Source organism: Nocardioides sp. (assembly GCF_035576065.1).
Lineage (GTDB): Bacteria > Actinomycetota > Actinomycetes > Propionibacteriales > Nocardioidaceae > Nocardioides.
On record NZ_DATLWX010000006.1, the window covers coordinates 57,175 to 110,955 of the forward strand.

Sequence of the window (53,781 nt, forward strand, 5' to 3'; positions counted from 1 at the left end):
CCATCCCGCCCTCGTGGCCGGTCGCCGGCGAGGAGACGCTGAACGCCTGGCGCAGCCTGCGCGGGCGCAACATGGCCGGTCTCTTCGTGGTCGACGTCATCGCGCTGGCACGCCTGGCCGAGCTCACCGGACCGATGGAGGTCCCCGGCTACGGCCGCGTCGACGCGGACAACATGGTCGAGACCCTGGTCGGCAGCTACGACCGGTTCACCGAGGTCTCCGAGCGCAAGGCCGCCAACCGCGCCCTGGTCCCGCTCTTCATGGAGCGGTTGCTGCAGACCGGCGGCCTGCCCGACAAGGTGAAGATCCTCACCGAGGCGGCCCGAGGTCGTCACTTCGCCGCCTACTTCCGTGAGGACGGGTTCCAGGAGACTCTCGGCGAGATGGCGGTCACCGGAGACCTGTCGGAGACCGAGAACGACTACCTCGGTGTCTTCACCCAGAACGTCGGGTCCAGCAAGACCGACTACTGGCAGTCGCGGCAGGTGCGCTCCGACGTACGCCTGCGGCCCGACGGCAGCGCCCGGGTCGCGCTCGAGGTCGAGATCCACAACGACACCCCGCCCTACGCCGGAGCCGGACCGCACTACCGCCAGGGATACAGCACCCGCTACGCCACGCTCTCCGTCGGGAACTTCCTGCCCCGAGGCTCCGATGTCGACGCGGTGAGCGTCGACGGAGCGCCGATCGACTTCGTCGTGGGCAACTACTTCGGCCGTCCCTTCGTGCGTCACACGATCGCGTTCGACCCCCAGCAGCGCCACACCATGCGCCTGGAGTACGACGTCCCTGCCGCCGCCGTTCGCGACGGCAAGGAGCTGACCTACTCCCTCGATCTTGATCCCCAGGGCATGGTCCGGGCGCAGTCGGTGAGCGCCACCGTCCACTTCCCCGCCGGCTTCGAGATCGACTCCTTGCCGGAGGGATGGAGTGCGTCCGGGCCAGGCTCCGCGACCTGGTCCGTCGACGCCCTCGACGAATCCCCCCGACTGGCACTCACTGCCCGCTGAACCCGAGCCGCCCTCTAGGATCGCGGCCATGCAGCGACTTCTCGTGACCGGCGGCGCCGGCTTCATCGGCTCCAACTTCGTCCACCACCTGGTGCGGGAGACCGACGCCCGGGTGACGGTGCTCGACAAGATGACCTACGCGGCCAGCAAGGAAGCCCTTGCCGGGCTGCCCGAGGACCGCGTCTCGCTGGTCGTCGGCGACATCGCTGAGCCGGACGTCGTGGACCCGCTCGTCGCGCAGCACGACGCGGTCGTCCACTTCGCCGCCGAGTCGCACAACGACAACTCGCTCAACGACCCATCGCCCTTCATCCGCACCAACATCCTGGGCACGTTCACGATCCTCGAAGCGGTCCGCAAGCACGACAGGCGCCTCCACCACGTCTCCACCGATGAGGTGTACGGCGACCTCGAGCTCGACGACCCGAAGCGGTTCACCGAGGACACGCCCTACAACCCGTCGTCGCCCTACTCCGCGTCCAAGGCCGGGTCCGACCACCTCGTCCGCGCGTGGGTGCGCTCCTTCGGCGTACGCGCGACGGTCTCCAACTGCTCCAACAACTACGGGCCCTGGCAGCACATCGAGAAGTTCATCCCGCGCCAGATCACCAACGTCATCGACGGGATCCGGCCGAAGCTCTACGGCTCGGGCGAGAACGTGCGCGACTGGATCCACGCCGAGGACCACTCGTCCGCGGTGCGGACCATCCTCGAGAAGGGCCGGATCGGGGAGACCTACCTCATCGGTGCCGATGGCGAGAAGAACAACCTCGAGGTCGTGCAGCTCATCCTCAAGCTGATGGGTCAGCCGGAGGACGCCTTCGACCAGGTCAACGACCGTGCCGGTCACGACATGCGCTACGCCATCGAGTCCGGCAAGCTCCGCCAGGAGCTCGGGTGGTCGCCACAGTTCCAGGACTTCGAGTCCGGCTTGGCCAACACCATCGAGTGGTACGAGACGCACAGCGACTGGTGGCGTCCGGCGAAGGAATCGGTCGAGGCGACCTACGCCCAGAAGGGCCAGTAGTGAGCACCCTGCCCTCCCTCGAGACCACCCTGATCCCCGGCCTGGTCGTCGTCCGGCTCGATCGTCGCGACGACTCGCGCGGGTTCTTCAAGGAGAACTGGCAGCGCCAGAAGATGGTCGACATCGGCCTGCCCGACTTCGGCCCGGTGCAGAACAACGTCTCCTTCAATTCCGACCGCGGCGTGACCCGCGGGATCCACACCGAGCCGTGGGACAAGTTCGTCTCGCTGGCGACGGGGCGGATCTTCGGCGCGTGGGTCGACATGCGGCAGGGCGAGACCTTCGGCGCGACCTTCACCCTGGAGATGGACACCTCGGTGGCCGTCTTCGTCCCGCGCGGTGTCGGCAACAGCTATCAGGTGCTCGAGGACGCGACGGCATACACCTATCTCGTCAACCAGCACTGGCGTCCAGGCATCGTCTACCCGGCGCTGTCCCTCGACGACCCGACTGTCGCGATCGACTGGCCGATCCCGCTGTCCGAGGCGATCATCAGCGACAAGGACCAGCACAACCCGACCCTCGACCCGACGACGGCGATCGCGCCGAAGAAGGCGCTCATCGTCGGTGCGCTGGGTCAGGTCGGGCGGGCGCTGCAGGCAGACTTCCCCGGCTCCGACCTCGTGGACATCGTCGAGGGCGAGGGCGTCACCGCGCTCGACCTCACCGACGAGGCGGCCGTGGCCGCCCTGCCCTGGCACGACTACGCCGTGGTGCTCAACGCCGCCGCCTACACGGCCGTCGACGTGGCGGAGACCGCTGACGGCCGACGCACGTCCTGGGCGGCCAACGCGACCGCTCCCGCCACCCTCGCCCGTATGGCTCGCGAGCACGGCGCCACGCTGGTGCACTACTCGTCCGAATACGTCTTCGACGGCACCGCCGAGGAGCACACCGAGGACGAGCCCCTCTCCCCGCTGGGCGTCTACGCCCAGTCGAAGGCCGCCGGCGACATTGCCGCGGGCACGGCGCCCCGGCACTACGTCGTCCGCACCTCGTGGGTGATCGGGGAGGGCAAGAACTTCGTCCGCACGATGGCTTCCCTGGCAGCCAACGGCGTCTCGCCGAGCGTCGTCTCCGACCAGGTCGGCCGACTGACCTTCGCCTCCGAGCTCTCCCGCGCCACCAAGCACCTCATCGACACCGGCGCCCCCTTCGGCGTCTACAACGTGTCCAACGCCGGACCGGTGATGTCCTGGGCCGAGATCGCGCGCGAGGTCTTCACCCGCTCCGGGCGGTCGGCCGCCGACGTCTCGGAGACGACGACTGCGGAGTACGCCGCAGGCGTGCTCGACAAGGGCAGCCCCTTCGCCCCCCGGCCGCTGAAGTCGGGCATGTCGATGACGAAGATCCGCGCCACCGGGTTCGAGCCGGAGGACGCCCTCAGCGCCCTCGACCGCTACCTCGCAGCTGACTGACTGACGGCCCGGACCCCCGGCGCAGGCACCGCGGTCGTCGGAGACGACGTCCGACACCGTGGCGCCCCGGCAGCCGCATCGTCGGACACCCGCCACAACGTCCGACACAGTGGCTCCCCCAGCAGCCGCATCGTCGGACGTCCGCCACCGCTGCCCACCGCTGCCCCACCGCTGCCCTGCCGCGGCCCCGCGCGGTCAATCCTGGAGCACGCGACGCGTCAGCCGCTACGGCCGTAGTCGTCCTCGAGTCGGCAGATGTCGTCCTCGCCGGTGTAGGAGCCGCGCTGGACCTCAATGATGACGAGCTCGTCGTCGTGCATGTTCGTGATGCGATGGGCAGCGCCCTGGGCGATGTCGACCGAGTAGCCCGACTCGGCGACGGTGGTCTCGCCGTCGATCACGCAGGTCGCCGTACCAGCGATGACGACCCAGTGCTCGGAGCGGTGCTCGTGCGTCTGGTAGGACAACCGCTGCCCGGGATTGACGTGGATGCGCTTGACCTTGTAGCCGTCGCCCTCGTCAATGACGTGCCATGAACCCCACGGCCGGTCTTCCGACTCCGTCGACATACGTGCCCCGTCCCGTTGCTGAATGACGTCTCACCCTATGCGACCCCCTCGGACGTAGGGTGGAGTGGTGACCTTCTTCCAGCTCGAGGGCTATGCCTACCTCCTGGCGATCCTGGCGATGCTGGCGGTCAAGGGGTTCGCCTTCATCAGCGCCGTGTCCTTCCCGGCCGAGGCCTATCCAGCCGCCAGCCGTGGCAACAAGGTCGGCTGGGGGATCGGGCTGGGACTGGGCTTCGTCGCGCAGGTCATGATGATGAGAGCCGATCCCATCAACCTGATCAGCCTGGCCTTCCTCATCGCGGCCCTGGTCTACGTCGCCGACACGCGACCCGCCCTGGCCGAGGTCACCAGCCCCCGCTGACCCCGGACAGGCCGAGGCCCCCGGCAATGCCGGGGGCCTCGGTGGAGCGGTCGAACAGCGGCGCTGTCCGGGGTGCGTCAGTCGCCGATCTTCTGGGCGGCGTCGCTGACGGCCTTGACGGCGTTCTCGGCCGTGTCCTTGGCCGTCGTGACGGTCGCCTTCGCGGACGACTTGGCCGCCGCAGCCTTCTTGGTCGCCGGCTTGGTGTTGGTCTTCTTGGCGGTGTCGGCGGCCTTCTTGACAGCGGTCTTGGCCGTCTTGGTGGCGGCGGCCGACGTCTTGCGTGCCTGCGTGTTGGTGGTCTTGGCCTTCGCCACGGTCGTCTTGGCCGAGGTCACGGTGTCCTTGGTCGACTTCTGGCGGCGGATGCGCCCGACGAGGGACTCGCCGCGCTCCACGAGGTCGGTGAACGCGTCGGCGGCGTAGTTGACGTTCTCGTCGACCAGGCTCGTGACCCGGGCCGGGTAGCCCTTGGCCTCGGTCTGCAGCTCGGCGACGCGGGCCTCGATGGCCGCGCGGTAGGACTTGGCGTCCTTGGCGAGGGCGTCGACGCGGGAGCCGACGACGGTCACGGCCTGCTCGCGCAGGGCTTTGGGGTTGGTGGCCGTCTTCTGGACGCTCGTGAGGCGGGTCTGGGTCTCGGTGACGAGGTCGCGCACGATCTCCACGGCGAGGTCGGTCACGCCGACGCCGGCGTAGAGGGGCTTGCGGGCCTCGGTCCTGATGTCGAACTTGGTGCGGGTCTTGGTGGTAGCCATGTCGTTACTCCTTGTGAAGGGGTGATGGGTCATGCCCCTCGCCCGCATTGAGTGCGAGGAAGGACGAATACACGTCCAGCAGTGACTGCTTCTGACGCTCGGTGAGCCCGGTGTCGGCGAGGATCGCCAGCTCGACCGTGACGCCGTGCACCTCGGGACTGACGATCCCGGCCTGGATGTAGAGCTGCTCGGCCGAGATGCGCAGCGCCTTGGCGATCTGGTTGAGGACTTCTGCTGAAGGGCGGCGCAGACCACGTTCGATCTGGCTGAGGTAGGGATTGCTGACGCCGACCTGCTCGGCGAGCTGCCGCAGGGACAGCCGCGACGCGAGTCGCTGCTCCCTGAGGAAGTTGCCGAGCGACTCGACGACGGTCTTCCCGTCCTTGTTGCCCTTGGCCATGTCTCCATAGTGCTAACAGTTGTTAGCAAAATGCAAACTCAGTTAGCGTGATGCCGACCACACCGTCAGAAGCAGGCGCGGATCTCCCCGACCGGACGGCCACCACCGAGGAGGACGAGAGTCCCCGTGCGGCGTACGGCATCAGCGTCGACAGCCTCGTCGTCGAGGACCCCGGAGCGCTCGAGCGCCGCGGCCATCAGCACGGGCCGGACGCGCGGCGCCCCGTCGTCCGTCTTCAGCGCGAACGCCCGGCCGTCTGGCAGCGCAAGCGCGTAGCAGGACTCGGCCCCGGCCTTGCCGATGGAGCCAGGGAGGGCCGTGAGCAGGGTGAGCTCGTCGCGGGTCGTCCCGGAGACATGTGCAGGGTGGTTGCGGATCGCGTCGGCGACCAGCCGCTCCGGCCCGCTCGACGCGACCGCCAGTGCACCGAAAGCGCGCGCGAGCCCGATCAGGGAGGTGGAGAGCAGGGGCGCACCGCACCCGTCGACGGCGACGGTGTCGACCGGTTCACCGGTGAGCTCGGCGAAGGTCGTCGCGATCGCCTGCTGCAGCGGGTGGGCGGGGTCGAGGTAGTCGTCGATGGACCAGTCGTTGACCACGCAGGTCGCCAGCATCGCCGCGTGCTTGCCCGAGCAGTTCATCAGGATCGAGCTCTTGTCGCCTCCCGCACGGATCACCGCTTCGCGAGCCGCGTCGTCGAGGGGATAGTCCGGCGGCGTCTGCAGAGCCGCCTCCGTCAGCCCGGCCGACTCGAGGATGCGGCGGGCTCCGTCGACGTGGAAGGTCTCGCCGGAGTGCGACGCGCAGGCCAGCGCCAACAGCTCGGGCGGCAGCGAGAGTCCTGCCCTCACCATGGCCAGGGCCTGGATCGGCTTGTTGCACGAGCGCGGCAGCATCGGCTGGTCCACCACGCCGACCGACCAGTCGACCTCGCCGGTCGCGTCGAGCGCCACCACCGATCCGTAGTGGTGGCCCTCCACGAAGCCGGAGCGCACGATCTCTGCCACCACCACTGGACTCGACATGGCTGCAGGTTAAGGGATCTGCCCTGACAGGATGGGGGCGTGTCCCCAGCCCAACACTGTCCCAGCCCCCGCGAGCTCGACGACCTCGAGCTCTTGAGCACCGGGGCGCTGCTGCCCCTGACCGCTTTCAACGAGCCTGGCAGCGTCGTGACGATCCAGCTCCCCGACGCACTCGCGGACCTGGACGAGGTCGAGCTGGTCGACCCCGAAGGGCTGCCCCTCGCCGTGCTCGCCCCGCGCAGCGGAGCCGTCACCAGCCTGACGCACGCGCAGTTCGGGCCCTTCCGCCGCCTCCACCTCAGCCCCCAGCAGGTGCGCGAGCGCTACGCCGGCCGCACCCTGGTGCCGGTCACCGACGCGCTGACCTCCGCCGACCTGGATGAGGTACGCCGCCTGGGACCCGTCGTCCTGGTCGCGCTCGCCGGACACGGCACCCCCGTCCTGTCACCGGTCGCGCTGGTCCGGGCCACCCTGGCGGCGGCCGACCTGCTCCCTGACGCAGTGGTGGTCGCCGTACCCCTCGCCGCGCACGGAGACCCCGACGCCGATCACGCGCTGGGGCTGCAGGTGCTCGCCAACTACGCCGACGTCGACCCGGTGCACGCCCTGCCAGGAACTGCGGACACCGAGGGCACCTACCCCGACGCCGTCGCGGAGATCGTCGACCAGGACGAGCCCGCCCCCGACGAGCAGGGCCTCGTGCTGTTCTTCACCGGGCTGTCCGGCAGCGGGAAGTCCACCCTCGCCCGCGCCCTGACCGACCGCGTGCTCGAGCAGGGGGTGCGGAGCGTCACCAGCCTCGACGGAGATGTCGTACGCCGCCAGCTGTCGGCCGGACTCACCTTCTCCAAGGAGGACCGCGAGACCAACATCCGCCGCATCGGCTGGGTGGCGGCCGAGATCTCCCGCCACGGTGGCCTGGCCGTGTGCAGCCCGATCGCGCCATTTGCCGAGACGCGGGCCGACGTGCGGGCGATGGTGGAGTCGGCCGGCGGGGCCTTCTTCCTCGTGCACGTTGCCACGCCGCTCGAGGAGTGCGAGCGACGTGACCGCAAGGGCCTGTATGCCAAGGCCCGCCGTGGCGAGATCCCGGAGTTCACCGGCATCTCGTCGCCGTACGAGGAACCGAATGACGCTGACGTCCGCGTCGACACGACGGGCCGGTCCATCGAGGCTGCCCTCGGCGACGTGGTCGAGGTGTTGGCGGAGCGAGGTCATCTCGACCTGCGCGCCTCTGTCTCCTCCCCCGAGGTCGACAGTCAGCTGGAGCCGACACCCGAGCCGGCACCCGGCACCACGGACGCGCCCCTCAACGTCCTGTTCGTCTGCACCGCCAACATCTGCCGCTCCCCCTACATGGAGCAGACCGCCCGTGCGCTGGCCGGCGAGGCACGGATCACCTTCGCCAGCACCGGCACCCACGGCTTGGTCGACCAGCCGATGAACCCGGAGATGACCGTCACTCTGAAGACGAGCGACCCCGAGTTCCGCAGCCAGGCCATGAGCCGAGACCTCGTCGACTGGGCCGACCTGATCCTCACGGCGGAGAGCTCCCACCGGTCGTTCGTGATGGAGGAGCACCCGCACGCGTTGCGCAAGGTCTTCACCCTGGGCCAGTTCGCGCGGGTCGCCCAGGCTGAGCCTGCGCTGAAGGGCCGGGGGCTGATCGAGGCTGCCGGCAAGGGGCGTACCCCACCCCTGCCCGAGGACGACATCGATGACCCCTACCGGCGCGGGAATGCCGCCGCCAGGGCAGCAGCGGGCAAGATGTCGACAATGTTGAGTGTGATTGTCGCAGCGCTGGGCGAGGAGAACTGATGGCTGACCTGATCACCATGACGGCCCTGTCGATCCTGGCGGCCGGGTTCTTCGTCGGGATCGTCGTCGGACTGACCGGCATGGGCGGTGGGGCGCTGATGACGCCGGCCCTCATCTTCCTCGGCGTCGGCGAGACGGCGACGGTCGTCACGGCCGACCTGACCGCGGCCGCCGTGTACAAGACCGGCGGCGCGATCGTGCACCGTCGCGAGGGCTCCCCCAACATGCAGATGGCCAAGTGGCTGATCGTCGGCTCGGTGCCGATGGCCCTGCTCGGGCCCTACCTCGTCTCGTGGTTCACCGATCCTGAGGAGCTCGACGACACCCTCAAGCTCTGCATCGGCTTCGCCCTGCTCTTCGCGGCCGCGACCTACGCCCTGAGGCTCTACATCAACCTCAAGCGAGTGCGGGGCGGTGGGCCCGTGGCCGACGACGACCCGCCCGTCCGGCCCGTGCCGACCGTGCTGGTCGGCGCCCTGGGCGGCCTGCTGGTCGGGATCACCAGCGTCGGGTCGGGCTCGGTGATCATGATCGCCCTGTTGATGCTCTATCCCGGGCTCGTCGCCGTGAAGCTCGTCGGCACCGACCTCGTCCAGGCTGTCCCCCTCGTGCTCGCCGCAGCACTCTCCAACATCGCGCTCCACGGCCTCGACTGGGGGATCCTCATCCCACTGGTGATCGGCTCGGTCCCCGGCACCCTGATCGGCGCCAAGATCGCCCCGCGGGTCCCGCAGTCGATCATCCGCCGGGGCATCGTCGTCGTGCTCACCATGAGCGGGGTCGCACTGCTCGACAAGGCCGGCTGGGCGCCGCTCGGTGCCGGCGAGGACGAGACCTACCCGATGCTCATCGCGGGCGTGGGCGTCTTCGTGCTTGTCGTCCTGCCCATCGTGTGGGGCTTCATCCGCAAGTCGGAGGGGTTGCCGATGTTCGGCTCCCCCACCATCGCCCAGCTCGAGGACCCCGACTACAAGCCGGGCCTCGTCGGGATGAAGCGCACCGACAAGTAGCCGAGCTGCTGGCGGTCCGTGTGCCCAGACATACCACCGCCCCCGGCGAGCTGACTTTACGTCAGTTCACTTCGCTCGGGCCCTCCCTCGGCCCGGGCCGCTGAGCAGCGACGCCGGTCAGCCCAGCCCGAGCAGGGTGCGGCACTCGGCGGGCGTCATCGGCGTCCGCTGAGCGAGGCGCCCCAGCTCGACTGCCCTCGACACGAGCTGGGCGTTGGACTCCACCGGCACACCGCGGCTGATGGTCAGCACGTCCTCCATGCCGACGCGCAGGTGACCACCCATCGACAGCGACGCCATCGCCACCGACAGGGTGGACCGGCCGATCCCGGTGGCCGACCACGACGTCACGCCGGGAGGCAGGGCTGCGACGCCGGCGACCAGCGCAGGCGCCGTACCGGGCATCCCGCCGGGCACCCCCATGACGAAGTCGACGTGGACCTTGCCGCCCGCGGGGGGGCCGTACTTCGCGAGGAGCCGACCCAGCGAGTGGACGTGCCCGAGGTCGAAGAGCTCGAACTCCGGGGCGATGCCCGTTGATTGGGCGAGCTGGTAGAGCTCGGCCACGAACGGCCACGGGTTGAGGAAGACGTCGTCGCCGAAGTTGGTCGTCCCCATCGTCAGGCTGCAGGAGTCCGGCGCTGCGTCGAGCACCTTGAGGCGCTCCTCCAACGGGTCGTGCACCGACCCGCCGGTGGAGAGCTGGACCACGAGGGATGAGGACGACCGCACAGCCGCCACCCATTCGCGCAGCATGCCCTGGTCCAGGGTCGGTCGGTGCTCGGCGTCGCGCACGTGGATGTGGATCATCGCCGCGCCGGCGGCTTCGCACTCGGCGGCGGTGGCGGCCAGCTCCTCGGGCGTGGTCGGGAGCTGCGGACAGTCGGACTTGGCCGTCTCGGCGCCGGTCGGCGCGACGGTGATCAGCAGCGGGTCACCCATGGCTCAGGCACCCTGCTCCAACGCGTCGGCCAGGGCCGAGATGAGCACGTCGACGTCGTCGTCGCTCGCGACCAGCGGCGGCGCGAAGCGCACGGTGGAGCCGTGGGTGTCCTTGGCGAGCACTCCGCGCGCCATCAGGGCCTCGCTGACCTGCCGTCCGCTCATCAGCGCCGGGTCGACGTCGACCCCGGCCCACGCGCCGCGCACACGCACACCGACCAGGCCCTTGCCGATGAGGGCTCGCAGACCCACCTCCAGCCGTTCGCCGATCTCGCGGGAACGCTGCTGGAAGGTGCCCTCCTCGAGCATCGCGACGACCTCGGCCCCGATCGCGGCCGCGAGGGGGTTGCCGCCGAAGGTCGAGCCGTGGCTGCCGGGGGTGATCACGCCGAGCACGTCGCGGTTGGCGGCGATCGCCGAGACCGGGTAGAGACCGCCACCGAGTGCCTTGCCCAGGATGTAGATGTCGGGAACGACCGACTCGTGGTCGCACGCGAAGGTCTCACCGGTCCGGGCCAGGCCGGACTGGATCTCGTCGGCGATCATCAGGATCCCGCGCTCGGTGCACAGGGCGCGGAGGTCGCGCAGGAAGCCCTCGGGCGGGAGCACGACGCCGCCCTCTCCCTGCACGGGCTCGAACAGGACACCGACCACGGAGTCGTCGATCTGGGCGGCGATGGCGTCGATGTCGCCGTACGCCGCGGAGCGGAACCCGCCGGTGAATGGGGCGTAGCCGGTGGTGGCCACCGCGTCGTCGGAGAAGCTCACGATCGTGGTCGTCCGACCGTGGAAGTTGCCACGCATGGTGATGATCGTGGCCGAGTCGGCGGGCACTCCCTTGACCTCGTAGCCCCAGCGGCGGGAGACCTTGATGGCGGTCTCGACCGCCTCGGCCCCGGAGTTCATCGGCAGGATCATGTCCTTGCCCGTCAGCCGGGACAGGGCTCGGGCGAAGTCACCGAGCTGGTCGTTGTAGAAGGCGCGGCTGGTCAGCGTCAGGCGCGACAGCTGCTCGGTGGCGCGCGCCACGAGGCGGGGATTGCTGTGCCCGAAGTTGAGCGCGGAGTAGCCGGCCAGGCAGTCGAGGTAGCGCTTGCCGTCGACGTCGGTGACCCAGGCTCCCTCACCGGAGGTGAGCACCACCGGCAGCGGGTGATAGTTGTGCGCTGCGTAGGCCTCGGTCGCCTCGATGTGCCGTGCGGTGGAGCTCACCTGGTCGCTGGAAGTCGTCGTCATATGCCCATGGAAACGCCCGCGATGTGTGTTGTCCAAATCACGCCCTCGCGTGCGACCCGACCGCCGAGATCGGCGGATGCCCGGGATCGCGCCAGCCATCGCTACGATGTGGGCTGCTGTCCCCCAGAAAGGCTCCTCCTGCGCATGACCAACACCCACGTCGACTACCAGCTGAGTCAGCTCGACCAGCTCGAGGCCGAGTCGATCCACATCTTCCGTGAGGTCGCCGCCGAGTTCGAGAAGCCGGTCCTGATGTTCTCAGGCGGCAAGGACTCCATCGTCATGCTGCGGCTGGCGGAGAAGGCGTTCTACCCGGCCAAGATCCCGTTCCAGCTGCTCCAGATCGACACCGGTTTGGACTTCCCCGAGGTCCTGGAGACCCGCGACAACTGGGTCAACCGTCTCGGTGTCCGCATCGTGGTCGCCAGCATCGACGACGCCATCGCCAACGGCGTGGTCATCGATGACGGCAAGACCAGCCGCAACCGGATGCAGACCGCCACCCTGCTCGACGCCATCGAGGAGAACGGCTTCACCGCCCTCTTCGGTGGCGGGCGCCGCGACGAGGAGAAGGCCCGCGCCAAGGAGCGCGTCTACTCCCACCGAGACGAGTTCGGCCAGTGGGACCCCAAGATGCAGCGACCCGAGCTGTGGAGCCTCTACAACGGGCGCATCCACGCGGGCGAGCACATGCGGATCTTCCCGATCTCCAACTGGACCGAGCTCGACGTCTGGGACTACATCGGTCGCGAGCAGATCGAGATCCCCAACATCTACTTCTCTCACCAGCGCAGGGTCTTCGTCCGCGACGGCATGCTGATGAGCGAGACCCCGCTCAACCCCACCCGTGAGGGCGAGACCGTCGAGGAGCGCACCGTTCGGTTCCGCACCTGCGGCGACATCACCCTCACCGGGTGTGTGGAGTCCACTGCCTCAACGATCCCCGAGATCATCGACGAGGTCTCCATCGCCAAGCTCACCGAGCGCGGCGCCACCCGTGGTGACGACCGGTTCTCCGAAGCCGCCATGGAAGACCGCAAGAAGGAGGGCTACTTCTGATGAGCGACTCCACTCAGAGCGCAGAGCCTCGCGCCACCAACATGGACCTGCTCCGTTTCGCCACCGCCGGCTCCGTCGACGACGGCAAGTCGACGCTGATCGGACGCCTGCTGCTCGACTCCAAGTCGATCTTCGAGGACCAGCTCGAGGCCGTCGAGGCCTCCTCGGTGTCCAAGGGCTACGACTACACCGACCTGGCGCTCCTGACCGACGGCCTGCGCTCGGAGCGGGAGCAGGGCATCACCATCGACGTGGCCTACCGCTACTTCGCAACGCCCAACCGCAAGTTCATCATCGCCGACACCCCCGGCCACGTGCAGTACACCCGCAACATGGTGACCGGTGCCTCCACCGCCGACCTCGGCCTGGTGCTGGTCGACGCCCGTCAGGGCCTGACCGAGCAGTCCCGGCGTCACGCGGTGATCCTGTCGCTGCTGCGGGTCCCGCACCTGGTGCTCGCCGTCAACAAGATGGACCTCGTCGACTGGTCCCAGGAGGTCTACGACAAGATCCACCGGGAGTTCACGCAGTTCGCGACCAAGCTCAACATTCCCGACCTGGCTGTCATCCCGATCTCGGCCCTGGCCGGTGACAACGTCGTCAACCGCTCCGAGAACATGAGCTGGTACAGCGGTCCCACGCTGATGCACCACCTCGAGCACGTCCACGTCGCCTCGGACCGAGACCTCGTGGACGTCCGGTTCCCGGTGCAGTTCGTGGTCCGGCCCAAGTCGGACGAGCACCACGACTACCGCGGGTACGGCGGCATGGTCGCCGGCGGCGTCCTGAAGCCCGGCGACGAGGTTGTCGTGCTCCCGTCTGGCATGACGTCGAAGATTGCCGGGATCGACCTGTTCGACCAGGAGATCACCGAAGCCTTCCCGCCGATGTCGGTGACGGTGCGCCTCGAGGACGACGTCGACGTCTCGCGCGGCGACATGATCGCGCGCGTCAAGAATGCTCCCGCGCCGAGCCAGGACATCGATGCCATGGTGTGCTGGATGACCAACAGCCCGCTCAAACCTCGTCAGAAGCTGGCCATCAAGCACACCACCCGCACGGCTCGCGCTCTCGTCAAGGACATCCAGTACCGCCTCGACGTCAACAGCCTGCACCGCGACCAGGACACCAAGGAGCTCGGGCTCAACGAGATCGGCCGCGTCCAGCTGCGCACCACCGTGCCGCTGCTCTGCGACCCCTACTCGAAGAACCGCACCACGGGATCCTTCATCCTGATCGACGAGGCGACCGGGATCACCGTCGGTGCCGGGATGATCAACAGCAGCAGCTGATCACGCACTGCGAAGGGCCCGGCGGACTCCGCCGGGCCCTTCTGCGTTGCGCGCTGACCTGCCCCCGTCGTCAGGCAGCGGGCGTCGGCCAGACCTTCACCCAGTCGACGTCCATGTGCTGGGGCAGCTTGTCGTCGCCGCCGAGTTGCTGGAGCTCATAGTCCGAGCTGAGCAGGCTCAGGATCAGGAACTCAGGCACACCGGAGACGCCCTGGGTGATCTCGTTGGTGACCTGGCCGTCGATACGGAAGACGTACTTCTCCGGGGTCCACTCCACGGAGAAGACGTGGAACTTGCTGGACCAGTCGTCGCCGAACTGCTCCGGGTCGGACAGCCAACCGCCGGCCGTCTTCCCCTTCGCGGTGGGGTGCCAGTAGATGAAGCTGGTGAGGCCACCTTGGGGGTGGTCGTCGCCGAAGTATTCGATGATGTCGACCTCGGCGCCGGTGACCTTGGCGTCGCCCGTGGGCTCCGCACCGAAGCCCTGCAACCAGAAGGAGCCGTGCTGACCGCGCAGCGGCTGGAACTTGATGCGCGCGGCAGCGTATCCGTAGGTGAAGCTGTAGGCGCTGCCGATGTGGCCGTTGAGCCGGTAGGCGTACGGCTTGCTCTTCTCCCGACAGGCGCCCTTGTCCGGGTCGTCGAGCACGCTCAGGCGCAACACCCCATCGACCGCTTCTGCCGCCTCGTCCGAGGCACGGGAGCACAGGCGCACACCGGCGTAGCCCTGGTCGCGGGTCCCCCACACGGCCGGATCGAGCTGGTCGAACTCGTCGGCGAAGTTCGACGCCGGGACCTCGTCGGTCGAGAGATTCACGCCGACAGGGGTGTCCCCGCCGGAGACGACCCTGAGCTCGCCCGGCTGGGCAACGGTCAGCGTCACCCGCCCCTTGGCGTCTGTCTCGCCGGTGTCCTCCGTTGTCCAGTCCTCCCCGTCCGGCACCTGCAGCTCGACCTCACGCCCTGCCTGGGCGTCCTCGATCGTCACGTCGACGACGAAATCGGCATCCGTGGACTTCTCGGCGCTGTCGCCAGGAGCCGCGATCTGCGGCAGCACGACGGCGCTGATGCCTTGGCCATCTGTGAAGTCCGGCTGCGAGGTCTCGTCCGAGGGCCCCCCGGGAGTCCCGCCGGGGGTCCCGCCGGAGTTGCTCGAGCACGCGGCGAGCACTGCGACACACGCGAGGGCTGCCGTACGGCGAACGAATGTGGTCATTCTTCGTTGGTTGGGCATGCTTGGCATTCTCACAAACACCCCGCTGACCGCCCAATCTGCACGTCGGCTCCGCGCCGGGCTCAGCCACTGGAGCGAGGCAGCGACACACTGAACCGGCTCCCGCGCCCGATGTCGCTCCGGACGCCCACCTGGCCGCCGTGCGCCTCGACGATGGAGCGCACGATGGACAGACCCAGGCCGGTGCCCGGCGCCATCCGACTCTGCGCAGCGGGAGCACGGAAGAACCGCGTGAAGACCTTGTCCGCGTCGTCGAGGGTGATGCCGATGCCGGTGTCGGCGACCTCCATCTCGACGGCGTCCCCGACCTGTCGCAGGGTCAGGGTGACCGAGCCCCCTGCGTCGGTGTACTTCACGCCGTTGGAGATCAGGTTGTCCAGCACCTGGCGCAGACGATGCGCGTCGACGTCGCAGACGAGCGAGGCAGGGCTGTCCAGCTCGAGGTGTACGCCAGCGCGACCGGCCAGGGGCCGGGCCGCCTCGACCGCCTCCCGGACCAGCGTGGCGACGTCGCACCGCGCGCAGACCAGGTGGATGGCGCCTTCGGACCCCTGGGCCACTTGGAGCAGGTCCGAGACGAGGTTGTCGAGACGGATGGCGTTGCGTTCGACGACCTTGATCTGCTCGCTGGCCTCCGCAGGAAGGTCGTCGCGGTCCGCCAGCATCTCCAGGTGCCCCAGTACCGAGGTGAGCGGGGTCCTGAGCTCATGGGACACCGACGCGACGAACTCGTCCTTGACTCCCAGGGCCCGCATGTAGTCGGTGACGTCGGTGTAGGCCAGCGCCGCCCCCTCGATCCCGCCGGCCGGACCGTGCACGGTGCGGGCCGACACGGACAGCGCGCGCCTTTCCGCCGGCTCCCTGCCGATCCAGACCCGCAGGTCGTCGAACTCCTCGCCCTGCAGAGCGCGATAGGAGGGCGACTCCTCGCGCGTGAGCGGCGTGGTGCCGTCGGGGGCGAAGACGAAACCGAGCTGCCCGGCCTGGCCCAGGTGACCGTCGGGAAAGGCGAGGCCGATGAAGTCCTCGTGGCGTCTGTTCATCCGGTCGTAGTGCCCGGACCGATCGATCAGGAGGAGCCCGACGTCCACCGAGTCGTAGACCGCCTGGACCATCCGGCTCTGGAGCTCGATCGTGGCGTGGGCCACGGCAATGCGGCCTTCGAACTCGTGCTGAGCCGTCACGTCGAGGATCTGGGAGATGAAGTGGATCGGCTTCCCGTGATCGTCGCGGAGCACGGCGACCGACAGGTCGCCCCACACCACCCGACCCCCGGCGCACAGGTAGCGCTTGCGCAGGCGGTAGGAGTTGCGTTCGCCGGCCAGCGTCGCCCGCATCAGCTCCAGATCGTCGTCCGGGTCATCGGGATGAGTGATGTCCTGGACGTTCATCGTCCGGAGGGTCTCGGCGTCGTAGCCCATCATCTGGCAGAACGACGCATTGACCACGAACAGGTCGCCGGCCGGCGAGACGAGCGCCATCGCCACGGGCGAGTTCTGCAGCGTGAGGCTCCACAGCTGCGCACTGTCGCTGTCACCCTCCATCCACCGCCTCCTCCCGTAGGAGGCCGAGCGTAGCGACAAGCGTGGGCGGCCGGGGCTCAGATGGCGACGGCGACCTCCGCGACGGATCCCACGGCAGCACGCACCTTGGTGTCCACCGGGTCGGCCCGCGGCGCCAGGGTGCGCAGCGTCCACTCACCCTCGCCCGCGAAGAAGCGGAAGTGCCCGGTGGCACTGGTGGGCACCTCGGCCGTGAACTCACCCGTCCCGTCGAGCAGTCGGACGTAGGCCGACCCGACCGGCTCGCCAGCGCGCGTCACCTGGCCCTGGATCACTGCTTCCTTCGCGACGTTGACTCCCTCGAGGGACAGTCCGCCTTCTACTGCTCCGCACATGTCAGGCCTCCCCGGGCTCGTCGCCGAGACCGATCGGTACGCCGACGAGCGAGCCGTACTCGGTCCAGGAGCCGTCGTAGTTCTTCACGTTCGTGTGACCGAGCAGCTCCTTGAGGACGAACCACGTGATCGAGGAGCGTTCACCGATCCGGCACAGCGCGATGGTGTCCTTGGAGTCGTCGATCCCCACGTCGGCATACAGCGCCTTGAGGTCCTCGTCGGACTTGAAGGTGCCGTCGTCGTTGGCGTTCTTGCTCCACGGCACGTTCAGCGACGTGGGGATGTGGCCAGCGCGCTGCGACTGCTCCTGCGGCAGGTGGGCGGGGGCCAACAGGCGGCCGGCGTATTCGTCCGGGCTGCGCACGTCGATGAGGTTCGAGACCCCGATCGCGGCGACGGCCTCGTCGCGGAACGCGCGGATCGAGTGGTCCTGCTCGGTCGCGGTGTAGCTCGTCCTGGCCCGCGTCGGCAGCTGGTCGGTCAGCTCGCGGGAGTCCAGCTCCCACTTCTTGCGCCCGCCGTCCATCAGCTTGACGGACTGGTGGCCGTAGAGCTTGAAGTACCAGTAGGCGTAGGCGGCGAACCAGTTGTTGTTGCCGCCGTAGAGCACGACCGTGTCGTCGTTGTTGACCCCACGCTCCGACAGCAGGGCCTCGAACTGCGCCTTGCTGACGAAGTCGCGACGGACCTGGTCCTGCAGGTCGGTGGTCCAGTCGAGCTTGATCGCGTTGCGGATGTGGCCCTTGTCGTAGGAGGTCGTGTCTTCGTCGACCTCGATCAGGACGACACCGTCGGTGTCGAGGTTGTCCTCGACCCACTGGACGGTGACGAGCGATTCTTCGCGGCTCATGGGGTGTGCTCCTTGGTGTGGACAGATCTGCTGACGTGTGGAATGGCGCGGATGGTCAGCGCGCAGGCAGGTGCCGCGGGCTGCGAAGGGACGAGGCCGCAACGGCGAGCCCAGGAATGGGCTCAGCCGGGTGTGGTGTGCGGACCCGTCAGGACATTCGACACAGCGCCGAGCGCGTGCGGCAGTGATCCACTGCGCGGCGCTTGGTCAGCATGGTCGAGAACATGATGTGGACTCTAAGGCGAGTGTGACCGGGCACATTCCCGCGTCTCGCATGCTGGATATAGCAACCACGATGTGAGATTCATTGCGGTGTCGGCGGAGCTGCCGCGCTTTCGACGCGCGGCCGGAGAGCCGCACAAAATGCACACAGGGCCCCGGTGGTCGAAACCACCGGGGCCCTGCGATGTTGCTGATGCTCTACGTCAGCGCTTGATCTTGACCTTCACGGGCTCGTCGTTGGAGCCGACCTTGCCCTTGCCGATGAAGAAGAAGACCAGCTTGTGCTTGCCCTTCTTCAGCTTGGCGAGGGAAACGGTGCCCTTGCCCTTCTTGATCTTGGTCTTGGCGATCTTCTTGTACTTGATCGTCCCGTTGTCCATGACCTTGACGATCTCCTTGACGATGACCTTGCCCTTCACCTTCTTGGCCTTCACCGGGCTGGCCTTGATCGTGATCGCCGCCTCACCGCCCGAGGTCTTCACCTTGATCCTCGGCTTGTAGCCGATCTTGACCGAGGTGGCCGAGGTGGCCGAGCCGATGAGCTTCCGGTTCTCTGCGGTCACCCGCAGGGTCAGCCGGTCGCCGATGTGGGCCGCGGTCGGGGTGAAGGTCTCTCCGGTGCCGACCACCGTGCTGCCCACGAGCCACTCGTAGTCGAAGTCCGTGAGGGACTGCACGTTCCACACTCCCGGGTCGGCCGTGATGGCGCTGCCCACCCAGGGGTAGTCGACTCCGAGCGAGGGACGCTCGACCGCCGTGAGCCGGTTGCCGAGAACGGCGGCCAGACCGGTCACGAGCTGACCGGACTTCACCGTGATGACGACAGCGTCGTCGACCTCGGACTTGTCCTTCCACCACTCACCCGCGTGGAACCCGGACGAGTCGTCGAAGCGGACCTTGTAGGTGCCGGCGCGAACCGAACGAGTCTCGAAGGTCGAATCCGCCTCGAAGTCGGCGAAAGAGTTGACGAGCGCCCCGTCGTCGTTGCCTCGCAGGGACACCTGGGGCCTCAGCGGCACACCGGGCAGACCCGTCACGGAGCCCGCGATGCCGCCGGCGCGCTCGAGCACGACGTCCACGGCGCCCACGGGCGTGCCGGGGGTCACGGTGACAGCAGGAGAACGGTCGTAGTCCTGCACGCCGCCGTACCAGGACCCGAACAGGGCGAACGCGTTGTCGTCGCCCTGGTCGTAGACCTCGGACACGATCTTGAACTGGTTCTCACCCTGGACCTTCTCCAGCTCCTTGAAGGCGAAGACGCCCTGGCGGTTGGAGTAGACGACCTCGATGGTCTCCTTGTCCGAGGTACGAGCCGGTGTGGTCACTGCACCCACCCGGGCGCCGACGACCGGAACGCCGAGGTTGTCCTTGACCGTCCCGGTGATCTCGGTCGTCCGGGTGTCGGCGGGGCGGGGCGTCAGCGCCGCGTTGATGCCGCCGACGGCCTGGCCGACACCGACGCTGACGGGCGTGGCAAGAGCCGGGGTGGCGGCGTTGTTGTAGTACTCGGAGGTGTATTCATCGATCGGGTCGCTGAACTCCACGACCTGCTGTCCGGTGCGCACGTTCCGGATGGTGTAGATGCCGTTCTTGTCCGTGAGGTCGCTCCGGCTGCCTGCATAGACCTCGACGAACTCGAGGGGGACACCGGCGTCGCTCGTGACCTGACCGCTGATGCTGCCGCCAGATGCGAGGACGATGTTGCCGAGGTTGGCACCCGTGGGGGTCGCCGTGACCGGCGCGGCGGAGGCCAGGTCAGGGGCGTCGGCGTAGAACTCGAGGGCGTGATCCTCTGCGGAGAAGGACAACTTGACCGGCGCAGACCGCGTCGCGATCTTGAAGGTGCCCTGCTCGTCGGTGCCCGCGGTGTCCAGACTCGCACCGCTCGCCGCGTCGAACACCCCGATGGAGGCGCTCAACGGCTTGCCGGCGGCGTTGGTGACCGCGCCGACGACGTAGGGCTGGTCGATGGTCCAGGATCCCAGCGCGACCGGATTGCCGCCAGCGACCTCGAAGGCACTCGCAGTCGCCAGGTCAGGCTGGTCCTTGTAGAACTCGGTGTAGTCGCCGTAAGTCTCGAACTCGATCTTGTAGATGCCGTCGGACAGCGAGCCCTCGATGTAGCCGTCATTCCCGACGTAGATGAAGCCCGAGGGCTCGGGGCCGTACGTGCCGTCACCCTGTTGGCGGTAGTAGCCCACCTCGCCTGAGATCGGGTTGCCGAACCCGTCGATGACACCGCCGGTCACGACCGAAGCCGCGTTTGCGGGCGCCACCGCGCCCAGGCTGAGCCCCGCGGCCACGAGCGCGGCGCCCGCACCCATCGCGGTCAAACGGCGCACTACGCGCTCGGACATGGCTCTACTCATGCTTCCCCCTACTTTTGATGATCACGTGAACTGAGGTTCGTCCTCGACCCGACTCCCCGAAATGCTCGACGTCGAAACGCGAAGACGCGGGCTGACCTTAACCGAAGAGACGCGTGCCCACGACCCGTCGTTCATGTTGTCCCGGCACTCCAGGCTGATGGAGACGTCAGCCGCCGGCGAACGGCGGCAGGAACTCGACGGTCGCGCCGGGCGGGACCATGACTGCGTCCGCGTCCTCGGTGCCCGCCGGACGATCGCCGACCAGCACCGAGCAGACCCCGATCGTCCGCGCCACGTCCACACCTGGATGGGCGGCCAGGACGAGCCTCAGGACCTCCGACAAGGTGACCGGGCCGGACACCTCGAAAACGTCCTGGTCCACGCCAGCCGCCGACCTGGCCCCGGCCCAGTAGCGCGTGGTGATCGTCTCAGCCTCAGACGTTGGGCTGCTGTCGATGCTCACAGCGCCTACTCTGTCGTACTCCGCCACCGTGGGGAGGACACCGCCATGAGCGCCTTGCTGCTGCTGACCAGTGCCCTGCGTCCATCTGCCGACGTGCTGCCTGCCCTTGCGCTGCTCGGCCACACGGTCAAGATCCTCCCCGCCGAGGGCAGCGCGCTGCTCGACGCCCCCGATGCGGACCTCGTGCTCATCGATGGTCGCCAGGAGCTCGCTCACGCTCGTGACCTGTGCCGGCTCATCCGGACGACCGGCACCGACGTGCCCGTGCTGCTGATCATCACCGAGGGCGGGCTCGCCGTCGTCACGCACGACTGGGCCATGGACGACGTCGTGCTCCACACGTGCGGCCCGGCCGAGCTCGAGGCGCGCATCCGGCTGTCCGTTGGCCGCCTCGCGGCGCAGCGCGAGGCTGCCGACCCTGCCTCGCACGTGATCCGGTCCGGCGAGGTCGTGGTCGACGATGCGACGTACACCGCGAAGATCAGCGGCCGGGCCCTCGACCTGACCTACAAGGAGTTCGAGCTGCTGAAGTTCCTCGCCCAGCACCCCGGGCGGGTCTTCACCCGGCAGCAGCTGCTGCAGGAGGTCTGGGGCTACGACTACTTCGGTGGCACTCGCACCGTCGACGTCCACGTGCGCCGACTCCGCGCCAAGCTCGGTGTGGAGAACGAGCACCTGATCGGCACCGTGCGCAACGTGGGCTACCGCTTCGTCCTGCCCGCCAAAGAGGTGTCCGGCGAGGACTCTTCAGTCACCCGCCGGCAACAGGACGCCTGATCAGCTCAGTTTCATCCGGCCGTGGTTGACGCTGGACAGGGCACCGAACAGGTCTCCGACGAGCCCGTCGGCATAGACGCGCACATCGAGCTTTCGCCCCGACGACCTGACGATCACACGCGGCGCGGCCGCTTGGATGAGCCGCACGTCCTCGACCTCGGCCCAGGGGATTTCAACGCATTCCCTGTTCTGGGCCACCAACTGCCCGGCTCAGGCGTCCCGGCGATACATCACGTGCGTGTCCGCGTCTGCATGGGTGAAGCCGAGCCGGGAGTACGTCGACAGGGCGGCGTGGTTGTCCGCCTCGACGAACAACAGGACCTCCGAGACGCCGTGCTCGGCCAGGTGGTGCAGGCCGGTCAGCGTGAGTGCGCGGCCGAGCCCGCGACCCTGGGCGGCGGGGTCGATCCCGACGACGTAGACCTCCCCGAGGTCGGGCGAGTGCTGCTTGGTCCAGTGGAAGCCCAGCATCCGCGGTCCCTCCGTCGCCACGAACAACCCGGCCGGGTCGAACCACGGCTCGGCCATCCGCGCCGCCAGATCGCGCTCGTCCATCGCTGCCTGCTCGGGGTGCTCGGCGAACGCCGCAGCGTTGACGCGCAGCAGCTCCGCGGCGTCCGCGTCGGTGTAGGCGCGGATGGCGAGGTCCGGCACGGGTGCCAACGCCTCGTCAGCGGAGCGCCGCATGACCCACAGGTCGCGGACCCGCTCGAAGCCGGCCCCCGCAGCAAGCGTCGCTGCCGCGGGGTGGTCTCCGTGCGACCACGCCCGGGCCGGACCCGCGACACCCTCCAGGAGGCCGGCCCCGCGGCCCCGCCGCCGGTGGTCGGGGTGGACGACGAGGTGGAGGTCCTCGCCCCGGGTCAACGCAAACGCCTCGCGCGTGACGACCCCGCTCCAACCCTCGTCCCCGGCGCGGAGGGATCGCCACGTCGCCTCGTCGAGGGGGGCAGCGCCATCAGCCCTGGCGGCCGCGTCGGCCACCGCTTCGACCAGGTCGAGGTTCACCGTCGTGGCCGGACGTGCAGGCCCACCTCGGGATCGACGATGACCTCCTGCGCTGCCGGCATCCCGTCCACCGTCAGGGCGGCGTCCACCGGCACGTTGCGCTTGATCAGCGCCAGCCCGATCGGGCCGAGCTCGTAGTGACGGGCGGAGGTGCCGACGAAGCCGACCGCCTTCTCGCCCATGGTGATCTCCGAGCCGCGCACGGGGAGACGGTTCTCCGACCCGTCGAGGTGAAGCAGCGTCAGCCGACGCGGCGGGCGACCGAGCGTGTGCACCCGGGCGACCGTCTCCTGTCCGCGATAGCAGCCCTTGTCCAGGTGGACGGCCGGGCCGATCCAGCCGAGCTCGTTGGGGATCGAGCGGTGGTCGGTGTCGAGCCCGAGCCTCGGCTCGCCCCGTGCGATCCGCAGCGCTTCGAAGGCCCACGATCCCGCGGCCGGACCGGCAGCTTCGGCGTACGCCTCGAGACGGCTGCGTGGGACGAAGTCGTACGTCGCAGCGCGCTCGCCGCTCGACGGGCGCCATGCGACCGCCAGGTCCGGAGTCTGGAGGCCGACCTCGACCCGCATCATGAAGCGCATCCGGTCCAGGAAGTCGATCAGTGGCTGACCGGCGCCCGGCTCCGTGTGCGCTACGAAGGCGGTGCCGTCGTCGGCCCCGGCGAACGCGTGCTCGACGTGTCCTTGCGGGCTGAGCACCAGCGCCTCGGTCCAGACGCTGGGTGCGAGGCCCTCGAAGAACTGGGTCGTGAGGCTGTGCAGCCACGTCAACCGATCGGGGCCCTCGACCCGGATGACGTCGCGGTGCGAGAGGTCCACGAAGCCCTCACCCGACTCCAGCACGCGCTGCTCGCCGTTGAACGAGCCGTAGTGGGCAGCAACGGGGGCATCGATGCCGTCGCCGGCCACGGCGCCGGGGAGGTGGAGCAGGGGCGAGGTCATGGGGTGTCTCCTTGCGTGCATTCGACGCAGTGACCGAAGACCGCGAGGTGACCGAGGTCGATCTCGAAGCCGTGGTCACGGCTCAGGGTGGCGACCAGCGCGGTCGCCACCTCGGGTTCAACACTGCGGACCCGCTGACACTTCCGGCAGACGAGGTGGATGTGCTCGGGCTCACGGGTGGAGTGGTAGGTCGGTGCCCGGTCGCTCAGGTGCGCGTGGCGGACGAGCCCGAGCTCCTCGAGCACCTCGAGGGTGCGGTAGACGGTCGAGGCGTTGACGGCGCTGGCCTGCGCACGGACGTGTGCCAGCACCTCGTCCGGGGTGGCGTGGTGGAGGTCTTCGACGGCACGAAGGATCAGCTGGCGCTGGGGCGTCAGTCGGTAGCCGCTGCCGCGCAGCCGGTCGGCGAGCTCGTCGGGCACGGTGTCAGACCCGCTTCAGTCGGGCCCAGGTGTGCGGCTGCAGCTCTTGGCCCGCAGCAGCCATGTCGTAGGCATACATCAGGTCGCCCTCCACGTTGCCGTACATGCGCGACCCGGCGGTGACCTCCTTGGCGGTCTCGGTGAAGGCCACTCCGGCGGTGTGCATCTCGAGCCGGCCGCCCTCCGCTGCGCCGTACCAGACCTCGGCGAAGCCGGTGTTGTGGGCAAGGAGGAGCTCGACGTGGCCCGGCTCAGGACAGCGCAGGAACCCGGACTCCATCGCAGCGTCGCGGACGTGCTCGCCCTGCTCGTCCACGACCCAGGCCCGGGACATGTAGTGGAAGAAAGGGCGACCGTCGTGGGTGAAGATGAGCTCCTGGCCGAACTGGAAACCCTCGATCGTCGGGTAGTCGCCGTGGCCGTTGCCGCGCCACGTCCCCAGCAGCCAGGCCAGTGGCCCGCAGTTGGGGTGGAGGTTCTCGGGGATCTCGAACGGCATGCGCCGAGTCTAGGCGTCCTGGGCGTGTCCGTCGGCACGCCTAGGCTGGGGTCATGCCTCGCTCTCTCGTCGTCAAGGTCACCTGCGGCTCGGAGGATGCGGAGCGCTGCAACCAGGCCTTCACCGTGTCGGCGGCCGCCGTCGCTGCCGGCGCGGAGGTCTCGCTGTGGCTGACCGGGGAGGCCGCCTGGTTCGGCGTTCCGGGGCGCGCCGAGGAGTTCGACCTCGAGCTCGCCGCCCCGTTGGCCGACCTGCTCGGAGCCGTCGTCGGCGGCGGCCGGGTGACTGTCTGCACCCAGTGCGCGGCGCGTCGCGGGATCGCGGAGAGCGACCTGCGCGTGGGCGTCACGATCGCCGGAGCGGCAGTCTTCGCCGAGGAGGTCCTCGGGGAGGGCGTCCAGGCGCTGGTCTACTGAGCCGCCTTCGAGACTGCCAGCCCCGCGCGCAACGCCGCTGCGATCTCCCCGACGGCCGCCCGGGCGGTCCGTCCGACCCCGACCACGTTGAAGAAGCTGTGGATCATCCCCGGGAAGCGGACGTGCTCGACCGTGCACCCTGCGTCCCGCAGTCGCTCGGCATAGGCCTCCCCCTCGTCGCGCAGCGGGTCGAAGCCGGCGGTCGCGACGTAGGCAGGCGCCAGACCGAGCGGGAGCTCGGCGAAGAGCGGGCTGACCCGCGGGTCGGTCCAGAGGCCCCTGTCGGGCGCGTAGTTGTCCCGACCGCGGTCCATGAACTCCTGGGTGAGCAGGAAGCCCTCGGCGAAGGTGCGGCGGCTCGGCATGCTGGCGGTCATGTCGGTGCCGGGATAGACGAGCAGCTGGAAGGCGCACGGCCATCCCTGACGCGCCGCTTCGATGGCCACCCCCGTCGCGAGGTTGGCACCGGCGCTGTCCCCGCCGACGGCCACCCGGTCGGGGTCGATCTGCCACTCGTCCGCCCGCTCGATGATCTCCGCGTAGGCACTCACACAGTCGTCGTACGCCGCCGGGAACGGCGCCTCCGGTGCGAGCCGGTAGTCCACGGCGATCACCCGCACGCCTGCGCGCTCGGCGAGGAACCGGCACACGGCGTCGTGGGAGTCGAGGTCGCCGTACACCCAGGCACCGCCGTGGAAGAAGACCAGCAGCGCGCTGGCCGTCCCAACACCGGTCGGCTCGTAGAACCTGGCCGGGCGCCCCGCGACGCTCACGTCGTGGACCGCGCCGATGGGCTGGCGACCGCCGACGATGGCTGACTGCTTGACGAGTGCGAGCCGCCCCTCGGGGATGGGCAGGGTCTCGACACCGGGCTCACGAGCCACCTTCTGGAGCCGGAGGAGGAGCTGGGTCTCGGTCGCGAGCCGCTGACCCTCGACCACCACGGGGCGACCAGCAAGTAGCCGTTGGATTCGCTCGGGCAGCGCGAGCGCGCTGGCGACGGTCAGGGTCTCGAGGCGATCCACGATGCTCACCTGCAGCAGGCTAGTGGCCTCCGAGGCCACGAACGTCGTCTCCCGTTCACGATCCGGTGACAGACTGGCTCCATGCCCGACGCGTCCGCTGCCAGCACCACCCTCCCCAGCACCCTCGGGTCCTCCGTGGAGGACGGTCCCACCGCGGAGCCGTTCGCACACCCCAGCGACACCTTCGACGTCGAGCCGCCCTACGTCCCCGACGCTGCAGAGATCGCCGCCGTCGAGAAGTTCGAGGACCGGTTCCTCGACCGAGAGCTGTCCTGGCTGCACTTCAACCAGCGGGTGCTGGAGCTGGCCGAGGACCACTCGTTGCCGCTGCTCGAGCGCGCGCGGTTCCTGGCGATCTTCGCCAGCAACCTCGACGAGTTCTTCATGGTCCGCGTGGCGGGCATCAAGCGCCGGATCGCAGCAGGCGTCGCCGTACGCGCCGCCAGCGGGCTGCTCCCGCGCCAACAGCTCGAACAGCTCTGGGCCGACAGTCGTGACCTCATGGAACGCCACGCCCGGGTCTTCAGCGACCAGGTGATCCCGGAGCTGCGTGACCAGGGCATCGAGATCGTGCGGTGGGCCGAGCTGGACCGCGACGAGCAGAAGGTCTGCAAGAAGCTCTTCAAGGAGCGGATCTTCCCGGTCCTCACCCCGCTCGCCGTCGACCCCGCCCACCCCTTCCCCTACATCTCCGGGCTCTCCCTCAACCTCGCCGTCGTGGTGCGTCACCCCAAGACCAAGACCCAGCACTTCGCCCGGGTCAAGGTGCCGCCGATCTTCAGCCGGTTCGTGGCGGTCGGCAACCAGCGCTTCGTGCCGCTGGAGGACGTCATCAGCGAGCACCTCAGGAAGCTGTTCCCGGGCATGGAGGTGCTCCAGGCCCACACCTTCCGCGTGACCCGCAACGAAGACCTCGAGGTCGAGGAGGACGACGCCGAAAACCTGCTCAAGGCACTTGAGAAGGAGCTGCTGCGGCGCAAGTTCGGGCCGCCCGTGCGGCTCGAGGTCGAGGACTCGATCGACCAGAAGATGCTCGACCTGCTGATCTCTGAGCTCGGCGTCAACCGCCAGGAGGTCTCGCGGCTGCCGGGTCCGCTCGACCTCCGCGGCCTGCACTCCATCGCCGACCTGCCGCGCGACGACCTGAAGTTCCCCACTTTCGTGCCCACCACCCACGCCCACCTGGCCGAGGTCGAGACGTCGAAGCCGGTCGATGTCTTCGAGTCCGTACGCCGCAACGACGTGCTGCTGCACCACCCCTACGACTCATTTGCCACGTCGGTCCAGCGGTTCCTCGAGCAGGCAGCGGCCGACCCGCACGTGCTGGCGATCAAGCAGACCCTCTACCGCACCTCGGGTGACAGCCCGATCATCGACGCCCTCATCGACGCAGCCGAGGCTGGCAAGCAGGTGCTGGTGATCGTCGAGATCAAGGCACGCTTCGACGAGCAGGCCAACATCCGGTGGGCTCGCAAGCTCGAGCACGCGGGCTGTCACGTGGTCTACGGCCTGGTCGGACTCAAGACCCACTGCAAGCTCTCATTGGTCGTCCGTGACGAGCCGGACGGCATCCGCCGCTACACCCACATCGGGACGGGCAACTACAACCCCAAGACTGCGCGCCTCTACGAGGACCTCGGGCTCCTCACGGCCGACCCGGCCGTGGGCGAGGACGTCGCACACCTGTTCAACAACCTCTCAGGCATCAGTCGCAACACGACGTACGACGGCCTGCTGGTTGCCCCCGACAGCGTCCGCGACGGGCTGATCGGCCAGATCCATGCCGAGGTCGCCAACCACCAGGCCGGACGGTCCTCGGGGATCCGGATCAAGGCCAACTCGATCGTCGACGAGGCGATCATCGACGCGCTCTACCTCGCCTCCCAGGCAGGTGTGCCCGTCGACCTCCTCATCCGGGGCATCTGTGCGCTCCGGCCGGGCGTCCCGGGGCTCTCCGAGACCATCCAGGTGCGCTCCATCCTCGGCAGGTTCCTCGAGCACAGCCGCGTCTTCTGGTTCGTCAACGACGGCGAGCCACTGGCCTGGATCGGGTCCGCCGACATGATGCACCGCAACCTGGACCGTCGGGTGGAGGTGCTCGTGCGTCTGCCCGAAGGGCCCAATGTCGAGGCCATCGGCGAGCTCCTCGACCTCGCCTTCGAGCCCACCACCAGCGCCTGGACCCTCGACAACACCGGTGCGTGGCGTCTCAACGACGGTGATGTGCACCTGCAGGAGAGGCTGATCGAGCAGCAGCGCAGACGTCGCTGAGCCAGCCTCCGGTCAGCCGGGTTCCGCTGGGTTGCGGGCTCGGGGCGCCGACCCCCTAGCATGTGCATCGTTCACGTCCCCCTCGTTCGGAGTTCGCCGTGCGTTTGAAGTTCCGGCCCGTCGACGCGTCTTTCTACGACCTGTTCAGCGAGTCCGCCTCGCACCTGGTCGTCGGCGCCCAGCTCCTCGCCGAGATGCTCGGCGACGGCAACGACCGCGAGGGGATCGCCTCCCGCATGCGTGACGCCGAGCATGCCGCCGACGAGACCACCCATGCGATCGTCAAGCGCGTCAACAGCACCTTCGTGACGCCGTTCGACCGCGAGGACATCTACGCCCTGGCGTCCGCACTCGACGACGTCATGGATGAGATGGACGAGGCCGTCGACCTCGTCCTGCTCTACGGCGTGACCACGCTGCCTGCCGAGACCTCCGAGCAGGTCGAGGTGCTCCAGCGCTGCGCCGAGCTCACCGCCGAGGCCATGCCGAGCCTGACGACCATGAGCGACCTCGACGAATACTGGATCGAGATCAACCGGCTCGAGAACGCCGGTGACCGTAGCTACAGGCGCATCCTGGCCCACCTCTTCAACGGCGAGTACGAAGCCATGGAGGTCATCAAGCTCAAGGACATCGTAGGAGCTCTCGAAAGCGCCATCGACGCCTTCGAGAGGGTCGCGAACATCCTGGAGCAGATCGCCGTCAAGGAGTCCTGACCTCCGATGGAACTCGCGATCATCATCGCGGTCGTCGTCGTTGCCCTGGTGTTCGACTACACCAACGGATTCCACGACGCGGCCAACGCCATCGCCACCTCGGTCTCCACCGGCGCCCTGACACCCAGGATCGCCCTGGCCATGGCCGCGGTGATGAACTTCGTCGGTGCCTTCCTCGGTCAGAAGGTCGCCCAGACGGTCTCCGACACCATCGATCCCGGCACCGGCACTCCTGGCCTGGTGATCGTGATGGCAGGTCTCGTCGGCGCGATCACCTGGAACATGATCACCTGGTACTACGGCCTGCCGTCCTCCTCCTCGCACGCGCTCATAGGTGGGCTGGTCGGCGCCGCTCTCGCCGCGGGCGCGACCGCCAACTGGAGCGTCGTCCTGGAGAAGGTCGTCATCCCGATGCTCCTCTCGCCGCTGGTGGCCTTCAGCCTGGGCTTCGGGGTGATGATCGCCATCATGTGGATCTTCCGCAACGCGCACCCGGCCAAGGCCAACCGGGGCTTCAAGGTCGCGCAAACCATCTCCGCCGGCGCGATGGCGCTTGGCCACGGCCTCCAGGACGCCCAGAAGACCATGGGCGTGATCTTCCTGGCGCTGCTGACGGGTGGAATCGTCACTGAGTCGGACCCCCTCCCCCTGTGGGTCATCCTCGCGGCAGCCACGGCGATCTCCCTGGGCACATGGTCCGGCGGGTGGCGCATCATGCGGACCCTGGGCCGTCGCATCATCGCCCTCGACCCGCCCCGCGGCTTTGCCGCCGAGTCAGTGGCCGCGTCTGTGCTCTACACGACGGCCTACGTCTTCGAGGCACCCATCTCCACCACGCACACCATCACCTCCGCGGTCATGGGCGTCGGCGCCACGAAGCGCCTCTCCGCCGTGCGGTGGGGCGTGGCGAGGTCGATCCTGACCGCCTGGGTGCTGACCTTCCCCGCTGCCGGCCTCGCGGCCGCGCTGACGTACTGGTTCATCGCCCTGTTCCTGCCCTGACCCCCCAGCACCCCGTGTTGCCGGGAGGTCAGGCGCTGAGGGATCAGCCGAAGCGACCGGAGATGTAGTCCTCGGTCCGCTTGTCGGAGGGGTTGGAGAAGATCTTCGTGGTGAGGTCGAACTCGACCAGGAGTCCCGTGCGGTTGCCCGTGGTCTCGTCCGGGCGGGCGGTGAAGAAGGCCGTCCGGTCGGACACGCGAGCCGCCTGCTGCATGTTGTGCGTGACCACGATGATCGTGTAGTCGTCGCGCAGCGTCATCATCAGGTCCTCGACCCGGGCCGTGGCGATCGGGTCGAGGGCCGAGCACGGCTCGTCCATCAAGATGACGTCCGGCTTGGTCGCGATGGTGCGCGCGATGCAGAGCCGCTGCTGCTGGCCGCCCGAGAGCCCGTACGCCGACTGCTTGAGCTTGTCCTTGACCTCGTCCCACAAGGCTGCGCCGCGCAGGGCCTCCTCGACCAGGTCGTCCATGTTGTCGACCTTCATGCCGGTGACCCGAGGGCCGTAGGCGATGTTGTCGTAGATCGACTTCGGGAACGGGTTCGGCTTCTGGAACACCATGCCGATGTGGGTGCGCACCGCGATGGGGTCGATGCCCTTCGCATAGATGTCCTGGTCGTGGTAGACCACGCTGCCCTCGACCCGGGCACCCGCCACCAGGTCGTTCATCCGGTTCAGGCACCTGAGCACCGTGGACTTGCCACAGCCCGACGGGCCGATCATCGCGGTGATCTCGTTGCGTCCGTAGGCGAGGTTGACGTCGTGCACGGCGTGGAAGTCGCCGTAGAAGACGTTGAGGTCGCGCGCCTCCATCACCGGGCTCTGCGGGAAGGCAGGCAACTGGCGGTTGTCGGCACCGTGGACCTCGGCGAAGGAACCCATGCGGGCATTCTGGTCCGTGCCGCTGGTTGTCGCAGTGGCGGGGGGGTTGGCCATGTCGTCAGTCTCTCTCACCAGGATCGCTGGAACTTGTTGCGGATGAAGATGGCCAGGCCGTTGAGACCGAGGACCATGACCAGCAGGACGATGATGGCCGCCGACGCGGCCTCTCGGTACGCTTCTTGCGAGTTGGAGCTGAGCCCGTAGATCTGGATCGGCAGCGCGGTGATGGCACTCATCAGTCCCTCGGGATCGAAGCGGACCGAGGAGTAGAGGCCGAGCATCACGAGTGGCGCAGCCTCGCCGATCGCACGCGACAGCCCGAGGATCGTGCCCGTGGCGATGCCAGGCACGGCCGAGGGCAGCACCTGCCGCCAGGTCGTCTGCCACGTCGTGGCACCGAGGGCGTACGAGCCCTGCCGGATCTCCTCCGGCACGGCACGCACTGCCTCGCGGGTGGTGATGATGATCACGGGCAGGATGAGCAGGGCGAGCGCGATCGCGCCACCCAGCATGACGCCACGCGTGTTGATCCCGACGATGGCGAGCACGGCGACGGCCAGGAGGCCGTAGACGATCGCGGGCACCGCGGCGAGGTTCTGCAGGTTGACCTCGATGAAGCGGTTGTACCACTTCTGGGAGTCCGCGAACTCTTCGAGATAGACGGCCGCGGCGATGCCGAGAGGCACCGCCATCAGGGCGGTGAACATCATCAACCAGATGGTGCCGAGGATGCCCGCTCGGAACCCGGTCCGCTCCGGGACGAGCGTCGAGTCGTACCTCGTGAGGAGGTTGGCATCGAACCGCCCGGCCCCGTCGATGGCGGTGTCGGTGATCAGCACGACGAGCACCATGACGCCGAAGAACAGGGAGAACCACAAGGCGCCGAGGAAGACCATCGAGGCCGGGTTGCGGTCGCGACTCCGGCCCGCGCTCGCGATCTGCACGGTCTCGCGGGCAGTGGTGGCGGCGATGCTCATGTCAGTAGGCCTGCCTGTAGCGACGAACCAGGGCGATGCTGATCATGTTGATGACCAGGGTGATCACGAAGAGCGTCAGCCCGACTGCGAACAGCATGTTGTAGGACGTGGAGCCGACGGGGTTCTCGCCTCCCGCGGTGGTGGCCATGAAGCCGGTCATCGTCTGCATGCCCTCCCGCGGGTCGATCGAGAGGTTGCGCTGCGACCCCGCAGCGAGGGTCACGATCATCGTCTCGCCAACCGCTCGGGAGAGCCCCAGCACGACGGCGGCTGCGACGCCCGAGAGTGCGGCGGGCAGAACGACGCGCAGGGTGGTCTGCATGCGGTTGGCGCCCATGGCGAGGGACCCCTGTCGCAACGCTTGGGGAACGGCGCTGAAGGCGTCCTCCGCGAGCGAGGCGACCGTCGGGATGATCATCACCCCGAGCACCAGGCCCGCGGCCAGCGCGTTGGTGAAGCCCACCTCGAGGCTGAGGATGTCCTGCAACAGTTGCGGCGTCACGAACACCACGGCGAAGAAGCCGTAGACGACGGACGGGACACCGGCCAGCAGCTCGACGGTGGGCTTGAGGATCTTGCGAGCCCGCTTGGAGGCGTACTCCGAGAGGTACATCGCCGCGCCCAGCCCGAGAGGGACGGCCACCAGCAGTGCGATGACGGTGACCACGAGAGTGGCGGCGATCAGCGGCCCGACCGCGAAGGTCTCCGTCTCGTCGAAGGTGAAGAAGTCGCCGAGGGGGATCTCACCGAAGAACTCGAGGACCGGCTGGATCAACGCGATGATGATGCCGAAGGTGATCAGGACCGAGAGCATCGCGGAGCCGAACAGGGCGGACTTGATGGCCGACTCCGCCGGACGCGAACGCTTCCCGAGGTTGAGGGAAGCACCGGGCAGGCCCGCCCCGAGGGACGGGCCTGCGCCGTTGCTGATGTTGGTGCTCATGCGAGGAAGGTACCCCTGGCGATCAGGAGGACAGGCCTTCGAGGGCCGACTGGGTCTCGCCGTAGAGCTCTTCGCTCAGCGGGATGAACTTTGCCGCATCGGCGATCGTCTCGAGGTTCTCGATGTAGTAGTCGACGTACTCCTTGGTGGCAGCGTTGTCGGCATAGGACGAGTTGCTCACGTAGATGAACAGCGGACGGGCCAGAGGCGTGTAGTCGCCGGCCTGGGCGGTCTCCGCGGACGGCTCGACACAACCGCTGCCGGAGTCGATCTGCAGCGCCTTGAGCGTGTCCTGGTTCTCTTCGTAGTAGGTGTAGCCGAAGAACCCGACAGCACCTTCGGTGCCGCCGACGCCCTGGACGAGGACGTTGTCGTCCTCCGAGGACTCGACGTCGGTGCGCAGTACCTCGGACTCGTCGGCGACGACGTCGGCCGCCATGTAGTCGTAGGTGCCCGAGTCGGTGCCGGGGAAGAAGAAGGAGATCTCCTGGTCCGGGAAGCTCGGGTCGATCTCGTTCCAGTTGGTAGCCGTGGCCTTCGGACCCATCAGGTCGACGAGCTGGTCGGTCGTGAGGCAGTCGACGTCGAGGTCGGGGTGGACGGCGACGGTGAGCGCATCGGTGGCGACCTGGAGCTCGGTGTACTCGACCCCGCCCTCCTCGCACGCAGCGACCTCGTCCTCCTCGATCGGGCGGGACGCGTCGGAGATGTCAGTCTGCCCCGCGCAGAAGACCTCGAACCCGCCGCCGGTGCCGGCAGCACCCACGTTGACGCGGACGTCGGGGTTCTCCTCGGACAGGAGCTCGGCGGCAGCCTTGGACATGGGCTCGACCGTGGACGACCCGTCGACGGCGACGGTGCCGCTGGCGCCGGATCCACCATCGGATCCACCATCGGAGCCGGCGTCTCCGCCGCCACAGGCGGCGAGGGCGAGGACCAGGACGGCTGCGCCCGGGATGAGGGCCAAGCGGTGGGAAGTGCGGTTCACTTCGAGACTCCTGAATATGTCTGTTGTGTTGCTGACGCCGTGAACGTAGACACGGCAAGTGACGTCCCGAGTCGGCCTTGATGAACGCGGGGTGAACTGAATCGGGCTGGTCGGCGTCGTTCACCGGTGCCGGAGACGTACGTCACATGAACACCCTCGGGACCTATGGCGCCCGGACGTGTCGGAGCGGTAGGAATCAGGGGCTTATGCGCTCCGTCGCCACGACCGTGCCCTTGCGATGGTGCACCACGAGCATCTCGGCGGGCTCGAGCCCGGGATTGGTCCGGGCCATCCCCTCGACGAGTATGGGGATGACCGTTCGGTGGGCGCACACCACGGAACTCACGTCGCTGCTGAGCAACGACTCCATGAGGCGCTCGATCGCGACGGGGTCGAGCCCCTCCTCGCTCAGCTCGTCGTAGGAGCGCAGCGGTCGGCCCGTGGCATGGACGTACGGCGTCACGGTGGCCACGCACCGCACGCTGGAGGAGGAATGGATGTCGGCGACGTCGAACGCCGCCAGGATCGGCACCAGGCGCTCTGCCTCAGCCTGACCGACGTCGAGGAGCGGGCGACGACGGTCGTCCAGGTGCCAGGACCGCCGAGGCAGCGCATGACCGTGTCGCAGCACGACCAGCGCGCGCGTGCTGCGGCGCAGTGGACGAGCCTGCGACAGGGTCTCCCGGTCGTAGTCGTAGGTCAGGCGCCGCACTGCCTCGGACCACGGCACCCAGGCGACGTCGTCGATCTCGTCGTTGACGAGGTAGCCGGACACGTCGTCGTCCCCGAGGGCGCGGGCGACCCAGTAGTCGACGCGCTTCATCCGACCCTGGCCGATGCCGTAGCGCTGGCAGGCAAGCGGCGGTCCGAGTCTGATCTCGAGCCCGGTCTCCTCGGCCACCTCACGGACGGCCGCCGTCGTGGGGTGCTCGTCCGGGTCGAGCTTGCCCTTGGGGAAGGACCAGTCGTCGTAGCGGGGACGGTGCACGAGCAGCACCTCGTCCCCCTTGCGGGTCACGACGGCTCCAGCAGCGCGGACGTCCGGGCCAGGCATGGGCGTTAGTCTCACACCACCAACCGCGCCGTGAGGAGTCCCCCCGTGCTTCGTCGTCTCCCCCGGGGTCTCGTCGTCGCGCTGGCCGCCTGCCTCGCCCTGGCGGTCGTGGTCGCCACGGTCGCCACCGTGAGGTGGTGGCGCGAGGGGCAACGCCCCGACCTGGCCCGCGCCGTATCACTCGCCCCGGCGTCCACCGAACGGCTGTCGTGGACCGACTGGCGCGCCGTACGCCGTGAGGTGGGGACTGACTTCGGCACCCGCCCCAGCCCCGAGGAGGTCACGGAGTTCCTCGACGAGGCCTTCAGCCGAGACCTGTCGACGTCCTCAGCGCTGGTCGAGTCGAGTCCCACCCTGCAGGCGGAGTTCGGGTTCTCCCCCGCCACGATCGACTGGGAGCTGTTCGCCCAAGGCACCGAGGGGGCCGTGGAGATCCTCGGGTTCCCCGACGACACGGACTTCGACGCGATCGGCGAGAGGCTCGAGTCCTTGGGTTTCACCCGCGACGGCGAGGATGACGTCTGGGCCGGCGGCGCGGACGTGCTTGCGCGCGTCGGGCCCCAGCTGACCCCGGAGCTGCAGTTCTTCGCCCTGCTGCCTGACCTGGGTGTCGTACTCACCTCGGACACCCTCGCCTACCTCGACGACGCAGTGGCGGCGGCGACCGGCGATGCCGACCACCTGACGTCGGTCTCGGAGGTCGTGGCCGACCTGACAGCGCCCCTCACTGCGGCGGTGTTCACCGGTGCCTACGCGTGCGAGAACCTCGCGATGGCGACCGCTGACGAGAGGGATCAGGCCCAGGCCGACGAGCTCATCCGGAGCGCCGGGGAGGTGCACCCGCTCAACGGTTTCGCGATGGCTGCCCACCCCGACGGTCACATCAGCGTGACCATGGGCTTCGAGTCCGACGACGTGGCGCGGACCAACGCGGACACCCGGGCCACCCTGGCCAGCGGCCCTGCTGTCGGACAGTACGGCGACTTCGCCGACCGGTTCAGCGTGGACTCTGTGTCCGCCGAGGGGCGGCTCGTGCGCATGCGCCTGGACCCGGTCAAGGGCCAGTACGTCCTCTCGGACCTCACCAGCGGCCCCTTGCTCTTCGCCACCTGCTGAGCGCCGGCGTCACGACAGACGCGTCAACCGCTCGACGTCGATCACTGCTCGCGCGGTCGCGGCAGGGGCGGCTCGTCGTCCGGGGTCGTGGGGGTGACACCGAGCAGTCGGTCGATCTCGTCCTGGTCGAGGTGCTCGTCAGACTCGCTCGCAGCGATGATCAGGGTGGTGGTGAGCTCCACCTCGCCGAGCAGGTCGTCATCCTCGAGGGTCACGTCGAACTGGTCGTGCATGGGCACACCTCCAGTCCGGTTGACGTCAAGGACATACCTTGCCCGTTTGTACGCCGTTGAAACACCTTTGGGCTCCCATTTTGCCCGAAGCGGTCAAAAGATGAGCCGAACGGCAACGAGGCCCCACCCAGATGGGTGGGGCCTCGGCCTTGAAGTCGAGACAGGTGCTGTCCGGCTTCGGGTGAAATCAGATGGCGTGAACGTTCTCCGCCTGGGGACCCTTGGGACCCTGGGTGACGTCGAACTCAACCTTCTGGTTCTCGTCCAGCGACTTGTAGCCGTTGGACTGGATGGCGCTGTAGTGCACGAACACGTCGTCGCCGCCGTCCTCCTGCGCAATGAAGCCGAAACCCTTCTCGGCGTTGAACCACTTCACGGTGCCTTGTGCCATTGCTGTGTTACTCCTGTTATCGGGCGAAAGATCATCACTTCGACGATCCCGCATCAAGTGCGGTGACACGTCGCTCCGACTCACGGACTGGCAGGCCCGAAGAAGAAACGCCGTTGGATCACAAACTCCGCTGGCGTACCTGCTGGAACTTGCACCTGTTGCACGACACACACTAGCAACTACTCGACCGATCGAGGTCTTCTTGGGCCACCCAATTGGGTGAGACGGCCGAAACAGCGCTCCTGCGGGCTCACAAGTCACCGGTAGAGCGACAACGTCGAACCGTCGATGAGGAGGAACGACTCATCGCTCGGCACCACGTACGTCGGCCCCTCTTCGGGCTCGACGTCGATGACCCAGAGCGGGTCGTCAGCGCCGTACGGGACGTAGCCCAGGGTGTCGCCCGTCATGTCATAGACGCCGGACAGCGTCGCGGAGGTGTTGCCGATGGGGACGGTCCCCACCTCCTCGAAGGCTTCGTCGTAGATCTGCCCCGAGCCCAACGCCACGAAGTGGGGTTCGCCGTCGAGCTCGATCGCAACAGGGCTGAAGAACGGGTCCTTGGTGAGCTCCAGCGTCGCCACTTCGCCGTCCCGGTCGTAGACGGTGGTCTCCTGGGGGCCGTCTGCGCCCTGCAACGAGGACGGATAGGTGAACGCGAAACCCGGCTCGATGCTGCCCACGCCGTTGTTGTAGCCGGGGTCGTCACGCCACAGCTCGTCGCCGGTCACGGGGTCGATCGCCACCACCTCGCCCTCGGGGCCGGTTGCTGCGATGAAGTCGTCCAGAGCTGCCACGGTGCCGGTCCCCAGCGAGGAGTCCGCCAGCTCCGCGTCCGAGACCCATACCTCGTCGCCCTCGAGGTCCCAGGCATGGAGGTCTCCGTCCTTGAACCCGTACACCCCATCCTCCGAGAGGTCTCCGAACCCGTCGATGCTCACCGACCAGATCTCCGAACCGTCCTCGGTGTCGATCCGGCGGAACTCCTCCTGACCGACCACGACAGTCGCATCTCCGAGCCTCGTCACCCACTCCCCCGGGACCGCCCACCGCTTCTGGCCGGTCTCAGCGTCCAGGGCGGTGATCGTCCGCTCCTCCGATGCCGAGCTCAGGACGTGGACGACGTTCGCCGGCTCGTCGTTCACCGCATACCCCGCATCTGGGACGTCCCGGCGCCACCGTTCCCCACCGTCCTCGTCGAGCGCCACGATCACGCCGTCAGTGAGCACCACGAGTGCGCCCTGGTCCATCGCAGAGACCGTGTTGAACGGCTCGTCCGCATCCCAGGTCCACGCCAGGTCCGGCTCCTCGATGACGGCCGCCCGCAGCGCGAAGGGATCGTTGACGGACTCGCCGTCGCGCGTCATCCACAGTCCGCCAGCGAGGGCGACGGCGCCTACCGCCGCGGCCGCGGCCGCGATGATCGCCGTACGCCGGCGCTTGCCGTCCCACCGACGGGGCTCCGCTTCCCGCTCTTCGGTTGCGGGGCCCCTCTCCATCCTCTCGGCCGCATCAGTGTCCGCCGAGGGCGCGGGGTGGGGCGAGAGGGCGGGGACCGGCCGCAGCACCGGCGGTGAGTCCGGGACCTCGACCTCCAGGCCCGTCAACGGTCTGGCGCAGATGAAGCACTGCTCCGACGTACGGCGGTTGCGTGACCCGCAATGCCCACACGCCACGAGCGGCTGGTCATCCATGCGGGCATTGTGCCCGGATGCCGCGCTCGTAGGAGCCGCGGGCGCTCGATCACAGTGCGCTGCGTACGTGCAGGTGAAGGACGGTAGGCCCTGTCGGGCTCGAACCGACGACCAGCGGATTAAAAGTCCGACGCTCTACCAACTGAGCTAAGGGCCCTTCAGGCTCAAAGTGACGACTCCGACCCACCTTCGTGGGGCAAACGTGGGGCAGCCAGCGCGAGCCGGACCGCTTCACTAGGCGAATCCGCAAGGTGCGCGTACTTCGCCGTCGTCACTGTTGAGATGTGCCCGAGCAGCCTACCGACCTCCGCGATCGGGATCCCACGCTGGAGTAGCCAAGAGGCATAGGTGTGCCGCAGGTCATGGATCCGGACGTGCCCCACATCCGCGTCCAGGACGGCTCGGCGCCACCCAGGCGCCCAGTTCGAGTTCCTCAGCGGCCGGCCGCTCGGCGTCGTGAAGACCAGGCCGGAGCGACAGATCCCGGTCGTGTGGTCGACGCCGCAGCTCTGCCCCTTGCCTGCCCCACGCTGGTGCTCGACGAGCGCCACCACCAGGTCATCGGTCAACGGCACCGTCCGGGCACGCTTGCCCTTCGGGTACGGCTTGACCGTCCCCGTCGTCTGGTCGTACACCTCGACGACCGACAGCGAGCCGCGGCCGAGATCCACTCGCGACCAGTGCAGGCCGGCCATCTCGCTCCATCGCAGCCCGGTGCTCACCAGGAGATCGGCCACCAGCTGGTCGGCCGTGGTCGATAGCTCGGCGCGGATGGCGAAGTACTCCTCGTGCGTGAGGAACCGCTCCTGCTCCTGCGCACCCTTCGGCAGCCGGATCCGCGAGGCGGGGTTCGACTCGAGCACCTCCGCGTCGATCGCAGCGTTCAGCGACGCCGAGAACAGGTGCACGATCCGCTGCACCGTGCTCGGGCTGATCCCGGTCGCTCGAAGCTGGACCGCCCAGGCCTTCACGTCGTGACGGGTGATCGACCCGATCGGCACGTCCGCCCAGCGAGGGTCGAGATACGTGCGCCGGCGCTGCTTGTCCGTGCGGCCGGTGCTCGACTCGACCTGGCGGGCGGTCTCCCACTCGTCGGCCCACTCCCCCCACGGCCGCTTGAAGGCCTCCGGGTCACGCCACAGCAGCGAGCGGGCGTCGACCTCCTTCGCGCCAGCCTCACGCTCGGCCTTGGCCTTGTGCGTGAACACCCCTGCGCTCCGCCGCTTGCCCGCACCGTCACGGTAGACACCCCGGTACCGACCTGAGGGCAACCGCTCAGACCACGCCATGGCCATCCTCGAGGCGCCCGCGCAGGTAGCCCCGCTCACTCGGGTGCAGGTCGTCGAGGCGAACGGCGAGGAGCCGATCCGAGACACGCAGCTCGACAGCCGTCGCGGAATGGTGGCGAGCGTGCAGCATCATCGCGTCACCAAGGTCGCGCACGTCGATCAGCAGTCGGGCTGCCAGCCGGTCAGCGCGCTGCTCCTGACGGAGGTTTGTCCGATCGCAGTGGGTCACCTCGTCGCCCGCCGCGGCGTGCTGCAGCTCGTGGGCCAGGACGGCACGAGCCTGCCGTCGAGGCATTCGAGCGTCCAGCCGAATCGTGCGCTCGTGGTGGAGGTACTCCCCCATGCGGCCGACCAAGTGACCCCATTCCAGCGACAGGTCCGCGCGCAGCGCGAGTTCGCCCCACGGGCTATAGGTGTTGTGCATCAGATGCTGTTCTCCCCCGCGCCTTCGATCTCTGTCTCCGTGCTGGCGACTGCGCCGAGACTAGGTGCGTCCTCCGACACCATGAGCTCGAAGGCACGGTCGAAGATGAAGTCAGGCCGCACGTCGAACGTGTTTGCGAGAGCAGCGATGTCAGCAACATTGAACGGGACCGAACCGCTCAACCGTGCATTCAGGTAGGTATGGGTCATCGATGCTGCGAGCGCTAGCTGTCGAGCGCTACGGAAGCGCTTCTCCCATCGCAGGTTCTCGACCGCTTCAGCGACTGCGGCCGAGAATCGCTCAGCGTCGAGGGGCGGGGTGTCCATGCCGTGCAGCCTCTCATGGTTCCAATTGGAACGTCTATAGGTGATTTGACCTATTTGCTTGACACTGGAACGCAGGCGTTCCAGACTGCACGACATGACACCAACTGAGTACGCCACGGCCATCGGATCTGAGGTCCGCGCCGAGCTCGCTCGCCAGCGCAAGACCCAAGCTGACCTGGCCGCGGCCCTCTCGTTGACGCCCGCAACCATCGGACGACGTCTCGACGGCACGTCCCCATTCAACGTGGTCGAGCTGGCGAAGACCGCGAACTGGCTCGGGGTTCCTGTCGCGAATCTGCGACCCGCTACCCCTGCGGTGTCGGCATGAGTCAACGCCTGCGGTTCAACACCGCTCAGGCCGCCGAGCACGCTATCTGCCACCCCCAGACGGTGCTCAAAGCCGCCGCTGCCGGCGTGCTCCACGGCAGCCAGAAGGTGGCCGGCGGTCGCTGGACCTTCCGCCTGGAGTGCATCGAGGCGTGGCTCGACGGTCAGACGTGCGAGCACTCGGCTGCTGCACCTGCACCCGCCGAGCCTGTGTCGCTGTCCGAGCGTCGTGCCCGGTCAGGGGCCTCGGCATGACGACCGGGCGGCCGACCAGCGTCGAGGTCACGTTCGATGCGTCGGGACTGTTCGGCACGGCTGACTTCTGGGGCGAGCGTCCCAAGGCTGTCAAGGTTCAATGGCGCGCTGGGGTCGTCGCGGACGGACACCTCGCCGTTTCGGTCACGGCGTACACCAGCACCCATCGGAACCATTCCTGGTACGACCCACGCCACTTCGTGGCTGACGGGCTCGACCAGTCCCCACCGCCCGCCTGGGTGCCGGAGGCTCCGGAGTGGTTCTGGGCTGCGGCCGAGGGCATGGACCAGTCAGAGGCCTCGGCATGAGGTCACTGGCCGCGGGCCTTCTCAAGTTTCTCCGGGCGCTCAGCAAGCGGTTGGAGGGCAAGCCCGGTGAGGGCAGTGGCTTTGCCGACGGTAGCGATGGTTTGGCCGAGCTCTTCGAACTGCTTGATCAGGAGCTCCGCGAAGTCAAAGTAGCGGCCGGACAGCTCCTTCAGAGCGCCCATGCAACTGCTGCACGTGCAGGTGCTTTCGTCGAGCCGGTACTCGAACGACCGGCGTGCTGCCGCGATCTCAGTGGCGATCTTCTCGGGGTCCACAAGGACTCCTCCAGTTCTTCGGTGAGTGAGTACTCCGAAGGTACGGCGCGTCGGGAGTCCCCCACTCCCGGCGCGTCGGTCAGCGAGGCGCCCGCATGAGCGCCACACAGTCCCCGGTGCGTGACCTCGACTCCCGCGCACCGGCCCGGAGGTCCCAGCACGCCGGTGGGGAAGCCGGCCCGTCCACCCGCGGACGTGTCACTGCTGGGACCTCCACCCCGACGCTGAACGACGGCTTCCCTTCCGTCGTCGTCCAGCCGACTCGTCCTCACGCCGCACACACCCCCATCGCGTGCCGAACATCGCGCGACACCCCGCGGCAGGGCGAGTCGAAGCCGGTGCGGCCGCGGTCCGGAACCCGCGGCCACACCGGCCCATAGCGCGCCGGCTGGGCATCCGGCCGGGTTCTCCCCCGTGCCCACACAACTGCCCACCCCCACCTCTTCCTGATTCGCCTCACCATTCCAAGGAGCCCCCCTTGAACCCCGAAACTCACCCCAACCTGACCGGCAACACGTACCGCATCGTCGAGTCACCGCCGCGTGCCAGCCACGCCGCCGTCGGCCAAGTCGCCAGCGTCGGACGAAGCCCCGCGAGCGTGCACGTGATCCTCACCGCCGACGCGGCCCGCGTGCTCGCCAAGGCACTAGGACTCGCCGCGATCGCCGCGGAACGTCAGCCTCTCCGCGGGTTCGACCCGCAGCTCTGGTCCGGCATCGCACTCGACCTCGAGGCCTCCAGCGAGCTCGGCGACCTGGACGCATCGACCGGCCCTGACGACGTCGCCTTCGCGCCGCTCCTGAGGCTCCCGGACCGCGCCGACCACCCCCGCCCGGGCCGGCACCGCGGTGACGCACCCGACCCGGACGCCAACGGGTGGAGCCAGTCGTTCATGGAGTACCAGCCCACCCACAGCCACCCGTACAGCGAGGCCGCAGAGCTCGAGGGCGACCGATGACGGGCGCCGGCGACCGTGCACCGGTGGAGGAACGGATCCGGGACGCCGCCGCCGCCCGTGACGAAGGCATCGCGCAGGTCGAGAACGGATCCGACCCGCGGGTCATCCTCGCGATCGACGCCGCGATCCAGGCCGCGATCGAGTCCGGCCGCCGGTTCTCGGCGAACGACATCCGCGACCAGTTCCCCGTCTCGGACGAGCACCTGGTGGGAGCCCGGTTCCGCGCTCACGCGCAGAAGCGCGTCGACAGTCAGCCGCTGATGGTCTGCGTCGGACGCACCACCTCGACGCTCAAGTCCACCCGCCACCACGAGATCAAGGTCTGGCTGGGCTGGGACGCCCACCGCGCCGTCAACCGTGTCGCGTCCGCGACCTCCTAGCCCCAGGAGCACACAGTCATGCCCACCCAGACGAAGACGCCGGCGGAGATCCCCGCCGAGAACGTCGCAGCACACCACACGGCCTACGAGCCCCTCCTCTCGCTCGACGCGATCCACCCGCACGCCAGGAACCCCCGACACAACGCTGTCGCGGACACCGAGCTCGTGGAGTCGATCCGGGACCAGGGCCTCATCCACGACCTCGTGGTCGCACCGCACCCCAGCAACGAGGGCGAGTACATCCTCATCGACGGGCACCGCCGCTACGACGCCCTGACCCGCAACGGCTACACCTATGCGCCGTCGAAGATCCGCCTTGACCTCGTCGACGAGGGCGACCAGCTGGCGGCGATGCTGGCCACGATCCGTCGCGAGGACCTGTCGCCGGTCGAGGAGGCCGAGGGGTTCGAGGACCTCTTCACCGTCCACGGATGGTCCGTCGAACGGATCTCGGCCGCGACGGGCCGCTCGAAGACCCTCATCACCGAGCGGCGCAAGCTCACCCGCCTGCCCCAGGTCGCGAAGACCGCCGCGGACTCAGGCCAGATCACCATCGACGACGCGCTGCGCATCGCGAAGCTCCCGCCTGCAGAGCAGACCGCGCTGGAGAAGATGGTGAGCCGCGCCGACTTCAGGTACGAGATCCAGCGGGTCGAGGGCCGGGTCAAGGCCAGCAAGGATGCCGAAGCCGCAGCGAAGAAGCTGCGCGCCGCGGGAGTCCCCGAGGTGACCGTCCCCAAGAGCGTGACCACCGAGTGGAGTCTCAACCACGCCGACCACGGCGTCGTCCGCCTCCCACCGACCGGGTTCCCCAACGAGAGCGACCACGTCGGCTGCCTGGCGTTCATCATCGGCGGCACCAAGCAGTACCCCGCCCTATGGCTCGTCTGTAGCGACCCGGGCAAGCACGACCAGCAGCTCAGCGAAGTCCAAAAGGAACGGAAGGCCGCCGAGGCAGCAGAAGAAGCCGAACGCGCGCAGCGTCGCGAGGCCCACGAAGAGGAGCGCCGCGCTGGTGCGATCGCCCGGCAGATGCGCTGCGACGCCCTCCTCGCCGCGCTCAAGCCCAAGACGCTCGACCCCACCTTGGACTTCCTGATCCGCTTCGGGCTGGCCGACCTGATCTCTGAAGCGCTCCCCGGCTACACCGACCTGTTCCACGACATGCTCGACACCCCGGCTGACCAGCGCTGGACCAGCGCCTGGAATGAGGCCAGCTTCACGGACTGGTCGACCGACCTCCAGACCGCCACCGGGCCCGCACTCGCGAAGGTCCTCGCGGCGTACCTCGCCACGCGCATCGAGTCCCTCATCGACCGGCTCGCCCAAGGGGCAATCGACCCCGAGTCAGCCGACATCACCGCGGCGGCCGCCTACTTCGATGCCCTCGCTGCCGCCGGCCACGAGCTGAACACCGTCGACAAGGACCTTCGTGACCGCGCCCTCAACCACACCACGCAGGAGGACCAGTGACCGAGCAGCTCGAGGCGCACGGCCTCTACGTCATGTTCATCGCCGGCGTACTCCTCCTGGTCGTCCTGATGACCTTCGAGGCAGTCGCCCAGACCCGACGAGGCCGACGCCCATGAGGTTCGACGCCCCGACCCTCGCCCACGCCTGGCTCGCCGTGTTCGCCGCCTCCGGCACCGACAAGAAGCACGCCACGCTCTACAAGACCATCGCGATCGAGGAGCACCCCAAGGGGATCCGGCTCCTCGCCACCGACCGGCGAGTACTCCTCACCGCCTGGGTCCCCGAGATCGACTACCACTACGACAGCCCACCGTCGTTCGAGCAGGCCCCCGACCGTGTTGTCGTGGCCTCCGACGGCGACGCCCGCGGCCGCGGACTCCTCGGCTACGTCTGCTCGCTCGCCAACCGCCGCGGCGCGAACAACGAGGAGTACACGCCCGGAGAGATCGAGATCGACGTGGACTTCGACGTCCGTCTCCCACCCGGCAGCAAGGTCCCCGCACAGGAGGCCCTCGAGGGGATGGACCCCACCTACGTCACGCTCTCGGTCCGCGACGTCGAGAAGGTCTACCTCGAAGCCATCCCGATCAGCTACCCCGACTGGCGACCCGGGTTCGCTTCTCACACCCCGGAGCGCGCGGCCACCGTCGCCCTGGACCCCGAGATCCTCGAGCGACTGGCGAAGGTCCGCAAGCACGCCGCCGGCGCCCTCGCCTGGACGTTCGGCGGGACCGACCGCGCTGCGCTGGTCGAGTACTCCGACTCAGACCCCCGCGTCCACGGCATCGTCATGCCCGTCGCCGACCAGGACGACGACGCCCACACCGAAGGCGGCACCACCGAGCAGTCTGACCGCGTCGACTGCCCCAGATGCGACTACACCGTCGACGCCGCCGAGGACGGCGACGGCGCCCTGAGCGAGGTCCGTCATCACATGGGCGACAAGCACGGCGTGCACGAAACCGACGCAGCGCTCCGGGAGATCCACGGACTCGCCCCAGCCGCGCCCGCCTCCGGCGCTGACCTCCTCCGCAACGGCTCCGGCCTACACGTCGTCACCGACAAAGGCCTCAGCCGCGCCCACAGCGAAGAGGACCGCCCACTTCTGCGCCAGGCGGTCGAGGTCGTCCTCTCCACACAATTCGGCTCCACCTCGATGCTCGAACGCAAACTCCGCGTCGGCTTCGCCAGGGCCATTCGCCTGATGGACGACCTCGAAGCGCACGGCGTCGTCGGCCCCAGCAACGGCTCCAAGACCCGCGACGTCCTCGCGCGCCCCGAGCAGCTCGACGAAGTCCTCACGCAGATCGGAATCAACCCATGACCACCGGGGCATCTCTGACCGCGTCAGAGCGTCAGCTGCTAGGTCGCGCCCTCACCACGGCGACCGTGATGACGCACGTCACGCCCGACGGACCGTTGGCCAAGGCCGTCGAGCTCATCGTCGCCGACCGACTCCCCGGCGGCGTCGACACCCTGTCCGAGCTCCGCAGCAAGGGCAACGCACGCCGCGACCGCTGGCACACCCCGGACACCGAACCGTGGACCGGCGCGGACTGGTCGAACGCCATGTGCGGGGAAGCCGGCGAAGCGGCCAACGTGGTCAAGAAGATCAGGCGCGTCGAGACCGGCACCGGGCATCACCTCCCAGATACCACGGAGCACGCACAGCTCATCCGCAACCTCGCGCTCGAGCTGGCCGACACCATCGCCTACGCCGACCTCCTCGCCCAGCACTACGGCATCGACCTACGCGTCGCGATCGCCGAAAAGTTCAACATCGTCTCCGAACGCGAGGGCTTCCCCGAGCGGATAACCGTCCCCCGGCCGGACGTGGACCATGGCTGACCCGACCCCGGAGCAGATCGCAGCACGTAGACGCGCTGAAGAGTTCAACGCCGCATACCCGTCCGGCACACCAGTCCTCGCATGGCCCGGCACCCGCGACGAGGAGCCGATCAGCACCAGAACCCGCTACTCGGCCTGGGTGCTCGGCTCGGGCGAACCAGTTGTCACCGTCATCGGCACCGCCGGCGGGATCTATCTCGACCACATCGAGCACGACCCCACCCGCCAACCCGCGGTCCCGGACGTCGAGTTCGAGATGCCGCCCTGCCCGATCGACCAGCTCTGCTGCTATCGCTGTAGGGCGTCGTGGACCTCCGACGGCCGATCGGGGTCCTGGAACGACCCCAGCGCGGCACGCTGCCCCGCCACCTGTCACCCGTACTTCACCATCGAGAGCGACCTGATCGAACGGTGCGTCCTGGGGCGCAACCACGACCTCCGCGAGAGCGCTGCCCAACACCGATCAGCGGACGGGCTCACCAACTGGACGGACGACGACGCGAGGGCGCTCGTCGACGGCACTGGGGAGGCCGTGTGAGTGACGACCTCACAAGGCCCGACCGTGGGGAAGCGATGGATCGACTCACGCGGACCGTCCAGGCGTTGCCGGAGGACGAGCAGGCTCCATACCTGCTCCTCGCCCTGGCGTTCCTAGCCAGTCACGCTCCCGACGTCTTGGCGTTCCTTCTCGACCGGGCTGATGCGGTGGTGGAGGACACGTGAGCGGTCACCTGATCGGCTGCGCCGGCTCCCTGGAGACGTACAGCGTCGACGGCACGGAACGGAAGCTGCCGACGAGTCACAAGCTCGCTCTCCTGGCCTACGCGGACTCGGCGGACGACCGGACCCACATCGGGTTCGCGGGCTACAAGGGCGTCATGGCGTGGGCTGTGTGCTCCCGGGCCCGGGCCGCGGAGCTGATCCGCGACCTGTGCTCGTGGGGGCTCCTCGAGCAGCACGCCACGGCCCGCCCAGGACGCCGCGCGGAGTACGTCGTGTTCCCCGGCGGCTGCTGCGACATCCACCGCCCAGCCGAGGAAGAACCCGCCCACGACATCGGCGACCTCGCCCGCGCGGCTGGGATCAGCGTCGACCAGGCGCGGCTCCTCGTCGCGGCCATGAATGGGTCCGACGCTCCGGACACGTCCCCCCGTAATGGGTCCGACGCCCCGGACCCATTGACCGCCGACACCTCCGAACAGGCCGTTGAGCCTGTGGATAGCCACACGTTTGAGACCGAACGGGTCCAGAACAGGTCCGACACACCGGACCCCTTCACTACTTCAACTACTTCCCCCCTTCCCCCACCGGCAAGCCGGCAGGGGCGATGCGGCGCTCACCCCAACGGCCACGCCAACTGCCGCGGCTGCGGCACCACACCCCGCCAGTTGGCCGCTGCAGCGGCGAAGGCCAAGGCCGACAAGCAACGTGCCAACGCCCAAGCCCAGGTCGAACGCGACCGACAGGCCGCCGCGACGGCGCGAGCGGCATACCCGACCAGCGTCGTCCGGGCCGCACGAGCAGCAGTCGCTCCAGCCCCGAAGACACGAACCCGCACCAAGGAGTGGGTCCGATGACCGGCGCCGGCAACACCAAGCACCAGGTGGCCGTCGAGAAGACTGCCGACCTGGTCGCCCAGCTGCAAGCTGAGATCTCCTCGACTCTGACCGTCGTCGTGGACCTTGTCGGCCGCCTCGAGGACCTCGCCGACACCCGCCAGTCAGTCGGCCTCGGGTTCATGACCGAGCAGACCAAGGACCTCGCCAACAAGCAGACCCGCGCCGACCGCGCCGCTGCCCGCAACCTGCACCCCGCCCGGGCGCACGTGGGACTCAAGTTCCTGAACGGCGCCGCGGTCCTTGGCTCGGGTCAGGTGGAAGCCCCCGTCACGATGAACCCCGTTTCCGTGGTTGCTGAGATCCACTTCGCGGTCTTCCAGCACCTACGACGACTCAGCCGACCCGCGCTCCTACGGCTCCTCGAGCACGAGCAGATCGGCCTCGAGGATCACGCCATCTGCCCCTGGCCGCGGAACCCGATCAGCACGACGGCCCTCGACGTCAACGAAACGAACCTCAAGGTCCTCGCCGACCGACTCTCCAACGTAGTCAGCAGCTACCGCAACCGGCCCAACCTCCAAGCCATCCTCCGCGACCTCGAGCAGCTCGAGGAACGGGCCCGCGACGTCATCGACGGACCGTCGCGCACCAACCATCCCGACGCCTGCCCGTGGTGCGGCCGCCGGACCCTCGTGATCCTCCACCGCGAGTTCGGCCGTGACGTCCAGGTCGTGCGCTGCGAAGGCACCCACGCCTGCGTCTGCGACCACGAGTTCTGCGACTGCCACCGCAACCCCACACGCAACCGGCACGAGTGGGTCAACAGCGGCCGCGCCGCCCACACCTGGCACGCCCTCCACAACCTCCAGACCGCACGCAAGGAGACCATCCGCATGGAAACCCTCGCCCTCGATGCCATCACCCGGATCCGCGCGATGCACCAGCCGTTCTGGATCGACGGAGACGGCGACTCCCGGACCTACTACGTCCTCATCGGCGGCGACGAGATCGACCAGTACGCCCCCGACCACGTCTGCATCGACATCGGGACCGACGCCTGCCAGGTCTACGACGACGAGCCTGCCAGCTCCCTGCACTCCGTCCCCGGGTGCATCGAGTGCCAGGTCACCCACGACAACAGCGGCCAGCCCGGCAACCGCCTCTGGCCCTGCGCGACGTACCGCGCCACCCAGCTCGAAACCGACAGCCCCGACACAAGGAAGTGAATCCGATGGAGACCGATCAGCACCTCTTCGACAAGGTCCACACAGCACCCGCGCCAACCAACCACGTGGACACCCTCCACGCCGGCCTAGCAACCCTCGCCTACGTCGCCGCGCTCCTGCTGGCGACCGTCACCCCGGCCCTGGTCATTGCCGCCTACAGGGCAGCACTGTGAGCGCCGTCCTCGAGGCCACACCGGCCGGCACCCAGGCCGCGATGATCCAAGCGGTCCTCGGTGCCACCCACCCGCGGATTGCGCTGCCCACGATCGCGTCGAACTTCAAGGTCACCCTCGCCGACCTCCAGGCCATCCTCAACCGACACGGCTACCCCGACACCACCCGGCTCCGCAAGGCCGCCGGCGAGCTGCGAGGCCAGGCAGTCGAAGAGGCTGACAGCCAGGACGACACCTGTCCCACCCCCGCCGTCTCCCCCACCGACGAAAAGCCCCGCATGGTCCGCGTCCGTGTCGACGACCTCCACCCGGACCCCGACAACCTCCGCGAGTACGTCGCAGTACCCATCCCCGCCAGCGACCAGAACCCCCTGCGCCGCGACGAAGCGGCCGGCGACATCGAGCAGCTCGCGGACTCCATCCGCGAGGTCGGACTCCTCCAACCCATCGTCGCCCGCCGCCACGAACGACCCGACGGCGAGAAGGTCCTCGTCGTCGTCGCCGGCCATCGACGCCTGGCCGCGATCAAGCGCCTCCGCTGGACCGACGTCGACGTCATCATCCGCGCCCCCATGAAGCCCGACCACGTCATCGCCGCGATGCTGATCGAGAACGGCCAGCGCCGCGACCTCGACCCCATCGAAGAGGCGCGGGGGATCACGAAGCTGAAGGCCCAGCACGACCTCACCGACATGGAGGTCGCCCGCAAGATCGGCCGCTCCCAGACCTACGTCTCCGGCCGGCTCGCGCTCCTCAACCTCACCCCCCAGCAACAGGACGAGATCCGGACAGGTGCCCTCGGCCTCACGGGTGCCACCAACCTCGGCCGGCTCCAGTCAGGGAAGACCAGACACAGCGCCAAGGGCCACGTCACCGTCCCCTACTTCGGGCCCACCAACGACATCGCCCCCCGCGCCAGGGCCCGCTGCAGCCGACTCGGCCACAGCAAGAAGCTCAACGGCACCGCGTGCGGCGCCTGCTGGGAGTCCGTGATCCGCGCCGACGAACGCGCCCACCTCCAGACCGTCAACGCCACGTCAGACGACTGCGTCACCTGCGGCCACCCCATCGACCACCAGGAGAGCTCATGACCACGCTGCACCGCTGCCCGATCTGCCGCGCCAAGCACGCAGCCCCCAGGGTGCACCGCGCAGTCCGCGCCGTCCTCCTGGCGATCATCTTCAGCGCCATCGAGATCATCGCGGCACTCGCCCTGGACGGGTGGATCTCCATCGCGCTGTGGCTGATCGCAGCGTGGAACGCCCTCCGGTTCGTGTTCCTCGTCTGGGGCCTCGCCACACTCGCGGTTGGCGACGACCAATGAACAGGTTCCGCGCCGTCTGGCCCATCGTCGACGAGACGATCCCGTTCCCCGACCTCTGCCGAGAAGCCAACGCGGAGATCCCTCGACTCGCCGCCCAGGCCCGAGCACACCTCACCCGCGTCGGACGCTTCCTCATCGCACCGTCCGACCTCGTGCCCGGCTCAGGCCGCGTCACCGCCTGGTCTCTCGTCTACGAAGCGCCGGCCACACCCGTCAGACGATCCACAATCACCGCGACGTCCGAGCGCGAACGCACCTACGCCACCAACGACCACCGCGCCTGCCCACGATGCGGCATCGTCCGCGACGCACGGCCAGCTTCCCTCTGCAACGACTGCGAGCCGTTGGCCCGAGCAGAGAACGCACATGAGGCGGCCGCATGACGCACTCCCCCCATGTGACTCCAACGGGCCATCGCCAGGACGTCACCCCCACCCGACAGGCGAACGCCAGCGCAACCAGCGACGCCGACTACGACTACCACCTCAAGTCCAGCACCCACTACTGGATCGTGATCGTCTCCCACAAAGCCAACGGCTCGCTGCTCGACGCCCACGACGAAGTCCCCGGCGCGGTCGGCATCATCGATGCGGACACCATGCTCGGCCCACCAGACGTCTGCTGCTTCATCTGCGAAGAGTCCTACGAGCCGCGCCTTCGCAGGCGGAAGTGCCCAGGTGAGTCGCGATGAGCCTGTACACCGTCCGACCCATCAGCGACCGCACAGCGTTCACCGGCAACTCGATCGACTCGCGCTTCACCGTGACCTGGAGTCAATGCACTGACCTGCTCTACCGCGAGCTCGACCTCCTCGACGCCACTGACCTCGTCATCGAATGTGACGTCCGCGAGCAGGACCTCCGCCTCGACGGCACCCTCCGCGCCAACGCCCGGGCAGCCAGCCCGGCCGTGCGCCTGGCGTTCGAGTCCAACGTCGGCCCCCTGACCTACGCCACCGACGCCTTCCGCCGCCCGACCTGGCGCCGCGGCGGGATGCAGGAGGACTGGCAGCACAACGTCTACGCGATCGCGAAGTCGCTCGAGGCGCTCCGCCTGGTCGACCGATACGGCGTGACGAAACGCGGCGAGCAGTACACCGGGTTCAAGGCGCTTCCGGCCGGCCGCGCCATGCCCGCCAGCCACATGACGAAGAGCGAAGCGGAGGCAACGCTCACACGGTGGGGCGACGTCGGTCTGACGTGTGGGACGTGGGCTGAGCGCTACAAGAAGGCCCGCGCTGCCACACACCCCGATCGTCACGCCGGCGACCAGACCGCGTGGGACCAGGTCGAGCAGGCCGCGGCCGTGCTGGGGATGTCCCGATGAGCGCCATGACGGAGGCCGTGCGGATGGCCGAGAGGGACGCCTGGCAGAACGGCCTCGAGCCCGTCACCCTGACCCAGGCCGAGGTCGATGCCCTCCTCGAATATTCGACCACGCTCCCCACCGGCAAGACGATCGGGAAGCAGTGGAAGCGACAGCTCTACGTCGGTCCCAAGCGCGGTGCGTGGCTTACACCGAGGAGGGCGGAGGATTCGTAGCGCGGTGCACCGGGTGTGGGTGGGAGGCCTGGCGCCTGGCGCGGACCGACGCCCGGACCGCGGCCGCCGATCACAAGAAGTGCAGAGCGGAGGACGTCGCGTTCGTGAAGCGCCGCCAGCAAGCCCGAAGGGCAAGCCGCCGGTGACAGTGCCCAGCCCTGACCAGCTCCACACCGCCGACCAGGCGGCCGAGGTCCTCGACGTCCCCGCAGCAACGATCAGGAAGTGGGCCCGCGCTGGGAAGGCCATGCCAGCAGGCATCCTCCCAGCTGCAGTCCCGGGCGGATCGCAGGCGCTCTACACGCTCGCCGAGCTTCGCCCACTGGCGGATAGCTACCACGAACGTCGCAGCCGCCGGACCGGTTCAGCGTCAGACTGACCGCTCAAAGAATCTTCCTCCGACTACCTCTAAACTCTTGACTATGACAAGGGTTACAGGTAGTCTTTCTCTTGTCAACAACAAGGAAAGGAGGCAAGATGCACGACAAGGAGATCGCCTTCATCGAGGCGGCACTCTTCCAGCAGCGGATCACGATCCGCCGCACGAAGGCCGGTCACATGGTCTTCAGGAAGAACGGCGAAACGGTGGGCTTCCTCCACGCCGATGCCGGACTCACCGAGTTGGAGAGCCTGCTCTACCGTCTCGCTCGGCTCGGCCGAATCGTGTGGCCACCCGACTGGTGACACACGGAGGCCCCGGGACAGAGAAAGTGTCCCGGGGCCTCGCCCTCAACAGTACGACCAACAAGAACGGAGAACCACATGTCCAAGTCCATCCCGTGGAGCGTCCGTGTCGACTGGGACCACCCCGGCACCCTCGACCAACTCGAGGCCGCCCACATGCTCGAGACCTTGGCTGAGTTGCGCCCGGCTCTCGTCCTCGAGGAGACCGGCCTCCCAACGCGCTACAGCATCACCGTGCACGTCGACGAGGCCTCGCTGCGCAGCGCGATCAGCACCGCCCTTCGCCGCGTAGAGGACGCCACCGGCACGCGAGCCCGCGGCGTCGAGGCCCTCACGCAAGACACCGTGACACGGCAACTCGCCAAGCCGAACGTGCCCGCCCTGGTTGGGCACGCTGACATCGCGGACATGCTCGGAGTCAGCCGCCAGCGCGCAGGCCAGCTCGCCGACCGGCCCGGCTTCCCGCCGGCCGTCATGACCATCAAGGCCGGACCGCTCAGGGTCCGCGACCAGGTCGAGGACTGGGCCCGCACCTGGGACCGCAAGTCCGGGCGCCCAGCCAAGACTCCCGGTCAGGTCGACGCCTGATGGGCGATGTGGACACAGGTGTCGTGAGGTACGACAGTGACCGGCTCGCACAACGGCTGGCGGCGATGCTGGACGGCTACGACGGGCCGGCAGGCCACCTCGGGCTGCCCGAGTTCCTGCAGGCGGCACTGGATGAGTACCGGGCGGCCGTGGCGGCAGAACGCGAGTAGGTCAACAGCCAACACGCAACACCCTCGGTTGTTGACTACTCGGACAGAGTCAGGGAACATCTATGCCAGCGGATCCCGTATATCCGCACCAACCCCGGTGGCCCATTGGCCCCGGGGTTTCCTGTTCCCAGGCTGGGCCCGTGGACGGGGCTGTCCTGCGGGTCCGGCCTGGCACCAGGTGGTGAGCGATGCCCCTTCGCCCCTGCCTCGGTTGCGGTCGCCCGTCCGATCAGTCCCGCTGTCCTGCCTGCCGATCGACCGTCAATCGTCACCGCGACCAGCTGCGCGGCACCTCGTCCGAGCGCGGCTACGACGCAGCCCACCAAGCTGAGCGGCG

66 protein-coding genes, 1 tRNA gene and 1 pseudogene (1 of these 68 only partly in view) are annotated in these 53,781 nt (G+C 68.4%); 37 read left to right on the forward strand and 31 right to left on the reverse strand.

Features of this window, described 5'->3' with window-relative positions:
- The 3 genes in view from VNJ48_RS01920 to VNJ48_RS01930 are tightly spaced (at most 28 nt apart) and all read left to right on the forward strand, a layout consistent with a single transcriptional unit that may run on beyond the window.
- Positions 1-1,010, forward strand: the 3' portion of a protein-coding gene (locus VNJ48_RS01920) for a DUF4012 domain-containing protein (RefSeq protein ID WP_325598563.1). 838 nt of this gene lie to the left of the window's left edge; only the last 1,010 of its 1,848 coding nucleotides appear in the window; the start codon falls outside the window, past its left edge; its stop codon occupies positions 1,008-1,010.
- 28 nt (positions 1,011-1,038) lie between these two features.
- Complete coding sequence (gene rfbB, locus VNJ48_RS01925; protein ID WP_325598565.1) at positions 1,039-2,037, forward strand: dTDP-glucose 4,6-dehydratase; 999 nt, start codon at positions 1,039-1,041, stop codon at positions 2,035-2,037.
- Complete coding sequence (locus tag VNJ48_RS01930) at positions 2,037-3,455, forward strand: bifunctional dTDP-4-dehydrorhamnose 3,5-epimerase family protein/NAD(P)-dependent oxidoreductase (protein ID WP_325598566.1); 1,419 nt, start codon at positions 2,037-2,039, stop codon at positions 3,453-3,455. Before rfbB ends, VNJ48_RS01930 begins: the two co-directional genes overlap by 1 nt.
- 218 nt (positions 3,456-3,673) lie before the next feature.
- Here the strand turns inward: VNJ48_RS01930 and VNJ48_RS01935 are convergent, their stop codons facing one another.
- Positions 3,674-4,024 (reverse strand): phosphomannose isomerase type II C-terminal cupin domain, encoded by a 351-nt coding sequence (locus VNJ48_RS01935; protein ID WP_325598568.1) that lies wholly within the window; start codon positions 4,022-4,024, stop codon positions 3,674-3,676.
- 67 nt (positions 4,025-4,091) lie between these two features.
- Between VNJ48_RS01935 and VNJ48_RS01940 the strand changes: the two genes are divergently transcribed.
- A complete protein-coding gene (locus VNJ48_RS01940) occupies positions 4,092-4,385 on the forward strand; it encodes a DUF2516 family protein (RefSeq protein ID WP_325598570.1) in 294 nt (97 codons plus the stop codon).
- Between the two features lie 77 nt (positions 4,386-4,462).
- Here VNJ48_RS01940 and VNJ48_RS01945 read toward each other — a convergent pair whose 3' ends face one another.
- The 3 genes from VNJ48_RS01945 to VNJ48_RS01955 form a co-directional block, all read right to left on the reverse strand.
- Complete coding sequence (locus VNJ48_RS01945; RefSeq protein WP_325598572.1) at positions 4,463-5,143, reverse strand: hypothetical protein; 681 nt, start codon at positions 5,141-5,143, stop codon at positions 4,463-4,465.
- A gap of 4 nt (positions 5,144-5,147) precedes the next feature.
- Positions 5,148-5,543 (reverse strand): helix-turn-helix transcriptional regulator, encoded by a 396-nt coding sequence (locus VNJ48_RS01950; RefSeq protein WP_325598574.1) that lies wholly within the window; start codon positions 5,541-5,543, stop codon positions 5,148-5,150.
- 65 nt (positions 5,544-5,608) lie between these two features.
- Positions 5,609-6,568, reverse strand: coding sequence for an asparaginase (locus tag VNJ48_RS01955; protein ID WP_325598576.1), 960 nt, complete (start codon positions 6,566-6,568; stop codon positions 5,609-5,611).
- 39 nt (positions 6,569-6,607) lie between these two features.
- Between VNJ48_RS01955 and cysC the strand changes: the two genes are divergently transcribed.
- A complete protein-coding gene (gene cysC, locus VNJ48_RS01960) occupies positions 6,608-8,386 on the forward strand; it encodes an adenylyl-sulfate kinase (protein ID WP_325598578.1) in 1,779 nt (592 codons plus the stop codon).
- Positions 8,386-9,396: a sulfite exporter TauE/SafE family protein gene (locus VNJ48_RS01965; RefSeq protein WP_325598580.1), complete on the forward strand. Its 1,011-nt coding sequence runs from the start codon at positions 8,386-8,388 to the stop codon at positions 9,394-9,396. The genes cysC and VNJ48_RS01965 overlap by 1 nt, the downstream gene beginning before the upstream one ends.
- Positions 9,397-9,513: 117 nt before the next feature.
- On the opposite strand, the gene VNJ48_RS01970 is transcribed toward VNJ48_RS01965, so the two are convergent.
- Both VNJ48_RS01970 and rocD read right to left on the reverse strand, forming a co-directional pair.
- Positions 9,514-10,338 (reverse strand): 3-keto-5-aminohexanoate cleavage protein, encoded by an 825-nt coding sequence (locus tag VNJ48_RS01970; RefSeq protein WP_325598582.1) that lies wholly within the window; start codon positions 10,336-10,338, stop codon positions 9,514-9,516.
- A 3-nt stretch (positions 10,339-10,341) separates the two neighbouring features.
- Complete coding sequence (rocD, locus tag VNJ48_RS01975; RefSeq protein WP_325598584.1) at positions 10,342-11,574, reverse strand: ornithine--oxo-acid transaminase; 1,233 nt, start codon at positions 11,572-11,574, stop codon at positions 10,342-10,344.
- Positions 11,575-11,718: 144 nt separating this feature from the next.
- On the opposite strand from rocD, the gene cysD reads away from it, so the two are divergent.
- Both cysD and VNJ48_RS01985 read left to right on the forward strand, forming a co-directional pair.
- The gene (gene cysD, locus VNJ48_RS01980) at positions 11,719-12,633 is read left to right on the forward strand and encodes a sulfate adenylyltransferase subunit CysD (protein ID WP_325598586.1); all 915 of its coding nucleotides are present in this window, start codon (positions 11,719-11,721) and stop codon (positions 12,631-12,633) included.
- Entirely contained in the window at positions 12,633-13,925 is a 1,293-nt protein-coding gene (locus VNJ48_RS01985; RefSeq protein WP_325598588.1) for a sulfate adenylyltransferase subunit 1, read from the forward strand. The genes cysD and VNJ48_RS01985 overlap by 1 nt, the downstream gene beginning before the upstream one ends.
- A gap of 70 nt (positions 13,926-13,995) precedes the next feature.
- Here the strand turns inward: VNJ48_RS01985 and VNJ48_RS01990 are convergent, their stop codons facing one another.
- The 6 genes from VNJ48_RS01990 to VNJ48_RS02015 all read right to left on the reverse strand — a co-directional run bounded on the left by VNJ48_RS01990 (position 13,996) and on the right by VNJ48_RS02015 (position 20,960).
- Positions 13,996-15,141 carry a glycoside hydrolase family 16 protein gene (locus VNJ48_RS01990; RefSeq protein WP_325598590.1) on the reverse strand — a complete coding sequence of 382 codons (1,146 nt, stop codon included), beginning with the start codon at positions 15,139-15,141 and terminating at the stop codon, positions 13,996-13,998.
- Positions 15,142-15,221: 80 nt separating this feature from the next.
- Positions 15,222-16,703 (reverse strand): sensor histidine kinase, encoded by a 1,482-nt coding sequence (locus VNJ48_RS01995; protein WP_325598592.1) that lies wholly within the window; start codon positions 16,701-16,703, stop codon positions 15,222-15,224.
- A 56-nt stretch (positions 16,704-16,759) separates the two neighbouring features.
- A complete protein-coding gene (locus tag VNJ48_RS02000) occupies positions 16,760-17,056 on the reverse strand; it encodes a DUF1416 domain-containing protein (RefSeq protein ID WP_325598594.1) in 297 nt (98 codons plus the stop codon).
- Between the two features lies 1 nt (position 17,057).
- Positions 17,058-17,906 carry a sulfurtransferase gene (locus tag VNJ48_RS02005; protein ID WP_325598596.1) on the reverse strand — a complete coding sequence of 283 codons (849 nt, stop codon included), beginning with the start codon at positions 17,904-17,906 and terminating at the stop codon, positions 17,058-17,060.
- A 425-nt stretch (positions 17,907-18,331) separates the two neighbouring features.
- Positions 18,332-20,485 (reverse strand): carboxypeptidase-like regulatory domain-containing protein, encoded by a 2,154-nt coding sequence (locus tag VNJ48_RS02010; RefSeq protein ID WP_325598598.1) that lies wholly within the window; start codon positions 20,483-20,485, stop codon positions 18,332-18,334.
- A gap of 178 nt (positions 20,486-20,663) precedes the next feature.
- Positions 20,664-20,960 (reverse strand): MoaD/ThiS family protein, encoded by a 297-nt coding sequence (locus tag VNJ48_RS02015; protein WP_325598600.1) that lies wholly within the window; start codon positions 20,958-20,960, stop codon positions 20,664-20,666.
- A 45-nt stretch (positions 20,961-21,005) separates the two neighbouring features.
- Between VNJ48_RS02015 and VNJ48_RS02020 the strand changes: the two genes are divergently transcribed.
- Entirely contained in the window at positions 21,006-21,737 is a 732-nt protein-coding gene (locus VNJ48_RS02020) for a response regulator transcription factor (RefSeq protein ID WP_325598602.1), read from the forward strand.
- Here VNJ48_RS02020 and VNJ48_RS02025 read toward each other — a convergent pair whose 3' ends face one another.
- From VNJ48_RS02025 to VNJ48_RS02045, 5 genes are read right to left on the reverse strand one after another with little or no spacing between them, the layout of a single operon-like run.
- Positions 21,738-21,935 (reverse strand): hypothetical protein, encoded by a 198-nt coding sequence (locus VNJ48_RS02025; RefSeq protein ID WP_325598604.1) that lies wholly within the window; start codon positions 21,933-21,935, stop codon positions 21,738-21,740.
- Between the two features lie 12 nt (positions 21,936-21,947).
- Positions 21,948-22,745, reverse strand: a complete 798-nt coding sequence (mshD, locus tag VNJ48_RS02030; protein WP_325598606.1) for a mycothiol synthase — start codon at positions 22,743-22,745, stop codon at positions 21,948-21,950.
- The gene (locus VNJ48_RS02035) at positions 22,742-23,686 is read right to left on the reverse strand and encodes a folate-binding protein (RefSeq protein WP_325598608.1); all 945 of its coding nucleotides are present in this window, start codon (positions 23,684-23,686) and stop codon (positions 22,742-22,744) included. Before VNJ48_RS02035 ends, mshD begins: the two co-directional genes overlap by 4 nt.
- Positions 23,683-24,108 (reverse strand): Fur family transcriptional regulator, encoded by a 426-nt coding sequence (locus VNJ48_RS02040; protein ID WP_325598610.1) that lies wholly within the window; start codon positions 24,106-24,108, stop codon positions 23,683-23,685. The genes VNJ48_RS02035 and VNJ48_RS02040 overlap by 4 nt, the downstream gene beginning before the upstream one ends.
- A 4-nt stretch (positions 24,109-24,112) precedes the next feature.
- Positions 24,113-24,607, reverse strand: coding sequence for an FABP family protein (locus VNJ48_RS02045; protein ID WP_325598612.1), 495 nt, complete (start codon positions 24,605-24,607; stop codon positions 24,113-24,115).
- A 53-nt stretch (positions 24,608-24,660) separates the two neighbouring features.
- On the opposite strand from VNJ48_RS02045, the gene VNJ48_RS02050 reads away from it, so the two are divergent.
- Positions 24,661-25,023 (forward strand): DsrE family protein, encoded by a 363-nt coding sequence (locus tag VNJ48_RS02050; protein WP_325598614.1) that lies wholly within the window; start codon positions 24,661-24,663, stop codon positions 25,021-25,023.
- Here VNJ48_RS02050 and VNJ48_RS02055 read toward each other — a convergent pair.
- Complete coding sequence (locus VNJ48_RS02055) at positions 25,017-26,057, reverse strand: alpha/beta hydrolase (RefSeq protein ID WP_325598616.1); 1,041 nt, start codon at positions 26,055-26,057, stop codon at positions 25,017-25,019. The genes VNJ48_RS02050 and VNJ48_RS02055 overlap by 7 nt on opposite strands.
- Positions 26,058-26,129: 72 nt before the next feature.
- Here VNJ48_RS02055 and VNJ48_RS02060 point away from each other — a divergent pair, with 72 nt between their 5' ends.
- The 3 genes from VNJ48_RS02060 (at position 26,130) to VNJ48_RS02070 (ending at position 30,037) form a co-directional block, all read left to right on the forward strand.
- Positions 26,130-28,319: an RNA degradosome polyphosphate kinase gene (locus VNJ48_RS02060; protein ID WP_325598618.1), complete on the forward strand. Its 2,190-nt coding sequence runs from the start codon at positions 26,130-26,132 to the stop codon at positions 28,317-28,319.
- Between the two features lie 98 nt (positions 28,320-28,417).
- Entirely contained in the window at positions 28,418-29,035 is a 618-nt protein-coding gene (locus tag VNJ48_RS02065; RefSeq protein WP_325598620.1) for a DUF47 domain-containing protein, read from the forward strand.
- Between the two features lie 6 nt (positions 29,036-29,041).
- On the forward strand, positions 29,042-30,037 hold the full coding sequence (locus VNJ48_RS02070) for an inorganic phosphate transporter (RefSeq protein ID WP_325598622.1): 996 nt from the start codon (positions 29,042-29,044) through the stop codon (positions 30,035-30,037).
- A 43-nt stretch (positions 30,038-30,080) separates the two neighbouring features.
- Here VNJ48_RS02070 and pstB read toward each other — a convergent pair whose 3' ends face one another.
- From pstB to VNJ48_RS02095, 5 genes are all read right to left on the reverse strand, one after another.
- Positions 30,081-30,851 carry a phosphate ABC transporter ATP-binding protein PstB gene (pstB, locus tag VNJ48_RS02075; RefSeq protein WP_325598923.1) on the reverse strand — a complete coding sequence of 257 codons (771 nt, stop codon included), beginning with the start codon at positions 30,849-30,851 and terminating at the stop codon, positions 30,081-30,083.
- Positions 30,852-30,988: 137 nt separating this feature from the next.
- Positions 30,989-31,897 carry a phosphate ABC transporter permease PstA gene (gene pstA / locus VNJ48_RS02080; protein WP_325598624.1) on the reverse strand — a complete coding sequence of 303 codons (909 nt, stop codon included), beginning with the start codon at positions 31,895-31,897 and terminating at the stop codon, positions 30,989-30,991.
- Position 31,898: 1 nt separating this feature from the next.
- Positions 31,899-32,840, reverse strand: a complete 942-nt coding sequence (gene pstC / locus VNJ48_RS02085) for a phosphate ABC transporter permease subunit PstC (protein ID WP_325598626.1) — start codon at positions 32,838-32,840, stop codon at positions 31,899-31,901.
- Between the two features lie 22 nt (positions 32,841-32,862).
- Positions 32,863-33,828: a PstS family phosphate ABC transporter substrate-binding protein gene (locus VNJ48_RS02090; RefSeq protein ID WP_325598628.1), complete on the reverse strand. Its 966-nt coding sequence runs from the start codon at positions 33,826-33,828 to the stop codon at positions 32,863-32,865.
- 196 nt (positions 33,829-34,024) lie between these two features.
- Positions 34,025-34,882 carry an NUDIX hydrolase gene (locus tag VNJ48_RS02095; RefSeq protein ID WP_325598630.1) on the reverse strand — a complete coding sequence of 286 codons (858 nt, stop codon included), beginning with the start codon at positions 34,880-34,882 and terminating at the stop codon, positions 34,025-34,027.
- Between the two features lie 45 nt (positions 34,883-34,927).
- Between VNJ48_RS02095 and VNJ48_RS02100 the strand changes: the two genes are divergently transcribed.
- Positions 34,928-35,998, forward strand: coding sequence for a hypothetical protein (locus VNJ48_RS02100; protein WP_325598632.1), 1,071 nt, complete (start codon positions 34,928-34,930; stop codon positions 35,996-35,998).
- A gap of 41 nt (positions 35,999-36,039) precedes the next feature.
- Here the strand turns inward: VNJ48_RS02100 and VNJ48_RS02105 are convergent, their stop codons facing one another.
- The 7 genes from VNJ48_RS02105 to VNJ48_RS02135 all read right to left on the reverse strand — a co-directional run bounded on the left by VNJ48_RS02105 (position 36,040) and on the right by VNJ48_RS02135 (position 40,355).
- A complete protein-coding gene (locus VNJ48_RS02105; protein ID WP_325598634.1) occupies positions 36,040-36,231 on the reverse strand; it encodes a hypothetical protein in 192 nt (63 codons plus the stop codon).
- Positions 36,232-36,418: 187 nt separating this feature from the next.
- A complete protein-coding gene (gene cspE, locus VNJ48_RS02110; protein WP_297740693.1) occupies positions 36,419-36,622 on the reverse strand; it encodes a transcription antiterminator/RNA stability regulator CspE in 204 nt (67 codons plus the stop codon).
- Positions 36,623-36,879: 257 nt separating this feature from the next.
- The gene (locus tag VNJ48_RS02115; protein WP_325598638.1) at positions 36,880-38,316 is read right to left on the reverse strand and encodes a PQQ-binding-like beta-propeller repeat protein; all 1,437 of its coding nucleotides are present in this window, start codon (positions 38,314-38,316) and stop codon (positions 36,880-36,882) included.
- An 84-nt stretch (positions 38,317-38,400) separates the two neighbouring features.
- Positions 38,401-38,473, reverse strand: a tRNA-Lys gene (locus VNJ48_RS02120).
- A 7-nt stretch (positions 38,474-38,480) separates the two neighbouring features.
- Complete coding sequence (locus VNJ48_RS02125; protein WP_325598640.1) at positions 38,481-39,524, reverse strand: site-specific integrase; 1,044 nt, start codon at positions 39,522-39,524, stop codon at positions 38,481-38,483.
- Positions 39,525-39,591: 67 nt separating this feature from the next.
- A complete protein-coding gene (locus tag VNJ48_RS02130; protein ID WP_325598642.1) occupies positions 39,592-40,029 on the reverse strand; it encodes an ImmA/IrrE family metallo-endopeptidase in 438 nt (145 codons plus the stop codon).
- Positions 40,029-40,355 (reverse strand): helix-turn-helix domain-containing protein, encoded by a 327-nt coding sequence (locus tag VNJ48_RS02135; RefSeq protein WP_325598644.1) that lies wholly within the window; start codon positions 40,353-40,355, stop codon positions 40,029-40,031. Before VNJ48_RS02135 ends, VNJ48_RS02130 begins: the two co-directional genes overlap by 1 nt.
- A gap of 94 nt (positions 40,356-40,449) precedes the next feature.
- Between VNJ48_RS02135 and VNJ48_RS02140 the strand changes: the two genes are divergently transcribed.
- The 3 genes from VNJ48_RS02140 to VNJ48_RS02150 are packed head-to-tail and all read left to right on the forward strand — an operon-like array spanning position 40,450 to position 41,245.
- A complete protein-coding gene (locus VNJ48_RS02140; protein ID WP_325598646.1) occupies positions 40,450-40,683 on the forward strand; it encodes a helix-turn-helix transcriptional regulator in 234 nt (77 codons plus the stop codon).
- Complete coding sequence (locus tag VNJ48_RS02145; RefSeq protein ID WP_325598648.1) at positions 40,680-40,937, forward strand: helix-turn-helix domain-containing protein; 258 nt, start codon at positions 40,680-40,682, stop codon at positions 40,935-40,937. The genes VNJ48_RS02140 and VNJ48_RS02145 overlap by 4 nt, the downstream gene beginning before the upstream one ends.
- On the forward strand, positions 40,934-41,245 hold the full coding sequence (locus VNJ48_RS02150; protein ID WP_325598649.1) for a hypothetical protein: 312 nt from the start codon (positions 40,934-40,936) through the stop codon (positions 41,243-41,245). The genes VNJ48_RS02145 and VNJ48_RS02150 overlap by 4 nt, the downstream gene beginning before the upstream one ends.
- 2 nt (positions 41,246-41,247) lie before the next feature.
- Here VNJ48_RS02150 and VNJ48_RS02155 read toward each other — a convergent pair whose 3' ends face one another.
- A complete protein-coding gene (locus tag VNJ48_RS02155) occupies positions 41,248-41,520 on the reverse strand; it encodes a hypothetical protein (RefSeq protein WP_325598651.1) in 273 nt (90 codons plus the stop codon).
- Positions 41,521-41,998: 478 nt separating this feature from the next.
- Between VNJ48_RS02155 and VNJ48_RS02160 the strand changes: the two genes are divergently transcribed.
- The 20 genes and pseudogenes from VNJ48_RS02160 to VNJ48_RS02255 all read left to right on the forward strand — a co-directional run bounded on the left by VNJ48_RS02160 (position 41,999) and on the right by VNJ48_RS02255 (position 53,444).
- Positions 41,999-42,478, forward strand: a complete 480-nt coding sequence (locus VNJ48_RS02160) for a hypothetical protein (protein WP_325598653.1) — start codon at positions 41,999-42,001, stop codon at positions 42,476-42,478.
- Between the two features lie 23 nt (positions 42,479-42,501).
- A complete protein-coding gene (locus tag VNJ48_RS02165) occupies positions 42,502-42,858 on the forward strand; it encodes a hypothetical protein (RefSeq protein WP_325598655.1) in 357 nt (118 codons plus the stop codon).
- An 18-nt stretch (positions 42,859-42,876) separates the two neighbouring features.
- Positions 42,877-44,331, forward strand: a complete 1,455-nt coding sequence (locus tag VNJ48_RS02170; RefSeq protein WP_325598656.1) for a ParB/RepB/Spo0J family partition protein — start codon at positions 42,877-42,879, stop codon at positions 44,329-44,331.
- Between the two features lie 1,102 nt (positions 44,332-45,433).
- A pseudogene (locus VNJ48_RS02175) lies at positions 45,434-45,655 on the forward strand (DNA translocase FtsK); the annotation flags it as partial.
- Complete coding sequence (locus VNJ48_RS02180) at positions 45,652-46,179, forward strand: hypothetical protein (protein ID WP_325598658.1); 528 nt, start codon at positions 45,652-45,654, stop codon at positions 46,177-46,179. The pseudogene VNJ48_RS02175 and the gene VNJ48_RS02180, both read left to right, overlap by 4 nt.
- Positions 46,172-46,717 carry a hypothetical protein gene (locus VNJ48_RS02185; RefSeq protein WP_325598660.1) on the forward strand — a complete coding sequence of 182 codons (546 nt, stop codon included), beginning with the start codon at positions 46,172-46,174 and terminating at the stop codon, positions 46,715-46,717. Before VNJ48_RS02180 ends, VNJ48_RS02185 begins: the two co-directional genes overlap by 8 nt.
- The gene (locus tag VNJ48_RS02190) at positions 46,714-46,902 is read left to right on the forward strand and encodes a hypothetical protein (protein WP_325598662.1); all 189 of its coding nucleotides are present in this window, start codon (positions 46,714-46,716) and stop codon (positions 46,900-46,902) included. The genes VNJ48_RS02185 and VNJ48_RS02190 overlap by 4 nt, the downstream gene beginning before the upstream one ends.
- Positions 46,899-47,756, forward strand: a complete 858-nt coding sequence (locus VNJ48_RS02195; RefSeq protein WP_325598664.1) for a hypothetical protein — start codon at positions 46,899-46,901, stop codon at positions 47,754-47,756. The genes VNJ48_RS02190 and VNJ48_RS02195 overlap by 4 nt, the downstream gene beginning before the upstream one ends.
- On the forward strand, positions 47,753-48,964 hold the full coding sequence (locus VNJ48_RS02200) for a hypothetical protein (RefSeq protein WP_325598666.1): 1,212 nt from the start codon (positions 47,753-47,755) through the stop codon (positions 48,962-48,964). The genes VNJ48_RS02195 and VNJ48_RS02200 overlap by 4 nt, the downstream gene beginning before the upstream one ends.
- Positions 48,965-48,969: 5 nt before the next feature.
- Positions 48,970-49,137, forward strand: coding sequence for a hypothetical protein (locus tag VNJ48_RS02205; RefSeq protein ID WP_325598668.1), 168 nt, complete (start codon positions 48,970-48,972; stop codon positions 49,135-49,137).
- Positions 49,134-50,228: a ParB/RepB/Spo0J family partition protein gene (locus VNJ48_RS02210; RefSeq protein WP_325598671.1), complete on the forward strand. Its 1,095-nt coding sequence runs from the start codon at positions 49,134-49,136 to the stop codon at positions 50,226-50,228. The genes VNJ48_RS02205 and VNJ48_RS02210 overlap by 4 nt, the downstream gene beginning before the upstream one ends.
- Entirely contained in the window at positions 50,225-50,461 is a 237-nt protein-coding gene (locus tag VNJ48_RS02215; RefSeq protein ID WP_325598673.1) for a hypothetical protein, read from the forward strand. Before VNJ48_RS02210 ends, VNJ48_RS02215 begins: the two co-directional genes overlap by 4 nt.
- Entirely contained in the window at positions 50,458-50,844 is a 387-nt protein-coding gene (locus tag VNJ48_RS02220; protein ID WP_325598675.1) for a hypothetical protein, read from the forward strand. Before VNJ48_RS02215 ends, VNJ48_RS02220 begins: the two co-directional genes overlap by 4 nt.
- The gene (locus VNJ48_RS02225; protein WP_325598677.1) at positions 50,841-51,152 is read left to right on the forward strand and encodes a hypothetical protein; all 312 of its coding nucleotides are present in this window, start codon (positions 50,841-50,843) and stop codon (positions 51,150-51,152) included. The genes VNJ48_RS02220 and VNJ48_RS02225 overlap by 4 nt, the downstream gene beginning before the upstream one ends.
- Complete coding sequence (locus tag VNJ48_RS02230) at positions 51,149-51,787, forward strand: hypothetical protein (protein ID WP_325598679.1); 639 nt, start codon at positions 51,149-51,151, stop codon at positions 51,785-51,787. The genes VNJ48_RS02225 and VNJ48_RS02230 overlap by 4 nt, the downstream gene beginning before the upstream one ends.
- A complete protein-coding gene (locus VNJ48_RS02235) occupies positions 51,784-52,002 on the forward strand; it encodes a hypothetical protein (protein WP_325598681.1) in 219 nt (72 codons plus the stop codon). The genes VNJ48_RS02230 and VNJ48_RS02235 overlap by 4 nt, the downstream gene beginning before the upstream one ends.
- Positions 52,003-52,144: 142 nt before the next feature.
- The gene (locus tag VNJ48_RS02240; RefSeq protein WP_325598683.1) at positions 52,145-52,381 is read left to right on the forward strand and encodes a helix-turn-helix domain-containing protein; all 237 of its coding nucleotides are present in this window, start codon (positions 52,145-52,147) and stop codon (positions 52,379-52,381) included.
- Between the two features lie 98 nt (positions 52,382-52,479).
- The gene (locus VNJ48_RS02245) at positions 52,480-52,686 is read left to right on the forward strand and encodes a hypothetical protein (RefSeq protein ID WP_325598685.1); all 207 of its coding nucleotides are present in this window, start codon (positions 52,480-52,482) and stop codon (positions 52,684-52,686) included.
- Positions 52,687-52,764: 78 nt separating this feature from the next.
- Positions 52,765-53,274, forward strand: a complete 510-nt coding sequence (locus VNJ48_RS02250) for a hypothetical protein (RefSeq protein ID WP_325598686.1) — start codon at positions 52,765-52,767, stop codon at positions 53,272-53,274.
- A gap of 23 nt (positions 53,275-53,297) precedes the next feature.
- Complete coding sequence (locus tag VNJ48_RS02255; RefSeq protein ID WP_325598688.1) at positions 53,298-53,444, forward strand: hypothetical protein; 147 nt, start codon at positions 53,298-53,300, stop codon at positions 53,442-53,444.
- The last annotated feature ends 337 nt before the right edge of the window (positions 53,445-53,781 follow it).

Excerpts from the sequence above, each read along its gene's own strand:
- rfbB (WP_325598565.1), top strand. The coding sequence starts at position 1,039 with ATGCAGCGACTTCTCGTGACCGGCGGCGCCGGCTTCATCGGCTCCAAC.
- VNJ48_RS01935 (WP_325598568.1), bottom strand. The coding sequence starts at position 4,024 with ATGTCGACGGAGTCGGAAGACCGGCCGTGGGGTTCATGGCACGTCATT.
- VNJ48_RS01945 (WP_325598572.1), bottom strand. The coding sequence starts at position 5,143 with ATGGCTACCACCAAGACCCGCACCAAGTTCGACATCAGGACCGAGGCC.
- VNJ48_RS01950 (WP_325598574.1), bottom strand. The coding sequence starts at position 5,543 with ATGGCCAAGGGCAACAAGGACGGGAAGACCGTCGTCGAGTCGCTCGGC.
- VNJ48_RS01955 (WP_325598576.1), bottom strand. The coding sequence starts at position 6,568 with ATGTCGAGTCCAGTGGTGGTGGCAGAGATCGTGCGCTCCGGCTTCGTG.
- VNJ48_RS01965 (WP_325598580.1), top strand. The coding sequence starts at position 8,386 with ATGGCTGACCTGATCACCATGACGGCCCTGTCGATCCTGGCGGCCGGG.
- VNJ48_RS01970 (WP_325598582.1), bottom strand. The coding sequence starts at position 10,338 with ATGGGTGACCCGCTGCTGATCACCGTCGCGCCGACCGGCGCCGAGACG.
- rocD (WP_325598584.1), bottom strand. The coding sequence starts at position 11,574 with ATGACGACGACTTCCAGCGACCAGGTGAGCTCCACCGCACGGCACATC.
- cysD (WP_325598586.1), top strand. The coding sequence starts at position 11,719 with ATGACCAACACCCACGTCGACTACCAGCTGAGTCAGCTCGACCAGCTC.
- VNJ48_RS01985 (WP_325598588.1), top strand. The coding sequence starts at position 12,633 with ATGAGCGACTCCACTCAGAGCGCAGAGCCTCGCGCCACCAACATGGAC.
- VNJ48_RS01990 (WP_325598590.1), bottom strand. The coding sequence starts at position 15,141 with ATGACCACATTCGTTCGCCGTACGGCAGCCCTCGCGTGTGTCGCAGTG.
- VNJ48_RS01995 (WP_325598592.1), bottom strand. The coding sequence starts at position 16,703 with ATGGAGGGTGACAGCGACAGTGCGCAGCTGTGGAGCCTCACGCTGCAG.
- VNJ48_RS02000 (WP_325598594.1), bottom strand. The coding sequence starts at position 17,056 with ATGTGCGGAGCAGTAGAAGGCGGACTGTCCCTCGAGGGAGTCAACGTC.
- VNJ48_RS02005 (WP_325598596.1), bottom strand. The coding sequence starts at position 17,906 with ATGAGCCGCGAAGAATCGCTCGTCACCGTCCAGTGGGTCGAGGACAAC.
- VNJ48_RS02010 (WP_325598598.1), bottom strand. The coding sequence starts at position 20,485 with ATGTCCGAGCGCGTAGTGCGCCGTTTGACCGCGATGGGTGCGGGCGCC.
- VNJ48_RS02020 (WP_325598602.1), top strand. The coding sequence starts at position 21,006 with ATGAGCGCCTTGCTGCTGCTGACCAGTGCCCTGCGTCCATCTGCCGAC.
- VNJ48_RS02035 (WP_325598608.1), bottom strand. The coding sequence starts at position 23,686 with ATGACCTCGCCCCTGCTCCACCTCCCCGGCGCCGTGGCCGGCGACGGC.
- VNJ48_RS02045 (WP_325598612.1), bottom strand. The coding sequence starts at position 24,607 with ATGCCGTTCGAGATCCCCGAGAACCTCCACCCCAACTGCGGGCCACTG.
- VNJ48_RS02050 (WP_325598614.1), top strand. The coding sequence starts at position 24,661 with ATGCCTCGCTCTCTCGTCGTCAAGGTCACCTGCGGCTCGGAGGATGCG.
- VNJ48_RS02060 (WP_325598618.1), top strand. The coding sequence starts at position 26,130 with ATGCCCGACGCGTCCGCTGCCAGCACCACCCTCCCCAGCACCCTCGGG.
- VNJ48_RS02070 (WP_325598622.1), top strand. The coding sequence starts at position 29,042 with ATGGAACTCGCGATCATCATCGCGGTCGTCGTCGTTGCCCTGGTGTTC.
- pstB (WP_325598923.1), bottom strand. The coding sequence starts at position 30,851 with ATGGAGGCGCGCGACCTCAACGTCTTCTACGGCGACTTCCACGCCGTG.
- pstA (WP_325598624.1), bottom strand. The coding sequence starts at position 31,897 with ATGAGCATCGCCGCCACCACTGCCCGCGAGACCGTGCAGATCGCGAGC.
- pstC (WP_325598626.1), bottom strand. The coding sequence starts at position 32,840 with ATGAGCACCAACATCAGCAACGGCGCAGGCCCGTCCCTCGGGGCGGGC.
- VNJ48_RS02095 (WP_325598630.1), bottom strand. The coding sequence starts at position 34,882 with ATGCCTGGCCCGGACGTCCGCGCTGCTGGAGCCGTCGTGACCCGCAAG.
- VNJ48_RS02105 (WP_325598634.1), bottom strand. The coding sequence starts at position 36,231 with ATGCACGACCAGTTCGACGTGACCCTCGAGGATGACGACCTGCTCGGC.
- cspE (WP_297740693.1), bottom strand. The coding sequence starts at position 36,622 with ATGGCACAAGGCACCGTGAAGTGGTTCAACGCCGAGAAGGGTTTCGGC.
- VNJ48_RS02115 (WP_325598638.1), bottom strand. The coding sequence starts at position 38,316 with ATGGATGACCAGCCGCTCGTGGCGTGTGGGCATTGCGGGTCACGCAAC.
- VNJ48_RS02130 (WP_325598642.1), bottom strand. The coding sequence starts at position 40,029 with ATGCACAACACCTATAGCCCGTGGGGCGAACTCGCGCTGCGCGCGGAC.
- VNJ48_RS02135 (WP_325598644.1), bottom strand. The coding sequence starts at position 40,355 with ATGGACACCCCGCCCCTCGACGCTGAGCGATTCTCGGCCGCAGTCGCT.
- VNJ48_RS02140 (WP_325598646.1), top strand. The coding sequence starts at position 40,450 with ATGACACCAACTGAGTACGCCACGGCCATCGGATCTGAGGTCCGCGCC.
- VNJ48_RS02145 (WP_325598648.1), top strand. The coding sequence starts at position 40,680 with ATGAGTCAACGCCTGCGGTTCAACACCGCTCAGGCCGCCGAGCACGCT.
- VNJ48_RS02150 (WP_325598649.1), top strand. The coding sequence starts at position 40,934 with ATGACGACCGGGCGGCCGACCAGCGTCGAGGTCACGTTCGATGCGTCG.
- VNJ48_RS02170 (WP_325598656.1), top strand. The coding sequence starts at position 42,877 with ATGCCCACCCAGACGAAGACGCCGGCGGAGATCCCCGCCGAGAACGTC.
- VNJ48_RS02180 (WP_325598658.1), top strand. The coding sequence starts at position 45,652 with ATGACCACCGGGGCATCTCTGACCGCGTCAGAGCGTCAGCTGCTAGGT.
- VNJ48_RS02185 (WP_325598660.1), top strand. The coding sequence starts at position 46,172 with ATGGCTGACCCGACCCCGGAGCAGATCGCAGCACGTAGACGCGCTGAA.
- VNJ48_RS02200 (WP_325598666.1), top strand. The coding sequence starts at position 47,753 with ATGACCGGCGCCGGCAACACCAAGCACCAGGTGGCCGTCGAGAAGACT.
- VNJ48_RS02205 (WP_325598668.1), top strand. The coding sequence starts at position 48,970 with ATGGAGACCGATCAGCACCTCTTCGACAAGGTCCACACAGCACCCGCG.
- VNJ48_RS02215 (WP_325598673.1), top strand. The coding sequence starts at position 50,225 with ATGACCACGCTGCACCGCTGCCCGATCTGCCGCGCCAAGCACGCAGCC.
- VNJ48_RS02220 (WP_325598675.1), top strand. The coding sequence starts at position 50,458 with ATGAACAGGTTCCGCGCCGTCTGGCCCATCGTCGACGAGACGATCCCG.
- VNJ48_RS02225 (WP_325598677.1), top strand. The coding sequence starts at position 50,841 with ATGACGCACTCCCCCCATGTGACTCCAACGGGCCATCGCCAGGACGTC.
- VNJ48_RS02230 (WP_325598679.1), top strand. The coding sequence starts at position 51,149 with ATGAGCCTGTACACCGTCCGACCCATCAGCGACCGCACAGCGTTCACC.
- VNJ48_RS02235 (WP_325598681.1), top strand. The coding sequence starts at position 51,784 with ATGAGCGCCATGACGGAGGCCGTGCGGATGGCCGAGAGGGACGCCTGG.
- VNJ48_RS02245 (WP_325598685.1), top strand. The coding sequence starts at position 52,480 with ATGCACGACAAGGAGATCGCCTTCATCGAGGCGGCACTCTTCCAGCAG.
- VNJ48_RS02250 (WP_325598686.1), top strand. The coding sequence starts at position 52,765 with ATGTCCAAGTCCATCCCGTGGAGCGTCCGTGTCGACTGGGACCACCCC.